At 60.5% G+C, this 56736-nt stretch carries 52 protein-coding genes and 1 tRNA gene (2 of these 53 cut by a window edge); 22 read left to right on the top strand and 31 right to left on the bottom strand.

The window, feature by feature from the left end; genetic code table 11:
* The 6 genes from ACOH1Z_RS08905 to ACOH1Z_RS08880 form a co-directional block, all read right to left on the bottom strand.
* Window positions 1-141: the start of a glycosyltransferase family 2 protein gene (locus ACOH1Z_RS08905; protein WP_449648085.1), read on the bottom strand. The gene continues 561 nt to the left of window position 1, outside the view; only the first 141 of its 702 coding nucleotides appear in the window; the start codon lies at window positions 139-141; its stop codon lies beyond the left edge, outside the window.
* Window positions 138-1511, bottom strand: coding sequence for a PIG-L family deacetylase (locus ACOH1Z_RS08900; protein ID WP_449648084.1), 1374 nt, complete (start codon window positions 1509-1511; stop codon window positions 138-140). The genes ACOH1Z_RS08905 and ACOH1Z_RS08900 overlap by 4 nt, the downstream gene beginning before the upstream one ends.
* The gene (locus tag ACOH1Z_RS08895; RefSeq protein WP_449648083.1) at window positions 1505-2392 is read right to left on the bottom strand and encodes an acyl-CoA dehydrogenase family protein; all 888 of its coding nucleotides are present in this window, start codon (window positions 2390-2392) and stop codon (window positions 1505-1507) included. Before ACOH1Z_RS08895 ends, ACOH1Z_RS08900 begins: the two co-directional genes overlap by 7 nt.
* Before the next feature lie 287 nt (window positions 2393-2679).
* Complete coding sequence (locus ACOH1Z_RS08890; RefSeq protein WP_449648082.1) at window positions 2680-3966, bottom strand: LCP family protein; 1287 nt, start codon at window positions 3964-3966, stop codon at window positions 2680-2682.
* 45 nt (window positions 3967-4011) lie between these two features.
* A tRNA-Ser gene (locus ACOH1Z_RS08885) sits at window positions 4012-4096 on the bottom strand.
* 89 nt (window positions 4097-4185) lie between these two features.
* Window positions 4186-5703: a PucR family transcriptional regulator gene (locus tag ACOH1Z_RS08880; RefSeq protein ID WP_449648081.1), complete on the bottom strand. Its 1518-nt coding sequence runs from the start codon at window positions 5701-5703 to the stop codon at window positions 4186-4188.
* A 133-nt stretch (window positions 5704-5836) separates the two neighbouring features.
* Here ACOH1Z_RS08880 and ACOH1Z_RS08875 point away from each other — a divergent pair, with 133 nt between their 5' ends.
* The gene (locus ACOH1Z_RS08875) at window positions 5837-7156 is read left to right on the top strand and encodes an aspartate aminotransferase family protein (protein WP_449648080.1); all 1320 of its coding nucleotides are present in this window, start codon (window positions 5837-5839) and stop codon (window positions 7154-7156) included.
* A 68-nt stretch (window positions 7157-7224) separates the two neighbouring features.
* Here ACOH1Z_RS08875 and ACOH1Z_RS08870 read toward each other — a convergent pair whose 3' ends face one another.
* Both ACOH1Z_RS08870 and serS read right to left on the bottom strand, forming a co-directional pair.
* Window positions 7225-8040 carry an HAD family hydrolase gene (locus ACOH1Z_RS08870; protein WP_449648079.1) on the bottom strand — a complete coding sequence of 272 codons (816 nt, stop codon included), beginning with the start codon at window positions 8038-8040 and terminating at the stop codon, window positions 7225-7227.
* Entirely contained in the window at window positions 8037-9302 is a 1266-nt protein-coding gene (serS, locus tag ACOH1Z_RS08865; protein ID WP_449648078.1) for a serine--tRNA ligase, read from the bottom strand. The genes ACOH1Z_RS08870 and serS overlap by 4 nt, the downstream gene beginning before the upstream one ends.
* Window positions 9303-9339: 37 nt before the next feature.
* On the opposite strand from serS, the gene ACOH1Z_RS08860 reads away from it, so the two are divergent.
* Complete coding sequence (locus ACOH1Z_RS08860; protein ID WP_449648077.1) at window positions 9340-10350, top strand: diacylglycerol/lipid kinase family protein; 1011 nt, start codon at window positions 9340-9342, stop codon at window positions 10348-10350.
* Here ACOH1Z_RS08860 and pheA read toward each other — a convergent pair.
* Entirely contained in the window at window positions 10331-11299 is a 969-nt protein-coding gene (gene pheA / locus ACOH1Z_RS08855) for a prephenate dehydratase (protein WP_449648076.1), read from the bottom strand. The genes ACOH1Z_RS08860 and pheA overlap by 20 nt on opposite strands.
* 63 nt (window positions 11300-11362) lie before the next feature.
* Between pheA and ACOH1Z_RS08850 the strand changes: the two genes are divergently transcribed.
* Window positions 11363-11647, top strand: coding sequence for a GNAT family N-acetyltransferase (locus ACOH1Z_RS08850; RefSeq protein WP_449648075.1), 285 nt, complete (start codon window positions 11363-11365; stop codon window positions 11645-11647).
* Window positions 11648-11659: 12 nt separating this feature from the next.
* Here the strand turns inward: ACOH1Z_RS08850 and ACOH1Z_RS08845 are convergent, their stop codons facing one another.
* Genes ACOH1Z_RS08845 through ACOH1Z_RS08825 form a run of 5 tightly spaced genes read right to left on the bottom strand, consistent with a single transcriptional unit; the run spans window position 11660 to window position 15901 of the window.
* On the bottom strand, window positions 11660-12415 hold the full coding sequence (locus tag ACOH1Z_RS08845) for a heme ABC transporter ATP-binding protein (RefSeq protein WP_449648074.1): 756 nt from the start codon (window positions 12413-12415) through the stop codon (window positions 11660-11662).
* Window positions 12412-13470 (bottom strand): FecCD family ABC transporter permease, encoded by a 1059-nt coding sequence (locus tag ACOH1Z_RS08840; RefSeq protein ID WP_449648073.1) that lies wholly within the window; start codon window positions 13468-13470, stop codon window positions 12412-12414. Before ACOH1Z_RS08840 ends, ACOH1Z_RS08845 begins: the two co-directional genes overlap by 4 nt.
* Window positions 13449-14498: a lipoate-protein ligase LplAB gene (lplAB, locus tag ACOH1Z_RS08835; RefSeq protein ID WP_449648217.1), complete on the bottom strand. Its 1050-nt coding sequence runs from the start codon at window positions 14496-14498 to the stop codon at window positions 13449-13451. Before lplAB ends, ACOH1Z_RS08840 begins: the two co-directional genes overlap by 22 nt.
* A gap of 33 nt (window positions 14499-14531) precedes the next feature.
* Window positions 14532-14993: an HIT family protein gene (locus ACOH1Z_RS08830; RefSeq protein ID WP_449648072.1), complete on the bottom strand. Its 462-nt coding sequence runs from the start codon at window positions 14991-14993 to the stop codon at window positions 14532-14534.
* Window positions 14993-15901 (bottom strand): alpha/beta hydrolase, encoded by a 909-nt coding sequence (locus ACOH1Z_RS08825; protein WP_449648071.1) that lies wholly within the window; start codon window positions 15899-15901, stop codon window positions 14993-14995. The genes ACOH1Z_RS08830 and ACOH1Z_RS08825 overlap by 1 nt, the downstream gene beginning before the upstream one ends.
* 110 nt (window positions 15902-16011) lie before the next feature.
* Here ACOH1Z_RS08825 and ACOH1Z_RS08820 point away from each other — a divergent pair, with 110 nt between their 5' ends.
* Together ACOH1Z_RS08820 and ACOH1Z_RS08815 are read left to right on the top strand one after the other, a co-directional pair.
* The gene (locus ACOH1Z_RS08820; protein ID WP_449648070.1) at window positions 16012-16428 is read left to right on the top strand and encodes a MarR family winged helix-turn-helix transcriptional regulator; all 417 of its coding nucleotides are present in this window, start codon (window positions 16012-16014) and stop codon (window positions 16426-16428) included.
* Window positions 16425-17762: an MFS transporter gene (locus ACOH1Z_RS08815; RefSeq protein ID WP_449648069.1), complete on the top strand. Its 1338-nt coding sequence runs from the start codon at window positions 16425-16427 to the stop codon at window positions 17760-17762. Before ACOH1Z_RS08820 ends, ACOH1Z_RS08815 begins: the two co-directional genes overlap by 4 nt.
* A gap of 63 nt (window positions 17763-17825) precedes the next feature.
* Here the strand turns inward: ACOH1Z_RS08815 and ACOH1Z_RS08810 are convergent, their stop codons facing one another.
* Genes ACOH1Z_RS08810 through ACOH1Z_RS08800 form a run of 3 tightly spaced genes read right to left on the bottom strand, consistent with a single transcriptional unit; the run spans window position 17826 to window position 21264 of the window.
* A complete protein-coding gene (locus tag ACOH1Z_RS08810) occupies window positions 17826-18674 on the bottom strand; it encodes a transglutaminase family protein (protein WP_449648068.1) in 849 nt (282 codons plus the stop codon).
* A complete protein-coding gene (locus ACOH1Z_RS08805) occupies window positions 18671-19603 on the bottom strand; it encodes an alpha-E domain-containing protein (RefSeq protein WP_449648067.1) in 933 nt (310 codons plus the stop codon). The genes ACOH1Z_RS08810 and ACOH1Z_RS08805 overlap by 4 nt, the downstream gene beginning before the upstream one ends.
* Window positions 19597-21264, bottom strand: a complete 1668-nt coding sequence (locus ACOH1Z_RS08800; protein WP_449648066.1) for a circularly permuted type 2 ATP-grasp protein — start codon at window positions 21262-21264, stop codon at window positions 19597-19599. Before ACOH1Z_RS08800 ends, ACOH1Z_RS08805 begins: the two co-directional genes overlap by 7 nt.
* An 85-nt stretch (window positions 21265-21349) precedes the next feature.
* On the opposite strand from ACOH1Z_RS08800, the gene ACOH1Z_RS08795 reads away from it, so the two are divergent.
* Window positions 21350-21994 (top strand): alpha/beta hydrolase, encoded by a 645-nt coding sequence (locus tag ACOH1Z_RS08795; protein ID WP_449648065.1) that lies wholly within the window; start codon window positions 21350-21352, stop codon window positions 21992-21994.
* A gap of 46 nt (window positions 21995-22040) precedes the next feature.
* Here ACOH1Z_RS08795 and ACOH1Z_RS08790 read toward each other — a convergent pair whose 3' ends face one another.
* From ACOH1Z_RS08790 to ACOH1Z_RS08780, 3 genes are all read right to left on the bottom strand, one after another.
* Window positions 22041-22739: a potassium channel family protein gene (locus tag ACOH1Z_RS08790; protein ID WP_449648064.1), complete on the bottom strand. Its 699-nt coding sequence runs from the start codon at window positions 22737-22739 to the stop codon at window positions 22041-22043.
* The gene (locus ACOH1Z_RS08785; protein WP_449648063.1) at window positions 22732-24090 is read right to left on the bottom strand and encodes a TrkH family potassium uptake protein; all 1359 of its coding nucleotides are present in this window, start codon (window positions 24088-24090) and stop codon (window positions 22732-22734) included. Before ACOH1Z_RS08785 ends, ACOH1Z_RS08790 begins: the two co-directional genes overlap by 8 nt.
* 89 nt (window positions 24091-24179) lie before the next feature.
* A complete protein-coding gene (locus ACOH1Z_RS08780; RefSeq protein WP_449648062.1) occupies window positions 24180-24620 on the bottom strand; it encodes a nitroreductase family deazaflavin-dependent oxidoreductase in 441 nt (146 codons plus the stop codon).
* 113 nt (window positions 24621-24733) lie between these two features.
* Here ACOH1Z_RS08780 and ACOH1Z_RS08775 point away from each other — a divergent pair, with 113 nt between their 5' ends.
* The gene (locus ACOH1Z_RS08775) at window positions 24734-25225 is read left to right on the top strand and encodes a hypothetical protein (protein WP_449648061.1); all 492 of its coding nucleotides are present in this window, start codon (window positions 24734-24736) and stop codon (window positions 25223-25225) included.
* A 40-nt stretch (window positions 25226-25265) separates the two neighbouring features.
* Here ACOH1Z_RS08775 and ACOH1Z_RS08770 read toward each other — a convergent pair whose 3' ends face one another.
* Entirely contained in the window at window positions 25266-27836 is a 2571-nt protein-coding gene (locus ACOH1Z_RS08770; protein WP_449648060.1) for a LuxR C-terminal-related transcriptional regulator, read from the bottom strand.
* Between the two features lie 88 nt (window positions 27837-27924).
* Here ACOH1Z_RS08770 and ACOH1Z_RS08765 point away from each other — a divergent pair, with 88 nt between their 5' ends.
* On the top strand, window positions 27925-28854 hold the full coding sequence (locus tag ACOH1Z_RS08765; protein ID WP_449648059.1) for an NAD(P)-dependent oxidoreductase: 930 nt from the start codon (window positions 27925-27927) through the stop codon (window positions 28852-28854).
* Here ACOH1Z_RS08765 and ACOH1Z_RS08760 read toward each other — a convergent pair.
* Window positions 28826-29848: a LacI family DNA-binding transcriptional regulator gene (locus ACOH1Z_RS08760; RefSeq protein ID WP_449648216.1), complete on the bottom strand. Its 1023-nt coding sequence runs from the start codon at window positions 29846-29848 to the stop codon at window positions 28826-28828. The two genes, ACOH1Z_RS08765 and ACOH1Z_RS08760, sit on opposite strands and share 29 nt — an antisense overlap.
* Before the next feature lie 281 nt (window positions 29849-30129).
* Between ACOH1Z_RS08760 and ACOH1Z_RS08755 the strand changes: the two genes are divergently transcribed.
* The 8 genes from ACOH1Z_RS08755 (at window position 30130) to ACOH1Z_RS08720 (ending at window position 39259) form a co-directional block, all read left to right on the top strand.
* Window positions 30130-31719, top strand: a complete 1590-nt coding sequence (locus ACOH1Z_RS08755; RefSeq protein ID WP_449648058.1) for a sugar ABC transporter ATP-binding protein — start codon at window positions 30130-30132, stop codon at window positions 31717-31719.
* A complete protein-coding gene (locus ACOH1Z_RS08750) occupies window positions 31716-32741 on the top strand; it encodes an ABC transporter permease (protein ID WP_449648057.1) in 1026 nt (341 codons plus the stop codon). Before ACOH1Z_RS08755 ends, ACOH1Z_RS08750 begins: the two co-directional genes overlap by 4 nt.
* Before the next feature lie 4 nt (window positions 32742-32745).
* Window positions 32746-33780, top strand: a complete 1035-nt coding sequence (locus ACOH1Z_RS08745) for an ABC transporter permease (RefSeq protein ID WP_449648056.1) — start codon at window positions 32746-32748, stop codon at window positions 33778-33780.
* A gap of 30 nt (window positions 33781-33810) precedes the next feature.
* Complete coding sequence (rhaS, locus tag ACOH1Z_RS08740; RefSeq protein ID WP_009773745.1) at window positions 33811-34863, top strand: rhamnose ABC transporter substrate-binding protein; 1053 nt, start codon at window positions 33811-33813, stop codon at window positions 34861-34863.
* Between the two features lie 93 nt (window positions 34864-34956).
* Window positions 34957-36420: an arabinose isomerase gene (locus ACOH1Z_RS08735; RefSeq protein WP_449648055.1), complete on the top strand. Its 1464-nt coding sequence runs from the start codon at window positions 34957-34959 to the stop codon at window positions 36418-36420.
* A 10-nt stretch (window positions 36421-36430) separates the two neighbouring features.
* Window positions 36431-36784: an L-rhamnose mutarotase gene (locus ACOH1Z_RS08730; RefSeq protein WP_449648054.1), complete on the top strand. Its 354-nt coding sequence runs from the start codon at window positions 36431-36433 to the stop codon at window positions 36782-36784.
* 144 nt (window positions 36785-36928) lie between these two features.
* Window positions 36929-38095: an L-rhamnose isomerase gene (rhaI, locus tag ACOH1Z_RS08725; protein WP_449648053.1), complete on the top strand. Its 1167-nt coding sequence runs from the start codon at window positions 36929-36931 to the stop codon at window positions 38093-38095.
* 114 nt (window positions 38096-38209) lie between these two features.
* The gene (locus ACOH1Z_RS08720; RefSeq protein WP_449648052.1) at window positions 38210-39259 is read left to right on the top strand and encodes a LacI family DNA-binding transcriptional regulator; all 1050 of its coding nucleotides are present in this window, start codon (window positions 38210-38212) and stop codon (window positions 39257-39259) included.
* Here the strand turns inward: ACOH1Z_RS08720 and ACOH1Z_RS08715 are convergent.
* The 7 genes from ACOH1Z_RS08715 to ACOH1Z_RS08685 form a co-directional block, all read right to left on the bottom strand.
* Window positions 39224-40360 (bottom strand): Gfo/Idh/MocA family protein, encoded by a 1137-nt coding sequence (locus ACOH1Z_RS08715; protein ID WP_449648051.1) that lies wholly within the window; start codon window positions 40358-40360, stop codon window positions 39224-39226. The two genes, ACOH1Z_RS08720 and ACOH1Z_RS08715, sit on opposite strands and share 36 nt — an antisense overlap.
* 93 nt (window positions 40361-40453) lie before the next feature.
* Entirely contained in the window at window positions 40454-41434 is a 981-nt protein-coding gene (locus tag ACOH1Z_RS08710) for a sugar ABC transporter substrate-binding protein (RefSeq protein WP_449648050.1), read from the bottom strand.
* Window positions 41431-42453: an ABC transporter permease gene (locus ACOH1Z_RS08705; RefSeq protein WP_449648049.1), complete on the bottom strand. Its 1023-nt coding sequence runs from the start codon at window positions 42451-42453 to the stop codon at window positions 41431-41433. The genes ACOH1Z_RS08710 and ACOH1Z_RS08705 overlap by 4 nt, the downstream gene beginning before the upstream one ends.
* Entirely contained in the window at window positions 42450-43433 is a 984-nt protein-coding gene (locus ACOH1Z_RS08700; protein ID WP_449648048.1) for an ABC transporter permease, read from the bottom strand. Before ACOH1Z_RS08700 ends, ACOH1Z_RS08705 begins: the two co-directional genes overlap by 4 nt.
* Window positions 43430-44941: a sugar ABC transporter ATP-binding protein gene (locus ACOH1Z_RS08695; protein ID WP_449648047.1), complete on the bottom strand. Its 1512-nt coding sequence runs from the start codon at window positions 44939-44941 to the stop codon at window positions 43430-43432. Before ACOH1Z_RS08695 ends, ACOH1Z_RS08700 begins: the two co-directional genes overlap by 4 nt.
* Window positions 44938-45984 (bottom strand): aldose 1-epimerase family protein, encoded by a 1047-nt coding sequence (locus tag ACOH1Z_RS08690; RefSeq protein ID WP_449648046.1) that lies wholly within the window; start codon window positions 45982-45984, stop codon window positions 44938-44940. The genes ACOH1Z_RS08695 and ACOH1Z_RS08690 overlap by 4 nt, the downstream gene beginning before the upstream one ends.
* Window positions 45977-47221 (bottom strand): hypothetical protein, encoded by a 1245-nt coding sequence (locus ACOH1Z_RS08685; RefSeq protein ID WP_449648045.1) that lies wholly within the window; start codon window positions 47219-47221, stop codon window positions 45977-45979. Before ACOH1Z_RS08685 ends, ACOH1Z_RS08690 begins: the two co-directional genes overlap by 8 nt.
* Window positions 47222-47455: 234 nt before the next feature.
* Here ACOH1Z_RS08685 and ACOH1Z_RS08680 point away from each other — a divergent pair, with 234 nt between their 5' ends.
* From ACOH1Z_RS08680 to ACOH1Z_RS08670, 3 genes are all read left to right on the top strand, one after another.
* Window positions 47456-48217 carry a DeoR/GlpR family DNA-binding transcription regulator gene (locus ACOH1Z_RS08680; RefSeq protein ID WP_449648044.1) on the top strand — a complete coding sequence of 254 codons (762 nt, stop codon included), beginning with the start codon at window positions 47456-47458 and terminating at the stop codon, window positions 48215-48217.
* 75 nt (window positions 48218-48292) lie between these two features.
* Complete coding sequence (locus tag ACOH1Z_RS08675) at window positions 48293-50344, top strand: bifunctional aldolase/short-chain dehydrogenase (RefSeq protein WP_449648043.1); 2052 nt, start codon at window positions 48293-48295, stop codon at window positions 50342-50344.
* Entirely contained in the window at window positions 50341-51738 is a 1398-nt protein-coding gene (locus tag ACOH1Z_RS08670) for a rhamnulokinase (RefSeq protein WP_449648042.1), read from the top strand. The genes ACOH1Z_RS08675 and ACOH1Z_RS08670 overlap by 4 nt, the downstream gene beginning before the upstream one ends.
* On the opposite strand, the gene ACOH1Z_RS08665 is transcribed toward ACOH1Z_RS08670, so the two are convergent.
* Window positions 51735-52727 (bottom strand): Gfo/Idh/MocA family protein, encoded by a 993-nt coding sequence (locus ACOH1Z_RS08665; protein WP_449648041.1) that lies wholly within the window; start codon window positions 52725-52727, stop codon window positions 51735-51737. The genes ACOH1Z_RS08670 and ACOH1Z_RS08665 overlap by 4 nt on opposite strands.
* A 119-nt stretch (window positions 52728-52846) precedes the next feature.
* On the opposite strand from ACOH1Z_RS08665, the gene ACOH1Z_RS08660 reads away from it, so the two are divergent.
* The 3 genes from ACOH1Z_RS08660 (at window position 52847) to ACOH1Z_RS08650 (ending at window position 56114) form a co-directional block, all read left to right on the top strand.
* The gene (locus tag ACOH1Z_RS08660; protein WP_449648040.1) at window positions 52847-53497 is read left to right on the top strand and encodes a GntR family transcriptional regulator; all 651 of its coding nucleotides are present in this window, start codon (window positions 52847-52849) and stop codon (window positions 53495-53497) included.
* Between the two features lie 8 nt (window positions 53498-53505).
* A complete protein-coding gene (locus ACOH1Z_RS08655; RefSeq protein ID WP_449648039.1) occupies window positions 53506-54774 on the top strand; it encodes an alpha-hydroxy acid oxidase in 1269 nt (422 codons plus the stop codon).
* A 113-nt stretch (window positions 54775-54887) separates the two neighbouring features.
* The gene (locus tag ACOH1Z_RS08650) at window positions 54888-56114 is read left to right on the top strand and encodes an MFS transporter (RefSeq protein ID WP_449648038.1); all 1227 of its coding nucleotides are present in this window, start codon (window positions 54888-54890) and stop codon (window positions 56112-56114) included.
* A gap of 78 nt (window positions 56115-56192) precedes the next feature.
* Here the strand turns inward: ACOH1Z_RS08650 and ACOH1Z_RS08645 are convergent, their stop codons facing one another.
* On the bottom strand, window positions 56193-56736 hold the 3' portion of the coding sequence (locus tag ACOH1Z_RS08645; protein WP_449648037.1) for an endo alpha-1,4 polygalactosaminidase. Its footprint extends 356 nt past the window's final position; only the last 544 of its 900 coding nucleotides appear in the window; its start codon lies beyond the right edge, outside the window — the gene reads right to left on this strand; the stop codon is at window positions 56193-56195.

The following is a 56736-nucleotide window of genomic DNA, read 5'->3' as shown; positions in this document are numbered from 1 at the left end:
GCGGACCCACGGCCGCTCGCGAGCGTCGATGGCCCTCATGCTGGCACGTGCCGCAGCAAGAGCTGCCAGCGCAGCGCCCAAGAGCTCGTCCTCATCTTTGGCCGGAACGACAACGCCAATCCCGGAGATCCGCGCGCTCACAGGAGGCCTGTTTCGCGAGCGACCGAGCGCGCGGGGCGCAGGCTGAAAACGTCAAGCAGAAAGTCCTCTTCGACGTGACTGACAAATCGCTCCAGCGACTTGAGGGCGCCGAGCCTGGCGTGCACCTCGTCTCCGCCGAGCGGGTAGTCCGCGACTTCATGCCTCCAGTGGCAGACGACCAATACTCCAGCGGGCGCGAGACTCTTGGTGACCCGCGAGAGAACTCGATCGAGAGCATCCGAATCGAAATAGTATCCAACCTCAGACATCACGATCAGATCGTACGTTCCGTCCGGCCACTCTTCAGCGCTCTCAACGTGCCGAAACGTGACGTGCGGATGCTCCGCTAATCGTTGACGCGCAATCTCTAATGGCGCGAGTGCAATCTCAGTTGCCAAGAGGGCGTCGCATCTCTGTGCGAGCTGCGCGCTCAATACCCCTATGGAGCATCCCAACTCCAGCGCATTCGCGAAGCGCTCTCTCGGCAAGCTCGCCAGCGTTAGATCACGCTTCCGTTGCTCGTACCACCGAGATTCAAATCCCCACGGATCGGTTTTGCCGGCGTAGAACTCGTCAAAAAATTCTCGCGTGAGCGTTCCGTCATTACTCGGCTCGCGCTCAGTGATCACATATGCCTCCATTGGCCGTTCGAAATGTTCTACAAATTCAGGACGAAGAATCGCCTCGTCACCTTCACGTTCTGAGAGCGGAGAGATCTGGCTCTCGTGGGCCGCTATCGCGCGGCGCTTAGCGTCTCGCTCATCAGCAGTAAGGGTCATCGTGCGCAAGTCAGACCACGGTGTACGAGGGTCCTCTGGCGATGACCAGTGCCACAGCCAGATTGGGTATTCGACAAGGGACACACCATGCGCGCGGGCGACATCGGCGCAGATCTCGCCGACCACCCTGTGGTCGCCGTGCCCATCTCCGCGCCACGTTGCCGCGATGAGGGTTCTCCCCTGACCTGAGGCGAGCGCGCCCACGATGCCGTCGCGGAGCGCGCCAGTCTCATCTCTGAGTGCGCCATCCCGAAGCCCCAGGCGCACGATCGAGGTTTCTGGGGCAACCAGCTCAATCGCCCGCTCAATTTCCGCGGCTCTCCACGAACGCAGTTCGGCATCGCTCCGAGTCGGCGATGCCGGATGCGAGCCTTCGCCGTCCGTCGCGAGAATGAGCTGAACCCGTCCGCCCGCGGTGGCAACTCGCCGCATGAGTCCGGCGACCCCCAACGTTTCGTCATCCGGGTGAGCGGAGACGACGATTAGCCGGTCGATCCCCTCCACGTGGAATTCACCGACGTCGCTCCAGAGGGAGCTCGAGATCCACTGCACTTCGGGCGTACCCGGATCACGGTGGTCAAACGTCACCACTCGAAGGACCGATCAGCGAGCACCTTGCTACCGAGTCGCGCATAATCCCGCTCGGCATGATGTTGGCGCACATACAACTGGAGGTCCGCTACTCGACGGGCGTGTTCCTCGTCGAGCGCGAGCGGCGCCGGCCCCAAGGCGTGCCCGACGCGTTCCATCACCTCATCAACATCCCGAGCGACACGCGCACGGACGCGAGTGCTCATGATGGTTGCGGCGCTGCGGCTGAGCTCTACGTTATCGACAGCGTTAGCAGACTCTGCCAGTGCGATCCGCGACGAATAGAGCGCCAGATCCAGAGCGCCGAGGTGCATCTGAGCAATTTGGTCAGGCTCACGAACGCCACTCAACGCAAAAGCGTGCCGAGCGACTCCGACAGCTCCGCCCCACCAACAGGCGGCGACACCCATTGCTCCCCACGCGAATCCCGGGCGCTCCAAGTACCACGCGTCTTCCCCAACGGGGACGGCGGAGGCGGCAGAAAAGGCGACGTTGCCGCTCTGGATGGCCACGAGGCCGCGAGCATGCCAAGCGCCTTCCTCGACAACAACCCCTGTTTGTCGCAAGGAAACAGCAAAAAGTCGCCGAGTGGAGGGTCCGGTGAATGCCGTCACGAGCGCATGACTAACGGAGCCCGCCAAAGAGCACCACGCTTTGGTGCCAGACAGCATCCAACTGCCGTCGACACATTCAGCCCTGAGGCTAAAGTCGGGTGATTCAGCGGCGAACACACCCCACGTGCTGCCCTCATCCACGCCGATGCTGCCCGTGTCACCGATAACCGCCTGATCAAGGATGGCAAGCGCATCAAGATGGGGCTCCACAGCTCGCGCCACCGTGAGATCCACCGCCCCGATCGTAGCGAGCGCGCTCCACAGCACGCTTGTAGAACCTTCGCCAGGAAACGGCAGTCGACGTCCTAAGGATCGCGCAAAGTTGAGAGCGGCATCGACTCTGCTCTCACAGTTCTCAGCCTCTTCGCCCACCCAATTCAATAATTCCCGGTGGGATTCATCGGCCGTCGGCGAAATAGATAGCGTTTTCTTCACCCGCAGGTCTCATCCTCGTGATCGGTGCCGCAACGGCAGCGCTATAGCGAACTCCTAGCGAGATTCGCTCATCACTGAAGTTGTATCAAATTGATCTGAGAACTGCGAAGGAACTGCTTTTAGTAGTAGTTGGTGACCGAGCAGCTGTACGTTGCGGCACTCTGTCCACGAACGTCGATAACTTCAGGATCCACTGTGGGAGCCGCAGTCGAATCGCCGGTTGCTTCAGGTGCAGGCTCGGCGACGGGGGCGTTCGGGTCGAGAACCGCACCCTGACCGTCAGTTGAGTCTGCGAGCGTGAATGGGCTATCTGATGAGATCAGCGCCATCATCTTGTCGCCGACGTACTGATTGGGCTGAACTTTGCCGTCGTACACCCCGGTGCCACCGGTTGTGCCTGGGTACTGCACAAACTGAATGGATTCCAGCGGGATGTCTTTGAGCGCCAAAGCGATCGAGACCATCGTTGGTACGTCGGCTAGTCCCTTGGACAACTGCATGTTGGTGATTGCGGCATCCGCAAGGTTGTAAACCTTTTTGTAGTCGCCGAGGGTCTCAGCGCTCTTGAGTGTGCGCACCATTGACGAAAGGTAGACCTGCTGCGAGCTGATGCGTGTCAGGTCGCTGCCATCACCAACACCGTGACGTGAGCGAAGGAACGCGAGAGCCTTCCAGCCCTTCAAGTTGTAGGTGCCAGCTTCGGGAAGGTCGATTCCCGTGTACGGGTCAACGAGCGGGCCATCAATACACACATCGACACCGCCGATTGCGTTGGTCATCTCGATAACGCCGTTGAAGGTGATGATTCCGGCGAACTGAATATCGAGGCCGGTGAATTCTGAGAGCGTGAGAGCAACACAGGGAAGACCACCATACGAAAGCGCAGTGTTGAGAGGCTCCGTTGAGTAGTACTTGTTGTAGTCGCCATCAAGGCTGGGGCATTCGGGGATGCCCATCACCATGTCGCGCGGGAAGCTGATTGCCACCGCAGACTGGCGGTCTGCCGCAACATGCAAAATCATGTTGACGTCGTTGAGTTCACCCGACGCGTCTCGCGTTGAGCCGCCGATGCCGCCCTGACCTTCACGCGTATCGCTACCGGCGATAAGAATATTGAATCCACCCTCATAGCTGCCGATCTGCGGCGGAGGACCCTCAGTTTCACCGACGAGAGTAATGGTGTCGCGCTGACCGTAAATGCTGTCAAAAGCGACAGCACCAACCGCCGCACCACTCACCAGTAATACGGCGAGTGAAGCGGAGACAATCTTGGCGATTGTTCCCCACGGGCCCGGCTTCTTCAACCGACCGTGTCGTGCCAAACCCTGCACCGTGGGCGCTTCTTTTGAGCCAGTGCGAGCAACAGAGCGCGAACGCAACTCTGAGCGTGGACGAAGTTCACTCATCGCACTCCCCTTTCAACCACCGGATACACAACATGACACGCAGTGCGGAGGGCGTGGGATTCGAACCCACGAGACATTTCTGCCCACCAGTTTTCAAGACTGGCTCCATCGGCCGCTCGGACAGCCCTCCTTGCATAGCGCAAGATCAGAGTGTATCTGATGCCCGCACGGTCTACCTGAACGGCAGGCTAGAAGGCTCGAAATGGGGGTTAATCGGCGTTAGGCCCGCAACCTCAACGCTGCCCACACTTCAAGGCGACCCTCAAACGATTCAAGGTCGAGGTTCAGGATGCCCGCCGCCTGGTCGATGCGCGCCCGAACCGTGTGGCGGTGAACACCCAGTTTCGCGGCGGTGGCACCCCACGAACAATCATTCGCGAGCCACGAGCCCAACGTATCCACGAGAGCCGTCGAATGTTCGGCATCGAAAGTGATGAGTTTCGTGAGCACTCGCTGCGCCACATGCTCAGCACCTGCCGCCTGCAGCACCCCGAGCATCCCCGTTTCAGCAATGTTCGCGAAATCGGTGAGGCCAGCGCGCCCACCTCCGGCGGCGAGCGCATCGGATGCTTGCCTGAGGCCAGTCGCAAGCTCGGCGTAGTCAGCGGCGACGCTCCCGGCAGCGAGCGCATGGTCGTCGATGAGTTGCGTGACCTGCTGGTGCTCGCTGCCGTCTCCGACGATGACGACGATGGTGTCATCACGCTCTGCAAAGAACACGTGTCCGTCGCTGTCGAGCGCCAATGACTCGAGCGCATCGAGAACATAATGGCTGCGCACCTGCCGCGCGATCACGATTACGGAGAGAGGTTCCGCTGGCACAGAGCCCCAGACATCCTGCGCTGTGGAGTGGGCGACCGTGACGTTGCCGGCGAGCATCAACTCGAGCAGCGCCGAACGCAGTTGGCCGCGCGTAGTGTCGAGCTCGCGGTTTTGTTCCAGCGCCAAAGTCGCCAACGCGATCACACTGGTCACGAGCTCATTCTCCGCACGGTCAAGCGGAACCCCCCGACCCAAAGCCAATGCGCCACGCAACTGCCCGCTCTGGCCGAACGTCTGAATAGTCACCTGCCCAGCATCGAGCGTGAGACTTGTGGATGACCGGCGCCCCTTTCGCAGAGCCCGAGCCACCTCATCCCGCACCGGTGCCGCAAAACGATCAGCGGATGGTTGCTGCGAGGGCACAAGAAGAGGAGCGCCGGCCGCATCGAATAACCCGACCCAACACGAGAGTTGACGTTCCAGTTCGACGAGCGTCGAACGCAACCCAGTGGGCTTGAGAGCCGCCCGAGAGATCGCCTTATGCGCAGAGATCGACCACTCCATGCGCACGCTGCGTTCGGCAGCGATCTGGTCGGCAACCTCACGGATGACCGCAATGAAAGGAACGCGGTCGGGAACAGCAATAAGAGGAAGCCCGGCACGCTCGCAGGCCACGGCAAGGCCTGACGGCATTCCCTGATGCAGAAAGTGGGTCGCGAAGCCCAAACCAACAATCTCTGCAGCGACGAGGCGCTCGACATACGCGTCGTAGTTGTAGCGCTCGGCATCAGCGCCGAAACCGAATTGGGCGCCGTCGGTGAGCAGAACGTTACCGCTGCTAAGAAATGGGGTCGGGTCATCAAGGTCTGAACTGTGCACCCAAGTGACGGGGGCCGTCAACAGATCCGGACGAGCGCTCACGACGCTGAGCCGCAGTTGTTCTCTGCCCAATAGCCACGCAATTGTTGGAAGCACTAGCAATTGCCCTGTTCCGCTCGACGTCTCACCATATGTCGAGTATGCAGCATGTTGCTATACAAAATGTCACGATGTTGTGCGCGATGGAACGCGATAGTTGAGTACTAGCCTCAGCCACGAAAGGTGCCCCATGAACTCTGCGCCCGCATCTAGCCATCCCAGCAACGAAGAGACAGTCGCGCTCGACCGCGCTCACGTGTTTCATTCCTGGTCGGCGCAAGGCGCACTCAAGCCCATGGTGATCGAGGGAGGCCTCGGCAGCACCGTATGGGACAACGAAGGAAACGAATACCTCGACTTCTCGAGCCAACTCGTCAACGTCAACATCGGTCACCAACACCCAGCCGTCATCGCGGGCATCAAAGCACAAGCCGACATCATGGCGACCATCGCCCCCGCCCACGCCACCAACATTCGCGCTGAAGCAGCCCACAAGATCACCAACCATGCACCAGAGGGCATGAACAAGGTGTTCTTCACCAACGGCGGAGCGGATGCCAACGAAAACGCAATCCGGATGGCTCGCCTTCACACTGGGCGAGACAAGATCATCTCGCGCTACCGCTCGTACCACGGCAACACCGGATCGGCCATTGTGGCCACCGGAGACTGGCGCCGCATCCCCAACGAATATGCTCGCGCCCACGTGCACGTCTTCGGCCCCTACGAATACCGGTCCGAATTCTGGGCCGACTCCCCCGAACAAGAATCCGAGCGCGCCCTGCACCACCTTGAGCGCACCATCCAAGCAGAAGGTGCAGAGTCAATCGCCGCAATCCTGCTCGAAACAATCCCCGGCACCGCGGGCGTACTGATGCCCCCACCCGGCTACCTAGCTGGAGTGCGCGCCCTCGCCGACAAGTACGGCATCCTCATCATCCTCGACGAAGTCATGTGCGGTTTCGGTCGCACCGGCAACTGGTTCGCATTCGATGCCTTCGACATCAAGCCCGACCTCATCAGCTTCGCCAAAGGCGTGAACTCAGGCTACGTACCCGTCGGCGGCGTCATCATCTCCGACGAGATCGCTACAACCTTCGACGAACGCGTCTTCCCCGGCGGGCTCACCTACTCCGGCCACCCCCTCGCCGCAGCATCCATCGTCGCCTCCATCACCGCCATGGAAGACGAAGGCATCATCGAAAACGCCGCCATGATCGGCCGCGACCACATCGCCCCCGGGCTCGCCGCCCTCGCCGCCAAACATGACTCCATCGGCGAAGTACGCGGCAGCGGCGTCTTCTGGGCAATGGAACTCGTCGCCGACCGCGACACCCGCGAACCCCTCAGCGCCGCAAACATGGGAAAAATCAAAGGCGCCCTCGTCAAGCGCGGACTACTGCCATTCATCGCCGACAACCGCATCCACGTCGTACCGCCAGCCGTCGTCACCCCAGAAGAAGTCGCACGCGCCATGGAAATCTACGACGAAGCGCTCAGCGAACTCTAAAAAGCGTCGAGAGGTACCCAAATCGTGCGCGACTAAAAAGCGTCGAGAGGTACCCAAATCGTGCGCGACTAAAAAGCGTCGAGCACCAACGCTGCACCATCGTTGAGGTCACTCTCGGTGACCTCATTGGCGGCGGCAAGTACGTCTTCCGGTGCCTGTCCCATAGCAACGCCGCGACCGTGAAGGGCTGCCCATTCGAGCATGTCGATGTCGTTGCGACCGTCCCCCATGGCGAGCACGCGGGTGCGGGGGATGCCGAGGCGCGAACGCACATTTTCGAGCGCCGTTGACTTGTTGACGCCATCGGGCGCGATGTCGAGCCACGCCGTCCAGCCGACGTTATAGCTGACCTTGTGAAGGCCCATACGTTCCACGACGGCGAGAAAATCGTCAACCTGGTGTTGCGGCGAGATGACAACTACACGGGTTGCTTGAACCTTGACGAGCTCCTCAAAAGCGACGTTCTCGCTGACCGCGCCGAGTGCTCCATCAGGAAACTCGCCGTAGACAAAGAACTTGCCTGTCGCATCTTCGACCGCATAGTTCGCAGAACCCAAGTGATCTTTGATGCTCTTCAAGACCTCGCTCGGGTTGAACATCTCGACAAACTCGCGAGCGTAACCGCCCTCACCCAGTGGATCCCGCTTGAGCGTAATCGCACCGTTAGAGCACACGACGTACTCGGGCTTGAGCCCCAGCTTGCGCAAGATCGGCAGAGTCATGGCAACCGAACGACCGGTGGCCAACATGACTTCGTGGCCGGCATCCCGAACCTTCGCGACCGCCGCAATGACGGCATCATTCATTTCGCCTGACTCGAGCAGCACAGTGCCATCGATGTCGAGGGCGATCATCCAGCGGTCATTCTGTGCTGCGTTGGTCACGCGATTGGCTCCAAAATTTCAAGGCCACCAAGGTAGGGACGCAGTGCTTGTGGCACCACTACCGACCCGTCGGGCTGTTGGTGGGTTTCGAGAATGGCAACCAACCAGCGGGTGGTTGCCAGAGTTCCGTTGAGGGTCGCGACCGGCGAAGTCTTGCCCGATTCAGTGCGGTAGCGGATGTCGAGCCTGCGGGCCTGATAAGTCGTGCAGTTCGACGTCGAGGTCAGTTCACGGTAGGCGCCCTGGGTCGGAACCCAAGCCTCAATGTCGAACTTGCGGGCCGCACTCGAACCAAGGTCACCACCGGCAACATCAATCACGCGGTAGCTAAGCTCACACGCCTGCAGCATCGACTCCTGGAAGGCAAGAAGTCGTTCGTGCTCCTCTTGCGCATTCTCGGGCAGCACGTAGCTGAACATTTCGAGTTTGTTGAACTGGTGAACGCGCAGGATGCCACGGTTGTCTTTGCCTGCAGATCCGGCTTCACGGCGGTAACAGGTTGACCAACCCGCGTAACGCAGTGGGCCATTCGAGAGGTCGAGGATCTCATCGGAGTGGTACCCGGCGAGCGCCACTTCACTCGTACCGGTCAGGTAGAGGTCGTCGGCGGGGAGGTAATAGATCTCGTCGGCGTGCTCACCGAGGAAACCTGTGCCGGCCATCATTTCTGGACGAACAAGGGTGGGGGTGATGAGCGGGATGAAGTCGCCAGCGATCGCACGGTCGAGGGCCATGTTCATGAGCCCAAGTTCGAGTCGTGCGCCGACGCCCTTAAGGAAGTAGAAACGGCTGCCCGATACCTTCACTCCGCGCGGGATGTCGATAGCACCGAGCATCTCGCCGAGGTCCGCGTGGTCACGGGGCTCAAAGTCGAACGATGCGGGCGTGCCCACTTCGCGCACAAGCTCCCAGTCATCTTCGCCACCGACGGGAACGCCATCCACAGCAATATTGCCGAGGGCACCAACGATGCGCGCGAATTCTGCTTCAGCCTCGGTGGCCACCAGCTGGGCTGCCTTCACCCGGGCGGACAAGTGCTGCGCCTGAGCGACGAGTGCCTTCTTCTCTTCGGATGGCGCCTGAGCAACCTTCTTGCCGAAGCTGTTCTGCTCAGCCCGAAGTGACTCGAACTCGCCGATACTGGCGCGACGCTTCTGGTCTGCTTCGATGGCGTCGTCAACCAACTGAACGGATGCGCTGCGGGCACGTTGCGACTGCCGCACAGCGTCGGGGTTATCTCGGAGAATTTGGGGGTCAATCACCCCTACAGCCTACCGATTCATGGCGTAGCGTTTATCTGTGCCCACGCTCCGAACTGCGAAGCCCAAAGTGGCGGTTGTTTACAACCCCATGAAAGTCGACTTCGCCAAGCTGAAGAAGACAGTGAGTGCTGCCGCAAAGGCTGCCGATTGGGCAACGCCGCTCTGGTTTTCCACCACGATAGAGGATGCCGGACAGTCCGCAACGGGCAGCGGGATTCGTCGTGGCGCACGTGTAGTAATCGCGGCTGGTGGCGATGGCACAGTGCGGGCAGTGGCAGAAGCCCTGCGCGGCACTGGAGTTGCGTTGGCCGTCGTACCGGCAGGCACCGGCAACCTTCTCGCCCGCAACCTTGACCTGCCAACGAGCAACTACCGGGACAGCGTAGACATTGCGTTCAACGGCAAAGATCGCCAACTCGATCTGGGCATGGTCGAAATTGTTCGGGACAACGACGACCATGAAGAGCACGCCTTCTTGGTGATGGCGGGGCTCGGGCTTGACGCGAAGATGATCAAGAACACGAGTACGAAACTCAAAAAGGCTGTGGGTTGGCTGGCCTACGTTGACGGTATTGCGCGCTCCATCCCCGAGCTCAAACCGGTGCGGCTGCGGTACAGCGTCGACGGCGCTCCCAACCGTTCGCTCACCGCCCACACCGTGATTATCGGCAATTGCGGCACCCTGCCGGGTGGCCTGCTGCTGATGCCTGAAGCGCAACCTGATGACGGCATCCTCGATATGGCTGCGCTTGTTCCCCGGGGCCGATTCGGGTGGCTCAACATTTGGAACAAAATCGCGTGGGAAAACGGCGTGCTGCGCAAGAGTGTGATTGGTCGACGAATCATCGACCTGTCGAAAGATGTGCGTGATGTGCGCTACCTGAAGGGCAGCGATCTCAATATGATCGTCGATAACCCTGAAGAGTTTCAGCTCGATGGCGACGAATTCGGTCTCGCCAAATCAGTGCACGCGTGGGTCGATCCGGGGGCCCTGATCGTTCGGGTGCCGAAGCCCTACTCGCGGGTGCCTAGGACTCGATTGTCGTAGCGGAAGGTTCGCCCGTGGTAATTGCGCGCAGCCAATCGCGGGCCTCAACAAAAACGTCATTGCCGTAGCGAGGCGTCACCGTTGTTGCGAGTTTGTCTGCGCGCGGGTAGCTGCCCAAGAAGATCACGTTGGGGCTGAAACGCTTAAGGCCGAGCAGGGCATCCGCAACTCGTTCGTCGAGGATGTGACCCTCAAGGTCAATGACGAAACGGTAGCGACCCAACTCATCGCCAATGGGGCGCGACTCAATGAGACTCATGTTGACGCCGCGAGTGGCAAACTGTTCAAGCATTTCGAGCAGTCGACCTGGTGCGTTGTCTGGCAGTTCCACAATCACGCTCGTCTTGTCTGCGCCGGTGGGCTCTGGCAGCGAAGTGTTCGCCGAGACGAGAACGAAGCGCGTCACCGAGTTCTGGTTGTTGGCCAGATTCTCTGCCAAAACCTCAAGGGGGTAGTGCTCGGTGATGCCGGGGGGTGCGATTGCGGCATCCGCCAGTTCGTTATCAAGCAGCGTTGCGGCAGCCGCTACATTCGAACTCGCCGGAATGTAGCTGTGGGTTGGCACGTGAGTGTCAAGCCAACGCCGCGTCTGGCCATAGGCAACCGGGTGCGCGTTCACAACGGCAACGCTGGCCAAAGTTGTGCCGGGCCGAGCAACGAGCACGAAATTCACGGGCACCAAATACTCGCCAAGGATGCGCAGATTCGGGATGTTCGTCAGCGCGTCTTGAGTGGCGCTGACGCCCCCATCAATGGAGTTCTCGATCGCGATCATCGCGGCTATGCTGCGACCACTCGTCACATCGTCGAGGGCTTCGCCCACATTGTTGACACTTTTCCAGTGGGCCCCAACCGCCTCAGGAACCTGCTTGAGAGCCGCCTCGGTAAACGTTCCGGCAGGCCCCAAGTAGCTGTAGCTCGCTGTGTTGGGGCTGGGCGTCGAAGTCATGACACGAGTTTAGGGTGCCAGCGACTAACGCTAGCGCCTTGACGTCGCGAGTAGGCTTGAACTATGGCCAGCGAAGTAATCCACGACCCAGCAATGCACCGCTATGAGCTGCTCGTTGATGGCGTTCAGGCTGGTATCTCTGACTACCAGTTGCGCGATGACACGATCGTCTTTGTACACACCGAGATCGACCCCAAGTTCCGCGGTCAGGGTCTCGCAAATGAGCTCGGTCGCGGAGCCCTCAACCTCGTGCGCGCCGAAACCGAAGCCCGCGTCGTTGCCAAATGCGAGTTCATCAGCCACTTCATCGCCGAACATCCCGAATATCGTGACCTGCTCAACCGCTAACTGAGCAGTGCTTTAACGCCGAGGGACGACGACCGGATGCCCGCCGACGTCGTGCAGGTCGACCGCGAGTCCGTAGACGCGTTCGACACGCTCGGCTGTCAGGACCTCACTCGGGGTGCCGATCGCATCGAGCTTTCCGTGGGCAATGAGGGCAAGCCGGTCAGAGTATGCCCCGGCCAAACTGAGATCGTGCAGCACCACAACAACGGCGCGGTCCTCTGCGGCCATCGCTTTCGCCGCCCGCATGACATCTTCTTGGTGACGCAGGTCAAGGGCCGCTGTTGGCTCATCGAGAAACACGACTGGGGTGTGCTGGGCCAGCACCCGCGCAAGGGAGACTCGCGCCTTTTCGCCACCAGACAGCGTTGTGTAGCGGCGCGCGCCCAGGTGGGCAACATCCGTCGCTTCGAGCGCTGCGTTCACGACGGCAACGTCGTCACGGCTTTCCACCGAACGAGCCCACGGGCTGCGGCCCATGGCCACAACTTCGGAAACTCTAAAGGGAAAGCTCACGCTGTTCTCTTGCGTGAGTACTGCCCGCAATTGGGCGAGCTCGGCGTGACGGATGCCGCCAACATCCCGACCATCAATGGTCACGGTTCCGCTGTCTGGCTTGCGCTCGCCGCTCAAGACTGAGAGCAGTGTCGACTTTCCGGCACCGTTTGGCCCGACGAGCGCGAGCACTTCGCCGCGCTGAACGTCGAGGCTCACTCCGTTGAGGATGTCGCGAGAGTCGAGGCGGACTCCGACGTTGCGTGCACTAATCATGCCCAACCTCCGCTGCGTTTGCGCTGACGGAACAGGAGGTAGAAGAAGAATGGGCCACCAACGAGTGAGGTCAGCAGCCCAATGGGCAGATCTCCGCCTGGCACTACCGAACGGGCGAGGAGGTCTGAGAGCACGAGCAGCACGCCGCCACCGACGGCACTCGCGACGATGAGTTGGCGGTGGGCTGGGCCGATGGCCATCCGCATGGCGTGGGGCACGACGAGCCCCACGAAGGCGATGATGCCGCAAAAGGCGACCGCGACTCCGGTGAGCAGCGCAACGATCACGATCGACACAATGCGCAGGCGCTCAACATTGACGCCGAGGTGGCGGGCATTCCGCTCCCCCAGAGAGAGCAGGTCGAACGGCCTCGCAAGAACAACGGCAGCGGCAAGTCCGATCGCCGTGACGAGGGCGACGATGAGCACTTCGCTCCAGCGTGAACCGTTGAGAGACCCCAGTTGCCAGAACACAATTTGTTCGCGGCTGCCGGAGTCGGCGACAAACAGCAAGAAGGCGAGCCCCGCGCCGGCAAAGGCGTTGACTGCGATACCGGTCAGCAGCAGAGTAACCACTTCGGTGCGGCCGTTGGCTCGCGACACGAAATACACCAGCAAGGTAGCAAGCAGACCGCCGACAAACGCGAAGAGCGCAATCGCACTATCTCCGAGTGCTGCTACACCAACCACGATGGCGATCGCTGCACCGAGTGCTGCACCGGATGACACCCCAACCACCCCAGGTTCCGCCAGCGGGTTTCCAAAAATGGCTTGCATCACAGCTCCGGCGACCGCGAGTGCTGCGCCAACCACCATGGCCATTGCTATGCGGGGAAATCGCACTACCCAGAGCGTGGATTCCACGATTCCGTCGGTTGGTGCCCAGTCATTCTGAATACCCAGGGCCCGCAGGAGTGAGCCGCCGACTTCCGCCGGGCTGACGGGCAATTGCCCGAGCACCGCTGACGCCACGATGCCACCAAGGAGGAGTGCGGCGAGGGTGAGCGACAGGGTCAGGCCGCGAAGGGTGGGGTTCACGGAACGCGCTGCAACCACTCTTCGGTGCCGAACTTCTCGACGACGAGCTCTTCGGCACGGGCAAGCTCGTCACTCGTGATTTCGCTCTCGGTGAGTCCGTATAGCCCGCGGAAGGTGGCGACCATTCGGTCCAAAATTTCGGAGCGTTCCATTCCGGTCTGACTGCGCAGAGGATCAACGCGCTTTGCTGCCGATTTGGTGCCCTTGTCGCTCATCTTCTCGCGACCGATACGCAGAACCTGAACCATTTTTTCGCCATCGATGTCGTAGCTCATGGTGACGTGGTGAAGCACTGCGCCGGCGCCGAGGCGTTTTTGGGCGGCCCCTCCGATCTTGCCGGTCGGGCTCGCGATGTCATTGAGCGGTTGATAGCTGGCGTCGATGCCCAGTGATTTGAGAGCAATAATGACCCACTCGTCGAGGAAGGCATACGAGTCGGCAAAGGTCATGCCGTGAACGAGTTCAACGGGCGCATAGATCGAATAGGTGATGACCGTGCCGGCTTCCATGAACATGGCACCGCCACCAGAAATGCGTCTCACGACCTCGAAACCAAATTTCTTGGCATTGTCGAGGTCGACCTCATTGCGCACAGACTGAAAGCTGCCGATGACGACGGCGGGCTTGTCCCATTCCCAAATGCGCAAAGTGGGCTTGCGGCGACCGGAAGCTACCTCGTCGGCGAGCACCTGATCCATTGCCATCTGTACGCGAGGTTCGAGCGGCGGGCCGGTCACAATTTGCCACTCGTAGTCTTTCCACGTTGTGGCACGTTGAAGAGCGCGACGGATGGCCGTGGCCACCGATTCGGCCGAGAAGCCGAGCATCACGGTGCCCTCGGGAAGGCACTGCTGAATCGCCGCCGTAATCGACTTCGCGTCGGAGTTGGCGGGGAGACCGTTGACAGCACTGTCGATCGCCGCGAGTGCTTCATCGGGTTCAAGAAAGAAGTCGCCAGCGAGCCGGAAGTCGGTGATGGTGTCGTCAACAACGTCGAGATCGACCACTACAAGTTTTCCGCCGGGTACCTTGAATTCGCCGTGCATCATTCACCCCTGTCTAGTTGTGCTGAATCCAGCCTAATGTGCGGCATCCGCCGATGGAGTCGGCCAGTCGAGCGGAGGAACGAACTCTTCGTGACCGTGAGCGATCATTCGGCTTCGCAACCGCGCGAACGCATCGTCAAGAGCTGCTACGCCCGGAAAACGTTCGATGCCCGTGTGACTGTATTCATACACATTCCACGACGGCCATATGTGCAAGTGCGCGTGCGGAACCCGATAGCCCTCGAACATGAGGCCAACGCGATCGGCATCCCACTCTTCACGCTGAGCAAGCCCAATCAGGCGCCCAACACGAAAAATGTGCATCGCCAACTCTTCATCGAGGTCGCTCCACCGATCGACCTCGAGACGCGGAATGACGAGCACATGACCTGGCCTGCGAGGCTCGATAGTGAGAATGGCAAAGACACGGTCATCCGCCCACACAAAGCGACCTGGCGAGCGACCGTTCAGAATCTCGGTGAAAATTGACGCCATTATTCGTGCGAAGCGGCCTTGGACGCAGCCTTGTGCGGTGCTGGCTTGAGCCGCACATCTAACCACGCGACCAGATCGGCGATTACTTCGTCTTTATTGCTCTCGTTGAAGATTTCGTGGCGGGCACCCGGATACACGATTGCTTCCATGTCAGTCAGTTTGGAGCGCGTGGCATAGTCGGCCGCAAGCCACTCAATGCTCGTAACACCGCCAAGCGAATCCTCGTCGCCGATCATGATCAGCAGCGGAATATCGCGCTTGATGTGCTTAGTGGGGCGGCCAAGCAGGCGCAGCCCATCGATGGGACCGAAGAGCTTGAGGGCATCCGCATAGAAGGTCAACGGATCGTTGATGAAATCTTCGGCGACCTGCGGGTCACGGCTCAACCATTCGTAGCCGGTGGTTCCGAGGTCTTTGTGCTGCGCGTTCAGGTTGCCACTGTTCATGTGGGCAAAGGTGCGATGCGCCGTGCCGGTGAGGATCGCGACCTCGTATTCGTCTGCATGGGTGTTGAGCACGTCTTGCACCATCAGCGAGCCCCACGAGTGGCCGAGTAGAGCAACCGGCAGGTCAGGGTTTTCTGCGCGAATGATCGTCGTGAGCTCTCGGATGTTTTCGGTTGCTGCCCGCAGTCCGCCCTTGCCGAGCTTTCCCAGTTTGCTGGCGTCGCCCTCGTACTGGTCGAGCCCGGTTGCACCGTGGCCGCGGTGATCGTCGGCATAGACGGTGTAGCCAGCGGTCGCGAGCGCTTGGGCCACGTATTCGTAGCGTCTCGCGTGGTCGCCGAGGCCGTGCGTGAGCTGGAGGACAGCGTGGGCATGGGGCGACTTCCACACGTAATAGTGGATTGTCACTCCCTGGGCGTCCGTGTAGGAGTGGTCAGTTCTTGGCACCGTGAACTTGGGCATTGGGCCTCCTTGCTTCTTCCATAGTACGGCGGGGGTGCATCGATGTGAGGAAACGCAGTCAACCGCCTTCGGCATTTAGTTAGCAAGACTAATTTGCTAGACTAACTAAAGTGCCAGACAAACTAGACGACGAACTCAGAATCGCTCTCATGCGCATCGCTCGCCGTATTCGGCAGCAACGCCACGACGACACCCTGAGCGACAGCCAACTCTCCGTGCTCTACGTACTGAGCCATCACGGAGGCAGCACCCTTGCCGCGCTCGCCGAGCACGAACGTGTGACCCCGCCGTCAATGAATCGCACCGTCAATTGCCTCAGTGACGAAGGCCTCATCACTCGCTCTAGCTCTCCAGACGACGGCCGAAAAGTTCTCATCGAAGCGACGGATGCCGGCAAGGAGCTCGTCGATAAGACTCGCCAGCGTCGCGCCGAGTGGTTCGCTGCCGAACTCTCGACCCTCACCGCCGAAGAGCACAACGCCCTCCATGCAGCCATTCCAGTGCTGCTGAAGTTAGCCAATTCGTGAGCGCAATGTTTCGCTCGCTCCGCTTCTTCAACTACCGACTCTGGACGATTGGCGCAATCGTCTCCAATACGGGCGCATGGATGCAACGCACCGCCCAAGACTGGATCGTTCTCACCGAACTGACCGACCACGATGCCGCCGCTCTCGGCTTCACGATGGCCCTGCAGTTCGGCCCGCTACTGCTACTGATGCCCATCGCTGGAATCATTGCCGACCGTTTTGACCGCCGCGTCGTGTTGCTGTGGACGCAGTTCAGCCAGTTTATTCTTGCGCTCGGCCTCGGCATCCTCGTGATCTCTGACCATGTTGAGTTGTGGCACGTCTACGTTTTTGCTCTGCTTCTCGGTGTCGCAACCGCGATTGATGCGCCCGTTCGTCAGGCCTTCGTGTCAGAGCTCGTGAGCGACAAAGACCTCCCCAACGCTGTCGCCCTCAACTCGATGTCGTTCCAGAGCGCACGCCTCATTGGCCCAGCCATCGCTGGCGTGCTTGTCGCCGCGATCGGCTCAGGCCCGGTGTTCCTCGTGAATGCCGCCTCCTTCGCGGGCGTGCTCGCCTCGCTGTGGTTCATCCGCCGCAACCAGCTCTACCCGGTGGCCAAGCTCGGGCGAGCGAAGGGCCAGATTCGGGATGGGCTCCGCTACGTTCGCAATCGACCAGACATCCTGATTGTGCTCGTCATGGTGTTTCTCGTAGGAACGTTTGGCTTCAACTTCCCTGTCTTCATTTCCACCATGGCCACCGCCGAGTTCGGCAAAGGAGCAGCAGAGTTTGGGCTGCTCTCTTCGATGATGGCGGTCGGTGCGATCGTCGGGTCCCTGCTGGCCGCTCGACGAGAACGCGCACGCCTCGGCGTCGTCGTCATCGGCTCTGTCTTCTTTGGCGTGGCGTGCCTGCTCGCCGCTCTCTCCCCCAGCTACTGGACTTTCGGCGCTGCTCTCACGATCGTCGGCGTCTCGTCACTGACGATGATGACCACCGCAAACGCCTACGTGCAGACCTCCACCACCCCCATCATGCGCGGCCGGGTCATGGCACTCTACCTAGCTATCTTCGCCGGCGGCACCCCAATCGGCGCACCGATCGTTGGCTGGGCCGCCAACGAACTCGGAGCGCGCTGGGCGCTCGGAATCGGCTCACTCTCCGGCCTGCTCGCCGCTGCGTTCGCCACCACCTGGCTCGTCTACAGCCGCGGGATGCGCGTCGGCCGCGTGCCCGAAAGTCGCTTCCGCCTTCGATTGCGCTTCCCTCCCGAGCCAACGCCAGACGAAGAGCGCGAACTCGCTACTCAAGAGATCGCGATCGTCGAAAGCACAATGCGTCGCACAAGCTAGCTAGCGTGAGGGGCGGATGCTCGCAGCATCGCACCCCTCACGCCGCGGTGTGTACGGCTCAGGCTAGGCCTCGCGCGTAATCTCCACACTCACGAATAGCTTCGACCCGAATGGGCCAGCGTAGACACCGCGCAGCGGCGGAACGTCGTTGTAGTCGCGACCGCGACCCACCAGAACGTGCCGGTCACCGATGTCGATCAGGTTCGTGGGGTCGTAGCCACGCCACTGCCCATTACAGAACCATTCGATCCACGCGTGGGACTCGCCCGTGACCGTCTCGCCGATAGCGGCATCCGGTTTCGGGTGAAGGTAGCCAGAAACATACCGGGCCGGGATGCCGACCGAACGCAAAGCACCCAACGCGAGATGCGCAATGTCTTGGCAGACACCTTTGCCACCAGCCCAGGCTTCTGCTGCAGTCGTCGCCACACCGGTGACGCCGCTCATGTATTGGATCGCGTTACCGATCGCCATCGAGATCTGCAGCGCGCTCTCGCACGCGTCATCCGACTTCGAAGCAATGTCTTTTGCGAGCGCGATCACTTCTGCCGGCGGCTCGGTGCGCCGCGTCTGGCTGAGGTTTTCAACGGCATCCATCGACAGTTCGGCCGTCGCAGCAAGCTCATCCCACCCCATGCACTCAGACACGTGCTCACGCTCGTGGACCTCGACAAGGCTTGTCGCCGTGAGCGACAGCTCCTTGTGGCCAGTGAGCACCTCAAAGGAGGCGACGCGTGAACCCCAATAGTCGACATAGTTGCTCTGGCTCGACAGCGGCAAGATGTCCAGATTGGAGAACAACACGAGCTGTCCCTCAACGCTGGCCGGAAGCATCCGAGCCTCGTTATAGGACGCTGTGACTTCTCCGCCGTAGCTGAACCCTGTGGAGTGAACGATCCTTAAGCGTTTCATGAGATCTCTCCAACCCACTCGGGAGCGGCATTCGTCGGGAAGTAGCGGTGACGCACCGCCTCCGAAGCCGCACTCGTTGCTGCCTGCACACGGTCCATGTGGTGGGGCAGATCATCCAAAATTTCGTTGATCGGTCGATACTCGAGCTCGCTGCGAATTTTGCCGAGCAGGCGCTGCGCATCATCGGCAACCCCAACACGGTTTATGCGGCGAGGCTCAAGCTCGCGAATCGAGTCCTCTGCGCGAGATACCGAGAAGAGGATGCTGCGCGGGAACAGTCGATCAAGCAACAGGAACTCTGCTGCGTTGCTCGCACTCGGCACACCACGGTACGTGCGCAGGTAAGGCTCGTAGGCGCCACAGGAGCGAAGGATCGTGGTCCACGAAGGACCACTGGCCTCGGTAAGGCTGCGGGTTGCCAGCAGGCGTGCGGTCATGTCCGCGCGCTCCAAGCTGCGACCGAGGGTGAAGAACTGCCACGCCTCATCGCGGCTTGTCGCCGACTCGATGATGCCAACAGCCAAAGCGCTGCGTTCGCGAACCCAGGAGAAAAAGTCACTGACTTTGTCTTCTGAAATGCGACGCGGCATCCGGGCCCTCGTGGTGTTGAGGCATTCCCACAACTCTGTCGAGACGATTTCTCGTGCTCGCCGTGCGTTCTCGCGAGCGGCACCGAGTGAGTAGGCAATCGATGCCGGCTCAGAACGGTCGACGGCGAGGATCGACAGCACGTCACCGCGCGTGAGCACGGCGTCGGCAGGAGCCTCGCTTCCCATCACGCTCAAGAGGGCGCGGCAAGCATCGTCTTCTTCGATCCACGGATCTTCAAGCAACAGCTGGAGGTGGACGTCGAGGATGCGGGCGGTTCCGTCGGCACGCTCAATGTAACGCCCGATCCAGAACAGCGATTCTGCGATGCGGCTCAGCATGATTGACCTCCCTCGATGTCGTCACTCTGCTGTTGCTGTTCCTCTTGACGCTTTCTGTGCGTAAGAGTGTGGCTGCTGTCGTGGTCTTCAGCGTGATCTTCGTGAGCGCTCGCTTCAAGCAACATCTCAGGAGTGATCACGGTGATTGCCTCCGTGTCAGCCTGTCGCTCCACAAGGCCCTGAACGGTGTCTGATGGTTCTTCGATGCGCTCGCGACCAACAACCCAGGTGTCTTTCGAACCACCACCCTGTGAGCTGTTGACGACGAGTTGACCCTCGGGCAAAGCCACGCGGGTGAGCCCGCCAGGCAGAACCCAAACGTCGTTGCCGTCATTGACAGCGAACGGTCGAAGGTCGGCGTGACGTGGGCGCATACCGTCATCGACAACGGTCGGAATGGTGGAGAGTTGCACGACGGGTTGCGCGATCCAGCCTCGGGGGTCTTTGCGCAACTGCGTCTTCAGCGTTGCCAATTCCTCCTTGGATGCCGCTGGGCCAATAACGAGACCCTTGCCGCCTGATCCATCAACCGGCTTCACCACCAGCTCATCGAGGCGGTCGAGCACCTCTTCGAGGGCTCCCGGATCTTCGAGGCGCCACGTTTTCACGTTGGGAATGATGGCTTTCTCGCCGAGGTAGTACTCGGTGAGATCGGGCAGGTAGGTGTAGACGAGCTTGTCGTCGGCTACGCCGTTTCCGACCGCGTTGGCGATCGTCACGTTGCCGAGGCGAGCCGCGAGCATCATGCCAGGACTGCCGAGCATCGAGTCGGCACGGAACTGCAGCGGGTCAAGGAATTCGTCGTCAACGCGACGGTAGATCACATCGACCCGGGTTGGCCCGGCGGTGGTTCGCATCCAGACGCGACCGCCAGAACAGAAGAGGTCACGACCTTCAACAAGCTCGACACCCATGAGGCGGGCGAGCAGTGTGTGCTCGAAGTAGGCGGAGTTATAGACACCGGGGGTGAGCACAACAACTGTCGGCTCTTCGATGCCACTCGGTGCGCTCGCGCGGAGGGCCTGCAGCAATTTGTGCGGGTAGTCGCCAACGGGGCGAACACGCATGGAGACAAAAAGTTCTGGCAGGGTCTGGGCCATCACTCGACGATTCGAGATGACGTAGCTCACACCGCTGGGAACGCGCACATTGTCTTCAAGGACTCGCCACGCGCCAACCTCGTCACGAATCAGATCGATGCCGCTGACTTGAATGCGCACACCATTTGCTGGATCGATACCAGCAGCTTGACGATGAAAGTGACTGGATGAGGTGATCATCCGAGCGGGAATCACACCGTCTTTGATCGCATTCTGCGGCCCGTAAATGTCAGCAAGAAAAGCTTCGAGTGCACGCACCCGCTGCTTAACACCACTCTCGACCTGTTTCCACTCAGAGAGGTCGATAACTCTGGGAACCGGGTCGAGCGGGAAAGGTCTCTCTTCGCCCGCAAAGTCGAAGGTGACGCCCTGGGCGAGGTAGCTATCTGCCAGCGCTTCAGTGCGCCCACGCAACTCTTCTTGAGTCATCTGAGCGAGTGCGTCGTGGATCTCCCGATAAGGGCGACGAATCTCGCTATCAGCAGAGAACATCTCATCCCACGCCGCTGGTCCGGTGCGTTTGGAGGCGCTTGATGTGTATCCGTCAAACAAATCTGCCATATACAGACACTATTCGCCTGAGACGATTTCCGCTCGCTAGCGGGTCGATTACGGCAGAACGTCGCGCACAATTTACAGTTAAGTAATGCCTCACACCCTCCCCACCATTCTTGTTCTCCCCGGCGGAGGGTACGCGCGACTCGCACCCCACGAACGCGAGCCTATTGCTGGCTGGTTGCGATCAATCGGGTGGAATGCTCGAGTCGTTGATTACCCCGTCGCCACGAAGCATCCGGCCCCGTTGCTGGCAATTCAGTCTGAAATTGCCAAAGAACGTGCCGCTGGGGCCACGATCGTGGGCGTTTTGGGTTTCTCGGCCGGTGGGCACCTCGCCGGTCACGCTGCTGTTGCCCCCATCGCGAAGTCAGAAGAGCGGCCAGATTTCGCCGTCCTCGGCTACCCGGTAGTCAGCATGGTCACGCCAACTCATGCCCAGTCGCGCGAGAATCTGATTGGTCTGGATGCCAACGATTATCTTCGTGAAGACACGTCGCTTGAGTTGTTGGTAACCCCAGAAACTCCGCCAATGTTCATCTGGCACACTGCCGCCGATGGTCCGGTTCCGGTCGCGGAGCATTCGTATCCGCTCGCTGCCGCGCTCGCTGCTGCTGGCGTGCGACACGAATTGCACGTGTTCGCCGACGGAAAGCACGGCTTGGGGCTCGCTGAGGGAACGCCCGCTGAGGCGTGGCAGTCGCTGTGCGAAATCTGGTTGAGCTCGCTGCGCTAACCCTCGCTAAATAAGACCTCGGTGGGAATGCTTCGACGTTGCCGCTCTAGCGACGCAGGCTGAAGGCTTCCGCTTTGGCGGTTGATCCGGACACCAGGATTGTGTCGTCCACCGCGATGACCGTGTTCTCGTCCGTGTAGGTCCACGCTCCCCCGTGCGGTCGCACTGCTGTGATCGTGACCCCGGCGGAAGAACGCACTCGGGATTCTCCGAGCGTTTTACCGACGATTCCGGCTGGTGGGGCCATCTTGACAAGCGAGAACCCATCACCGATCTCGAGGTAGTCCTGCATCGAGCCACGCACAAGGTGGGCTACCCGGCGCCCCATCTCTTTCTCCGGATAAATCACGTGGCTCACCCCGAGCTGCTCGAGAATAGTGCCGTGCGCATCACTCACAGCCTTCGCCCACACATGCGCAACATTGAACCTCAACAGCAACGAAGTGGTGAGGATGCTCGCCTGAATGTCACTGCCAATCGCCACAACGACGCGGTCAAACTCGGGCACCGCCAACTGCTGCAGCACTTCCTCGCGAGTGGAGTCTGCGCACACCACATGCGTGAGTTGACCATTGAGTTCTTGCACGATGGATTCATCGGCGTCTATACCCAACACCTCGGTCCCGTTCGCCATGAGTTCCAGCGCCAGCGCGCGACCGAAACGGCCCAAACCAATCACCGCAACCGAATCTGCTGCGGCCACACTTGAGGCATCCGAACCAGAGAACATGCGCAATTTAACCAATGATCGGCCTTTCTTTAGGAAGTTCATACATGACGGCGCGTTCGCGCAAAGCAAGCGCGGTAGCGAAACCAATAGGCCCAAGTCGGCCAACAAACATGAGCACAGCCAAAATTAGTTGGGCTGCAATCGGCAGTTCTGGCGTGATGCCTTCCGAGAGGCCGACGGTGCCGAATGCAGAAACCGTCTCGAAGAGCACCGGGCTAAGCGGCAAGCCCGAGATGAGCATGATCGTGACAGTGGATGCCGCAACAACACCAACAGAAAGCAAGACGACCGCAATTGCTTGGCGGTGCACCGCGCGCGACAGTCGCTTGCCGAAGACGTTGACGACCCCATCGCCGCGCACCTCGGCAACAAGAATAAAGAACAGCACCGCGAACGTCGTGATCTTGATGCCACCGGCAGTACCTGCTGGACCACCGCCGATGAACATGAGCGCGGTCATCCCGAACTGAGTGGCTTCACTCATGGCTCCGATGTCGATGCTGTTGAAGCCGGCCGTGCGGGTTTGAACCGATTGAAAGAAGCCAGCAAGAATCTTGGTTTGCCAGTCGAGGGGGCCGAGCGTTGCTGGATTGTTCCACTCGATAAGGGAGATGTAGAACGTGCCGACGATCAGAAGCAGAGGTGTTGCCGCTACGACAATCCGGGTGTTCATGCTCCATTTGAGACTCTGGCCGCGGTAGCGCAACAATTGCACGATCACGGGGAAGCCGAGGCCGCCAAGAATAATTTCGGCACAGAGCGTGAGCGAAACCACCGGGTCGTCGACGAACGACATCATGTTGTCACTAAACAGAGCAAAACCGGCGTTGTTAAATGATGAGACAGCGTGGAAGAGTGCCAGCCAAGCCGATTCCCCCAATCCTTTGCCGTAGTGCAACCAGAACCAGAAAAAGAGGATAACCGCGCCAGCACCCTCGATGATGAGAGAAATCTTGAGCACGCCCAAAATGAGCGAGCGCACATCGCCAAAGCCGACGCTCTTCGTTTCGGCGGCAGCAGTGATCCTTGAACGCAGCGACATACGTCGCACCACCGCAATACCGATGATCGACGCGAACGTCATCACACCGAACCCACCCACTTGAATGAGCACCATGATGACGACCTGGCCGAAACCCGTCCAATAGGTGGGGGTATCGACGATCACATGACCGGTCACACACATGGCAGAAACGGCAGTGAAGAATGCCTCAACGAGACTGGCGCCACCGGGACCGGTACGCGAAATCGGTAAGGCCAGCAGGATCGTTCCCGCAGCGATACCAATCAAAAACCCGAGAAGAGTGAGCTGAGCTGGATGAACCAGTTTTCGCTTACTACCCGTCCCACGGAGGATATTGTGCACCGGGATACGATACGCCTGTTTTAGACCGGGCGTGACGCTGTTTTGCCGCGCACCGTCAGCCGACGATTACGCGTTGCTCACAACGCGAATTAGACCTCTAATGGCTCGAGAATGAAGACCGGAATTTCGCGCTCGGTCTTTGCCTGGTAGTCGGCATAGTCGGGGTAGGCGGCCACGGCGCGCTCCCACCAGAGAGCCTTCTCATCACCGGTGACTTCGCGCGCGATAAAGTCGCCCTTGAAGCCAACATCATGCAGTTCAACGTGCGGCTGAGCCACGATGTTGTAGTACCAGACCGGATGCTTCGGTGCTCCGCCGAGCGAAGCAACAACGGCATACTTGCCATCGTGTTCCACTCGCATGAGCGCGGTCTTGCGCAACTTACCGGATTTGGCGCCAACCGTGGTCAGAACGATCACGGGCATCCCCCGCATCAGGTTGCCCTCGTGGCCGTTGCTGGCTTCAAACGTGTCGGCCTGATTGCGGGCCCACTCTGAGGTGCTTGGTTGGTACTCTCCTGTTAATGGCATGCCTTAACGGTACTCCTGACTGGCTGAGCGGTTCAGCAGCGTTCCTCGCGCCAAGCACAGTTAGGTAGTTTCTACTCACGCGCCGCCGTTGGTGCTCACGCTTTACTGTGTGCATGATCACATCACAGCGCGCCCTGAGAAGCGCAATTACCCTAGTTATTGCCACAGGCATCACCGTGTCGCTCTCAGGTTGTTTCAGCAACCCTCTCGAAGATCTTGCCAACGGGCTCGTCGAGGGCACCGTAGAGAATGTGATTGAAGGCGCGACCGGAGTTGATGTTGACGTCGACGGCAACGGCACTGGCGCTTCACTTCCCGACTCATGGCCAAACGAGGTGCCGGTTCCCGATGGCAACATTGTGCTTTCGCTCGCCGTTGGCGGCAGTTACAACGTGACCGTCACCGTCGGCAGCCCGGAGGCAGCACAGGCAGGCTTCGAGAAGTTCACTGCGAACGGCTACGAGGTGATCTCCGAGATTTCCCTCGGCGAGGGCGCTTACGCCTATGGACTGCAGAGCGATTCGTGGTCGGTTCAATACAGCTGGGGTCAAGACGACGAAGGAACTGCAACCGTCAACCTCACTGCGACCCCCACCGAAGAATAGGAACGATCGCAGGTGAGCAGGAGTGCAGGAGTGCAGCCCGCTACAACTCTGCGAGAACCTGCTCAAGCTCAACTCGGCCGGTGACACCCAACTTGCGATAAATACGAGCGAGATGGTTGTCCACGGTTCGAACTGACAGCCCCAGCTGCTGGCCGATCTCCCGACTACGTTTACGGCCAGCAGCTGCACGGGCGATCATCCACTCACGTTCAGTGAGGTCGTCGCCACCATTCTCGGTAGCCACATAATCCATGTCGGCGGCAAGGCGGCTGGCCAACAGAGTGGCCTTGCGCTGCAACTCTTGTTTGCCATTCTTCGCGGTGTTGCGAGCTGCCGTGAGCAAACCATCCACGGCGAGCGCTGCCACACCAGCCTCAGCGAGCGCGGGTGCGAGATCACACAGTGTGGCAATATTCCCCGCAATCACCGCTTCACCCCACTCGTGGATGCGGGCCACCAGTGGTGCTGGAGACAACTGGGTGAGCAATTGCAGTTGATCGCTCGCGGCAGCTGCCTGACCGAGACGCAGTGCGACGGTGAGAGTAAGTGCGCTCAGCAGGAAGTGGCCAAGGGTGATGCCTTCGGCGACTGCAGCGATGATGACCGCTGCACCTTCCTCGTGGCGCCCTTCGCCAGCAAGGATCCACGCTTCACACTCCGCACGCTGGAGAATTACTTTGGCGTCGCCAGCATGTTCGGTCGCGATCTGAGCAAGCAACTGTCGTGCGGCCTCTGGGTCGCCACGCTGCGCCTCGATGGTGGCGTGAAGCGCAGTGGCGGTGCCTAGGAGACCAGTGAAGTCACGCCACCGCAATTGTTCAACGGCGAGGGCCGCGAGCGCGTTTGCGTCATTCAATTTGCCCGCGTGCAAGTGAACGATCGCGAGAGCGTAGGACCACACGCCTGCCGAATCCGCAAAGCGATCGAGCCTACGCTGAGCCGCAAATTCGCTAGCCCGCCCGATCTCGGCGGAAGCAACGAGAGCAAGAAACTCTGAGAGGTCGAGCAGTGCGTCAGCGAATGGCGCTTCAAACCGGAACGCATCGGCTAAGGGCCGCGTGTGACTAATGGCCTGAAATGCTTCGGCTGGGTGACCAGACATGGTCGCGATCATTGCGGCAGTCAATCCTGCATTTACCGCCCCAACCCCCGTCTCGGCCATTTCCGCATCCGCTACGTCAATGAGGGCAGTGGCGTCACCGGTCATCAGTTGCCATTTGGCCAGCTCAGGGCGAAGTATCGCCTGGCCCCGCGCATCCAGACGGCTCAGTTCAGCGTGAACTCTCTCCACAGCTTCGGCCGGGCGAGCCAAACGGTACGCCACATGTTGCCCCCATCTGGCGAGGGCAATCGCACGCTCCTCATCGGCAGCGGCTAAATCAATCGCTGATTCAAACACCTGCGAGGATCGTTCGGATTCCGCGAGCGCAGACAGCGCACTGCCCAATACCAACTCGGGGGCGAAGCGCCGCCCTGCTGCCTGGGCTCGCTCCGCCAGCATCGCTGCCATGGTGTGGTCACCGGCCGCATGCGCATAGTTGGCAGCCCAATCCAACTCATCATCACTGATGTGAGCTTCGGTCGAGGTCAGCAGCACTGTTGCCGTGAAGCGCAGTTGCTGATCCCCCATCGGTGTCAACCGTGCCGCAACTTCGAGGATTATTTCTGCGCGCTCTGCCCGCGAAAGTTCTCCGACGAGAGTTTCAGCGAACAATGGATGTGCGAGTCGCACAGACGGGATCGCATCGTCGCGAGTCTCTTCAACGACACCCTCCACTCTGAGTCGCGCGAGCACATCAGATTCGTCTGCACGGATAGCGGCGAGCGGGATGGGCTGCGCAATGGCAATCAGTCGAGCCAATCGTCTCTCGTCAACGCTCAACTGCAAGAGACGCTCAGCGATCGTCGCCCGCACATGTTTGGGTAGGGCGGCGACCGAAACCTCAACACCAAAGTCTCCGCTATGGATGCCGCCGGCTCGCGTCGCCGCAAAGATCAGTTCGCGCAGCATCAGTGGGTTGCCGCGGCTCGCCTCGAAGAGGGCTCGCAGACTCTCAGGGCGCAGTGTGCCGCCCAAATACTGTTGGAGGATCGATTGGCTGTGTTCGAGGCTCAAGCCTTCGAGGTCAACGATATCGATGAGGTTCTCGTGCAGTAGGCGCGCCAGGGGGCCGGAAACGTCGTGAGAGTCGCGGGCGGTGAGCAGGGTGGTGACGCCGAAGACGCGCACGAGTTGGTAAAGCACACCGGCCGAGACGGCGTCCAGTAATGGCGCATCGTCGATCACGAGGACGAACTGTGATGGGTTCTCTCCCACTACCGCTACGAGGGCTTGAACGCGGTCGCTCACACTTTCCAGATCGACTCTGCCAGAACTGGCAAGAACCGGCGCGAGGGCCCCTAAAGGTATTTCGGTGAGTTCGGCGAGACCGACAACGGGCACGATCGTGCGCCCGTCAGAGCGCAACGCTTGCGCGATGTGGGCGCCCAATGTGGTCTTGCCAACGCCGCTTGGTCCACGCAACATTACCGATCGCGATCGGGCACCACGAAGGGCACTCAGCACAGCATCCCGCTCAACTTCCCGGGGAACTACAGGCCATCGCACCATGCACGTCCCTTCACGGCCGAATGAATACTCGTGGCGCACAGCATAGTGGGAGGGCGTAGCCGGAGGGATAGCTAGTCTGGAACGCATCATGTTCACCATTGCTCTCCCCGACCAGCAGATGTGCGACCGGCTTGCCCCGCAACTGCCCGACGTTAACCTGATCGTGTGGGGTGCCAACGACGGCCCGCCACCGCAGCACGTTGACTTGGCTGTTCTCGGCTACCTCCGCTCGGCGGATGACCTGCAGAAATTCGCGGGACTCGATGTTGCCGCGCTGCAGTCGCAATCACTCGGCTACGACGGCGTTGCTGCCAAACTGCCCGCCGGAATCACGTACTGCAACGCCGTCGGCGTGCATGAAGCATCTACCGCTGAGCTCGCGGTTGGCCTGATTATTTCTGAACAACGCGGGTTTCCTGAACACTTCGCCAACCAGCAGACCGGCACGTGGAACCAGCACGAGTTCATCGGCGTTGCTGGCACGACAGTGGTCATTGTCGGCGCCGGTGGTGTTGGTAACCAGATCGCAGACAAGCTCGCCCCTTTCGAGGCCAACGTCGTGAGGGTCGCCCGCACCAACCGCAGCGACGCCCGTGGTGCCGTCCAGTCGATGGATGCCCTGCCATCGCTCCTCGCGAAAGCCGATGTTGTCGCAATCGCCGTGCCTCTCAGCGACGAGACCACCTCCCTCATCGATGCGGAATTCCTTGCCACGATGAAGCCAGGGGCACTGCTCCTGAATGTATCTCGAGGCAAAATTGTTGACACGGATGCACTCGTGGCTGCGGCATCCGCTGGACGCATTCGTGCTGCTCTCGACGTCACCGACCCCGAACCGCTACCCAGCGATCACCCGCTGTGGTCGACCCCCGGCATCACCATTACGCCCCACATTGGCGGCTACACCTCTGCGATGTATGGCCGAGTGGATGCCGTGGTTCGAGAGCAAGCCCGCCGGCTGCTCGCTGGCGAGCCCCTAGCGCATGTGGTTATCGCGGCGCAGTCGATTCACGGATGACCAACTTGGGCGCGAAGACCACCTGACGCCGGTCAGCATCGGGGTTTGCTGCTTCGTTGAGAAGGATCTCGACGGCCGTTTGACCCATTTGAGCACTCGGTTGACTGATGGATGAGAGCGGAACGACGGCCGCGCTGGCGAAGTCGATGTCGTCATAGCCCATGAGGGCGATGTCTTCTGGCACCCGGATCGACGGGGTCGAATTGCCGTTCATGAGGAGTGCTTGCAGCACTCCCATGGCGACGAGGTCGTTGGCGGCAAAAATGGCATCGGGGCGCTCTGCCGGCGAGCGAGCAACGATTTTTGCTCCTGCCGCCCGGCCGGCGATGACGCTGAGCGCATCGATTTCGATAACTTCAATGCTCGCTCCGTGCACCTTCTCAATTGCCTCTCTGGCGCCCGTGAGTCGGTCGGAAACTTGGCGGATCGCCATGGGCCCTCCGACAAAAGCGATGCGACGGCGGCCCGTTTCAAGGAGGTGGGTTGCTGCCAGTTTGCCACCGACGATGTCGTCGACGGAGACCGAGCTAAATGTCGAGTTGGGGCTCTCACGGTCAACGAGCACTGCCGGGATTCCGCGTTTTCGCATGGATTCGAGCCGGTCGGTGATGTCACCGTACGGCGAAATAAGCATCCCGTAGACACGCTGCTGTTCGAACAGATCAAGGTACTTCGCTTCGCGCTCGATGCTTTCGTCACTGTTTCCGAGAGTGACAGTCAGTCCGCCCTCGGCGGCTTTATCTTCCGCACCGCGAGCAATATCTGTGAAGAACGGGTTGCGCACGTCGAGCACGACGAGACCGATGGTTTGACTGTGACCGACCCGCAGTTGGCGGGCGGCATCGTTGCGGATGAACCCGAGTACTTCAATCGCGTTCTGCACGCGTTCAACGGTCGATGGCGAGACTTTGTGGGGGTGGTTGAGCACGTTTGAGACGGTGCCGACGGATACGCCAGCGCTCTTTGCGACATCATGCACGCTCGGCGTTGACATAGACACAACCAGAGTTTCTCGGCCCGACGTTGGGCAGCGGATGAGGACAAGACGAATTCTCGACTCAATACGAGTCTAAGGACAAAAGTGTAACGATTCATTCATCGAGGGCAAGTTTAGCGGGCAGAGTGCCGCTGTGGGACTTGACGGACCCCAATACATCGTCGTATCGTTCACGCACGGTCGATTTTATCGATTCAATTGGCGGTTGTAGTTTCCAGCCAGGTGATTCGACCACCGTCACCCACAGCAATGACTCAACGCGGAGGCACCACAGTTCAATGGCGACTGCAGCAGAAACGGCACCGGCATCACACGCCGCCCGCACCCCCGCGCTCAGCCTCAGGGGCGCATCCAAGACTTTCGGCCCCGTGATCGCGCTTGCGGATGGCACCATCGAGATCCTTCCGGGCGAGATCCATGCTCTCGTCGGAGAGAACGGCGCAGGCAAGTCCACCCTCGTAAAGATCCTCGCCGGAGTTCACTCCCCCGATGGCGGCGAGTTTCTGGTCGAAGGAAAGCCGGCGCACTTTCGCAACGTCAGTGAAAGTAAAGCGGCCGGCATATCGGTCATCTACCAAGAACCGACGCTATTCCCCGACCTCACCGTCGCCGAGAATATCTTCATCGGCCGCCAGCCCAAGGGTCGCGCTGGACTCATCAGCCGCGGCGAGATGCGTCGACGTGCGGCCGAACTCTTCACCACTCTCGGAGTTCCTATTGATCCCGATCGCATCGCTGATGGACTTTCTATCGCCGATCAGCAGATCATCGAGATTGCCAAAGCAATCTCGCTCGACGCCAACGTTCTCGTCATGGACGAGCCAACAGCGGCACTCTCCGGTGTTGAAGTAGAACGCCTTTTCACTGTCGCTCGCGCGCTACGGGAAAAAGGCGCGGGCATCCTGTTCATCTCGCACCGCTTCGAAGAGGTCTTCGGACTCAGCGACCGCATCACAGTCATGCGTGACGGCCGCTATATTCAGGTTCACAACACCGCTGAAGTCACGGTTCCGGCAATCGTCAAAGAGATGGTCGGCCGGGAGCTTGGTGATCTATTCCCCAAGCAAGACGCCGAGATCGGTGACGTCGTGCTCAAAGTTGACGGCCTCAACAGCGCCGGCACGTTCACCGGAATCGACTTTGAGATTCGCGCTGGTGAGATCGTCGCCCTCTCGGGCCTCGTCGGTGCCGGACGCACTGAAGTTGCCCGCGCCGTATTCGGGATTGACCCGTATGAAACGGGAAGCGTGAGCATCAGCGGCACGGCGCTGAAAGCACACAGCCCAAGGGACGCGATCGCCGCAGGAATCGGATTCGTACCCGAGGATCGCCGTAAACAGGGATTGGTGCTCGATCTCTCCGTTGCACGAAATGTCACCCTGACCCTCCGCCACTCACTTGCACGTTTTGGAATCATCTCCGGCCGACGCGAACGCGCCGCCGCCGAAGACTGGTCGCAGCGCCTTCAGGTGAAAACTGGTTCGCAAGATCTGCCCGTTTCTACCCTCTCGGGAGGAAACCAACAGAAGGTCGTGCTCGCTAAGTGGCTTGCCACCGACCCGAAACTCCTCATCGTCGATGAACCCACTCGAGGGATCGACGTCGGAACCAAGGCAGAAGTGCACCGTCTCATCTCTGATCTTGCGGGCCGCGGTATTGCGATCCTCATGATCTCCTCCGAACTGCCAGAAGTGCTCGGGATGGCTGACCGCGTTCTCGTCATGCACGAAGGCCGCATCACGGCAGAACTCAGTCGCGCTGACGCGACAGCAGAACGGGTCATGCAGGCTGCCACGGGCAGTCGCGAAGCACTGCACCTGGAACAGACCGACGAAGAACTGAGCACTGAATTGGAGGCGGGCGAGTGAGCACCGTGACCCACGCACCGGCCATGCCGCGAAGCAACGCCCTCAAGCGTTTCTTCACCGCCCGCGAGATCCCCGTCGCCGGCGCCCTTATTGCGCTCATTGTGGTGACCTACATCATCAACCCGCGCTTTCTCTCGCCGCAGAGCACCAAGGACTTGATGCTCAACGCGACGATCATGGTGATCCTGGCTGTCGCTCAGGCACTCGTCATCATCACCCGCAACGTTGACCTTTCCGTCGGTGCCATCCTGGGGCTCGTTGCCTTCGGCACAGGAACCGTCTTCGATATGTTCCCGACCATTCCCCTTGTGCTGGTGTTCATGATCGGCATGATCTTCGGTGGACTCCTCGGGTCAATCAACGGCATGTTGGTTACCTCAGCCAAAGTGCCTGCACTGGTGATCACCCTCGGCACCCTCTACATTTTCCGAGGAGTGCTGTCGAGCTGGGCCGGGTCGAAACAGTTCTTCTCCGGTGACAATCCCCAAGCGTTCGGCAACCTCTCGGTCGACACTCTTGTCGGCATCCCGATCATCACGATCATCGCGGTCGTCATTACGGTGGCCGTTGCGATGTTCATGAGCTCGGTCCGAAGCGGTCGTGACCTGTACGCAATCGGCTCAGACCCGGATGCGGCCCGCCTGTTCGGCATCCCCGTTGGCGGTCGAGTGCTGAGTGCATTTATCGCGTGTGGTGCACTCACTGGCCTCGCCGGTGTTCTGTATGCCTCTCGCTACAACTCGGTCGGAGCGCTCACCGGTTCCGGAATCGAATTGGATGTCGTAGCCGCGGTCGTCGTCGGCGGCGTCGCGATCTTCGGTGGTTCGGGAACTGTCGCCGGTGCTGCGATCGGCGCCGTGCTGCTCTCCACCATTACTGGTGCGCTCACGGCCACCCGCGTCGACAAGTTTTGGCAGCAGGCGATTGTGGGTGTGCTCATCCTCGCCGCCATCATCATCGATCGAGTCGTGTCGCTGCGAAGAGCCCGCAAGCTGCGAGTGAATGAGGCAAAAGATGTCTAAGACAATGACCGCTACTTCACGGGGCCAGTTGAGCCGCCGCCTCATCGGCCATGACGCCGTAATCTTCTACACCCTGATCACGGTCGTCATCATTTCGATGGTCACGGTGAACTACTTTGCCTCGACCCTCACCGTGGGCTTCTTGCTCATTCAAGTGCTTCCCATCTTGCTCATCGCGATGCCGATGGCGTTGGTTATCGTCTCCGGGGAGATCGACCTTTCTGTGGCTTCAACGGCCGGCCTTACGAGCGCCACGATGGGCGTGCTGTGGCGCGATAGCGGATTAGATATCGGAACGGTCATGGCGCTCTCACTGCTGGTTGGTGTGTTGTGCGGAGCTTTCAATGGCTTCCTGATCACCACCCTCGGCTTGCCATCCCTAGCCGTGACGATCGGAACCCTCGCCCTCTACCGTGGGCTCGCGCTCGTCGTGATTGGCGACCAGAAGGTCGCGAGTTTCCCCAAGGAACTGAACGCATTCGTGCTTTCGAAGATTGGCAACACCGGCATCCCGGTCATGATGATTTTCGCGTTGATCGTGATCGCGTTCTTCGCGGTACTACTGCACTTCACTCCTTTCGGACGTGGCCTCTACGCCCTCGGGTACAGCCCGCAGGCTGCGACTTTTGTGGGAGTGAGAGTTGGTCATGCCAAGTTCTGGATGTTCGTTGCCACTGGCATTGTCTCGTCGATGGTTGGCGTCTTCCTCACCCTGCGGCTGGCAAGCGCCGGTCCAGACAACGGAACCGGCCTTGAGCTCAGCGTCATCGCGGCTGTCCTGCTCGGTGGTGTCTCGATATTCGGCGGCAAGGGAAACATTCCGGGCGTCGTTGGCGGTGTGCTTCTCATCGGAACACTCACCTACGCGCTTCGGCTCGCCAAGGTGCCGGAGACGGCACTCATCATTGTCACCGGCGGATTGCTCGTGCTCTCCGTCGTGGCCCCCAGCGTTATCGCGTGGGGCAAAGAACGCATCCGGTTGAACCGGCTGCACCGAGAAGTCCAGGAGCAGAACGCCCCCGGAATAACCCGCGCCTAAGCACCAGGCGTCTTTACGAAAGGAAGAACAATGAAGTTGTTTTCCACGAGCAGCCGAGGCGGCCGTATCGGCTCCATCGCTGCGATTGCAACGGTAGTGGCCCTCGCCGCAACCGGTTGCGCTGCAACTAACGGCGGCGACAGTGGCGACGGCGGCGGAGACAGCGCCGGTACCATTGCGTTCTTGCCCAAGCAGCTCAACAACCCGTACACCGACGTCGTTCTCGGCGGAGGCGAAGAGGGTGCTGCCGCAATCGGCTACGACTCAGAGGTCCTCGGACCACTTGAGGCCAGCGCCAGTGCACAGATCCCCTTTATCGAGCAGGCAACCCAGCAGGGCACGAAGGTCATCGTGATCGCGGCTAACGACCCCGACGCCGTTGGCCCGGCACTTCAGACAGCTCGCGAAGCTGGCGCAAAGATTGTTGCCTTCGACTCCGACACCAACCCCGACTACCGCGACATCTTCATTAGCCAGGTTGTTGCCAAGGACGTCGCACTGATTCAGCTCGAGATCATCTCCGAGCAGATCGGTGGATCCGGTGAGATCGCCATCCTGTCCGCAACGGCAACGGCGACGAACCAGAACGAGTGGATCAAGTTCATGGAGGAGGAGCTCGAGTCGAACCCTGACTACGCAGACATCAAGCTCGTCGCCAAGGTCTACGGCGACGACGACGCAGACAAGTCCTTCCAAGAAACTCAGGGCCTGCTCTCGTCATACCCCGACCTCGCGGGCATCATTTCGCCCACGACCGTTGGTATCGCTGCAGCAGCAAAGTACCTCTCGACCTCGGACTACAAGGGCAAGGTCGCACTGACCGGTCTTGGACTCCCGAACGAGATGCGCGAGTTCGTCAAGGACGGAACCGTTCAGGAATTCGCCCTCTGGGACCCGGCACAGCTCGGCTATGTTGCAGCATTCGCTGGCAAGGCTCTCGTTGACGGAACCATCACGGGCGCCGAGGGTGACACCTTCGACGCTGGCGACATGGGCGAGATCACCGTTGGCGCGAACGGCGTTGCCATTGTTGGACCGCCCACGCGCTTCAACGCAGACAACATCGACGAATACGACTTCTAACTAGTCGCTCAGATACCCGGGCCTGCTCACGAGCCGGCCCGGGTATCCCCCCCCTCACTACCAACCACCAGCCTCAGATTTTCGGAGCCAATGATGTCCCTTACTCCAGCTTCAGAGCTGCTTCCCTCAAAGACTCGGCGCGCCACCCGCATCGGCCTCGTCGCCGGCGGACTCGCAGCCTACTGGCCACAATTTCCCGCGCTCCTCCCCCAGCTTCAGGAGTCGAGCAAGTACGTCACCGACCGCTTCACCGCTCTCGATGCTGAAGTCATTGATGTTGGATTCATTTCGGATGCCCAAGAAGCCACCGTCGCGGCAGAGAAGCTGCGTCGTGCTGACTGCGACCTCATCGTCATCTTCCTGACCACCTACCTCACGGCATCCATGGTTCTTCCGATTGCGCAGCGCGCGAAGACTCCGGTGCTCGTCATTGATCTCCAGCCCACTGAAGCGATGGACCACGCCAACTTCGACACCGGAAAATGGCTCGCGTATTGCGGCCAGTGCCCCGTGCCCGAGGTCGCGAACGTTTTCAAGCGCGCTGGCATCGAGTTCCGCAGCGTTTCAGGCCACCTGAAGGATGAACGGGCTTGGGCACGCATCAACCGTTGGGTAAATGCGGCCAAGGTGCGCGCTACTCTTCGCCACGCACGCCACGGCCTCATGGGCCACGTCTACCCGGGAATGCTCGACGTCTCGACCGACCTCACCCTCGTCTCCAGCCAATTTGGCTCACACGTGGAAGTGCTCGAATTCGATGACCTTCGGGTTCGCGTTGACGAAGTAACCGATGCCCAAGTCACCGAGCGCATGAACCTGGCCCGCAAGCTGTTCACTCTCGATGAGTCGGTACGCGAGGAAGATTTCGCCTGGGGCGCCAAAGTGAGCGTCGGACTCGATCGACTGGTAGACGACTTTGACCTCGACTCTGCCGCGTACTACCACCGCGGCCTCAATGGTGAACTACACGAGCGCCTCGGCGCTGGCATGATTCTTGGCTCATCGCTGCTGACCGCACGCGGCATCCCGTTCGTTGGTGAATACGAGCTACGCACTAGCTTGGCGATGCTTGCAGCCCACACCATCGGTGCTGGAGGTTCGTTCACAGAGATTCAGGCGCTCAACTTCTTTGACGACGTTGTGGAGATGGGCCACGATGGCCCAGCGCACCTCGCCGTTTCGGAGCGCGATCCGCTGCTACGCGGCCTTGGCGTTTACCACGGCAAACGAGGCTACGGTGTGTCCGTTGAGTTTGACGTGCAGCAGGGGCCGGTTACCACATTCGGAATCGGACAGGATCGTGATGGCAGCTACACGTTCATCACTAGCGAGGGAACCGTAACTCCTGGGCCGCTCTTGGAGATCGGCAATACTACGTCGCGCGTGAGTTTCGGCGGCGACCCTGGTGAGTGGGTCGATGAGTGGTCGCAGACCGGCATCGGTCACCACTGGGCTCTCTGCGTCGGCCATGTTGCTGGCGACATTCACGCCGCCGCGAGCTTGCTCGGCATCGAGCACCGTCACGTCGATATGGCCGACCTTCCGAAGTGGCGTTAGGGGTGCATCCGTGAACCGCTATTGCTTTCAACTGCAAGTGAAGCCCGACCACATCGAGGAATACAAGGTCGCACATGCCGCTGTCTGGCCGGAAATGCTTGAGGCGCTAGCAACATCGGGGTGGCACAACTATTCGCTCTTTCTTCGCGCCGACGGGATGCTTATCGGCTACGTCGAATCTGACGACCTCGCCGCCGCACAGCGTGCAATGGCCGCGACCGAAGTGAATGCTCGATGGCAGGCAATCATGGGCGACCACTTTATCGACCTCGATGTTCCGCCAGATGAGGGGTTCGTTCCTCTGGAAGAAGTGTTCAACCTTGAGGACCAACTTGCTGCGAGCAGGAGGCGGTCAGATGGATAGATTGCCTCCTCTAGAATCTCGGTCTACACTCGAATTGAATCGATTCACTTTGTCGCTTCCCCGAAACCTTCGCGAGCACATCCTCGCCCCAACATCCCTCGGCTTTACAACCAGCCGTACCACCAGCAGAAAGTAAGAATTCCCATGGCGCAATTCAGCTCAATCGCAGCCCGCCTCGAAGAACAGGCCATCGAACTTCCCTCCTGGGCTTTCGGCAACTCCGGAACGCGATTCAAAGTCTTCGGAACCCCCGGCACTCCGCGCACTCCGCAAGAGAAGATTGCGGATGCCGCCCAGGTTCACAAGTACACGGCACTCGCCCCGTCAGTTGCCCTTCACATCCCATGGGACAAGGTCGACGACTACAGCGCACTGAGCACGTTCGCGAACGAACACGGCGTTGAACTCGGAACCGTGAACTCAAACACGTTCCAGGACGACGACTACAAATTTGGTTCGCTCACCCACGTTGACCCCGCGATTCGCCAGAAGGCGATCGATCACCACTTCGAGTGCATCGACATCATGCACAAGACAGGATCCCGCGACCTCAAGATTTGGCTCGCCGACGGATCGAACTACCCCGGCCAAGCCGACATCCGCGGGCGTCAGGATCGCCTCGCCGAATCACTGCAAAAGATCTATGACCGCCTCGGCGAAGAGCAGCGCATGGTGCTCGAGTACAAGTTCTTTGAGCCCGCTTTTTACCACATGGATGTGCCGGACTGGGGTACCAGCTATGCACAAGTAGCGGCCCTCGGCGAGCGCGCTCTCGTGTGCCTCGACACCGGCCACCATGCGCCAGGAACCAACATCGAGTTCATCGTGATGCAGCTGCTGCGCCTCGGCAAGCTCGGCTCGTTCGACTTCAACTCGCGCTTCTATGCCGACGACGACCTGATCGTCGGCGCGGCCGATCCCTTCCAGTTGTTCCGCATCCTGTACGAGGTTGTTCGCGGCGGCGGCTACGGCGCCGACAGCGGCGTGGCGTTCATGCTCGACCAGTGCCACAACGTTGAAGACAAGATTCCCGGCCAGATGCGGTCGGTGCTCAACGTTCAAGAAATGACTGCCCGTGCACTTCTTGTCGACTCGGATGCTCTCACCGCAGCGCAGAACGCTGGCGATGTACTCGGAGCCAACGCGATCATGATGGATGCGTTCTACACCGATGTGCGCGGGGACCTCGCCACGTGGCGCGAGTCGCGGGGACTTCCCGCTGACCCCATGGCGGCCTATGCGGCATCCGGTTATCAGCAGAAGATCGCCGAAGACCGGGTCGGTGGCGTTCAGGCCGGCTGGGGAGCCTAAGCGCTCTACATCACGCTGTCTACCCCAGCGGGACAACTAGCCCGCGGCCAGCATTAATGGGGTGTACGCTTGCATTTGGTTTGGTTCAATGAATCAAAAGCAGTGGAAGGCGCGATGGCGAACATTCGGGACGTAGCACGGCACGCGGGAGTGTCGGCGGGTACGGTCAGTAACGTACTCAATCGCCCGAGCTACGTCAATGCTGCTACCCGCGAGAAGGTGCTCAGCTCAATCAAAGAGCTTGAATTCGTTCCGGTGGCTAACGCGCGCCAATACCGGCCAGGACGCGAGCGCACGCTCGGTTTCGCCCTCGCCGATATGGGAAACCCCTTCTTCGTTGACGTCGCCCTTGGCGCTGAGGCTGCCGCCAAAGAGTTCGGTGTCGGCGTGATGATCGTGCACAACGGCGAAGATCCGTCGCGCGAACAACAGAACCTCGATCTGCTCGTTCAGCAGCGCGTCCATGGCATCATGATCACTCCCGTGGATGAGCGCAATCCGCGACTCGAAGAACTCATCGAGCGCGGTGTCCCTGTCGTATACGTCGACCGCATTTCGGGGGACCGACCGTGCTGCTCGCTGGCCACCGACGACTTTGCCGGCGGAAAACTCGCAGGCGAGCATCTTCTGAATCTCGGCCACACACGAATCGCTTTTGTTGGCGGTTCCGAAATCTCACGCCAAGTCGACCAACGTTTCGACGGTCTTCGGGATGCTGTGAGCACTGCCGGCCTCACCAGCCCAGAGATTGAACGCATTGACGTCCCCTCGTGGAAGTTCGCCGAAGGTCGTCTCGCCGGCCGCCTCATTGCCGAGCGCCCACGTGACGAGCGACCGACCGCCGTCTTCTGCGCCAATGACATGCTCGCTCTCGGCGTGCTTCAAGAGTTTGTGCTTGACGGCATCTCGGTGCCCAACGAGATTTCCCTCATCGGCTTTGACGACCTCGACTGGGCCAGCGCCGCCACCGTTCCTCTCACGACCGTTCGCCAGCCGAGAGAAGAACTGGGCCGCACCGCTGTGCGGATGATTCTTGACGAGATCGAGCAGGGTGCCGCCCACGAGCACGAGCACGTCATCTTCGAGCCGGAGCTCATCGTGCGAGCATCCACCGGACCTGCACCGAAGCTACGTAACGTCGCACCACACGCGTTGTTGGTCTGATTTCTCGATCGCGTCGATCACTTTCTGAATCTGCCATGCCTCGCGAAAGTCAGGAGATGACGGGGTGCCGGCCAGGATGGCATCGATAAACTTCTTGACCTCGAAAATCTTGAGTTCGTGAAGCCCAATATTGATGCCAGACATCGGCCAGAGCGCAGCGTAATCGCCGTGCCCGGGGCCGAGTTCTATTGTGCGGAACCCATGAGTATTGAGTTCATCGGAGTTCAAAGACACTTCAAGCGTATGGCTGTCTTGTTGACTGAAACGGATGACGCCCGTGGTGCCGGTCAGCGTGAACGACACCTCAAAGGCTCGCCCGACAGCTACGCGGCTCGCCTGCAGCGAACCAATGGCTCCATTCGCGAACTCGAGCAGTGACAGCGCGTAGTCATCGTTGTCGACGGTGCGCCGGATGCCGGCCGCGTCTGTGCGCTCCGGGACCACGATCTTGGTCATGCCACTCACTCGCGCTACATCGCCCACGAGGTGGCGGGCGATGGAGATCATGTGTGAACCGAGATCGCCGAGTGCTCCCCCGCCAGCGCGTGAACGGTCGGTGCGCCAAGTGAAGGGCACCTCGGGATCGATCATCGTGTCGGCGCTGAAGGAGCCGGTGAACGAGACGAGTTCTCCGAGCTCACCAGCATCGATGAGCTGGCGCGCGAGGACGATGCCGGGGTTCTGCAGGTACGTGAAGCCGACCTGTGTTGTGATCCCTGCCGCCTCGGCGGCTTCCGTCATCGCCTTGGCGCCATCGACCGTCAGGGCTAAAGGCTTCTCGCACCAGACATGCTTGCCTGCGCGGGCCGCGGCAATCGCCACTTCTTCATGAAACGCGTTGGGCGTCACGATATTGATGACATCGACTTCAGGATCGTTCACGACGTCCTGCCACGAGTCGGATGCTCGCTCGAAGCCATACTGTTCGGCCGCAGCCTGAGCTCGTGCGAGAGTGGGATGAACAAGCACCACGAGCCGCGGCTCCAGCCCCACATCCCCGAAGACAGCGCGGACATTTCGCCACGCCATCGAATGCTCTTTTGCCATGAGCCCATCACCGATGAGCCCGATTCCTATGGTCTTAGTCTTTGTGTTGTGCATGCGAGTGTTCTCTCCTCTTCATCAGGATGGGGCGTTAAGAACGTGGGGCCACGCTTCTCAGCGTGGCCCCACCAATTCTTGCTCGCTCTCGACTTAGAGGGCGGGCTCCAGGTCGTCGACGTTGGAGCTGTCGACGATGGTGTTTTCCAGCGGAACCATCTCGGGAACTGTCTCGCCCCTCATGACGGCGATGAGGGTTTCGACGGCGAGTTCACCATTGCGGAATGGCGGCTGCAGGATGGTGCTGAACTGCTTGCCTTCACGAATGTTGTCGAAGGCTCCGGCCTCACCGTTGATGCCAACGACGACGGGAACGAAGTCGAGTCCACTCTCTTCAAGGGCCTGAAGGAATCCCTTGGCCATCGTGTCGTCCTGTGCGTAAACACCCTTGATCTGGTCGCCGAACTTAGTGATGAGGTCTCGCGAAGCTACGAGGGCCTTCTGCTGGTCGAAGTCAGCGTTGACCGTGGCAAGAATTTCGAGCCCGGAACCCATGCTTTCAAGTTCGTCGAGGAACCCGCCACTGCGAGCGATCTCGGTACCGTTTCCGGCTTGACCTGCGATAACAACGATGCCGCCGGTGCTGTCGAGGGCGCCGTCAAGCTGCTGGGCGCTGATCTTGCCCTGATCGTACTTGTCGGCTCCAGCGAACGACTGGATGAGCTTCATCGACTCTTCGCCAGCACGAGTGTCGATAGCGACAACGGGGATGCCTGCTTGCTCTGCCTTGAGTAGTCCAGGCAGGTAGCTGTTCTCGTCTGCTGGCCACAGCAGGATGCCGTCAACGCCGCGCGAGACACACGAGTTGAGCTGTTCTGCACCGGTCTGAGCCGAGAACTCTTCGCTGACGATGGTGAGCTCAACGCCTGCTGCATCGGCAGCGGCCTGAGCGCCCTCGTTAGCGGGGGTCACGTACGGGTGCGAGTTAGCGAGTGTGACATAGCAAATACTCTTGCCTTCGACACTGCCTGCGTCTCCGGATGCTGTGTCCGTGTCTGCGGCGGTGCAGCCTGCTACTGCGAACAGAAGCGTGGCAGCAGCCGAGGCGACGAGGATATTACGACGTGCAATCATGCGTTCCTCCTAGGAAGTGGTGTGTTTCTTGGTGCGACCCTCACGCTTCTCTGCGCGCGGGAAGATGTGCCGCCGTGCCCGGAGACAATGCGGTCGAGGCTGATCAGAAGAATCAGCAAGAGACCGGTGTAGATGGCTTGGGTGTACGACGGAACGCCGTTGTATTCGAGCGCTGTCGTGAGGGCGCCGAGGGCGAGCACTCCGCCGAGTGTGGCAAGCGATGAACCGCGGCCACCTTCGAGTCGAGTCCCACCAATAACTACTGCGGTAATCGCAGGAATTAGCATGACGGCACCAGCGACGGGAGACCCGGCAGCAGTACTCAGCGACTGCATCATCCCGGCAAGTCCAGCAAAGAAGCCCGACAGGATGAAGGACGCCGCGATGTAACCGTTGGCGTTGATCCCGCTCGAGGTTGCTGCCGGGGCATCGCTGCCCACAGCGTAGAGGTTGCGACCCGTGGGCGTGAGCTTAAGCCACACGAACATCAGCACGGCAGCGATCAAGAAGATCGCCGATCGTGGCGTGAGTATCCAGAGGAAGTCAGCGGTCAGCGGAAGCCCGAAGATGGGGTCTTCGGAACTCAACGGGTACGAGTTGGTGACCAAAAGCGCCAGTGACGCGAAGATCAAGAGTGTGGCCAAGGTCGCCACGAGCGAGTTGATCTTGAACACCACCACCATCAATGCGTTGATCGCACCAATGAGAACTCCGACCGCGACTCCGGCAGCGGCGGCTGGCACATTGCCGATGAACGGCTGCAGGAAGATCGTTGTAATGCCGGCCATCGACATTATGGATCCGATAGAGAGGTCGATTTGGCCTGCGATCAGCACCGGCGTGAGTCCTAGAGCTAAGAAGCCAACGACCGTGGCACGGTCGAGCACTGACTGGAGCGTGTTGACCGTGAGGAAGTCGTCGACACTCAAGCCACCAAAGACGGCGACCGCAAACAGCATGATGACGAGACGGTACTGAACCGCACGAGTACCGAGTAAAGCGAAGTCGAAGTTTTTCACAGTCTTCCTGCCTTCCGACGAAAGTATGCGTCGATGCCGACGGCACCCAGCACGATGGCGCCCGTGATGAGTCCCGTTGCCTGGCTCGGGAAGCCGAGCAAGATAATCAGGTTGCCGATGAGGGCGGTGATGAGCACGCCGCCAACGGTGCGCAGCACGCTGCCGTTCCCACCGAACACGCTCGTTCCGCCGATCACGACCGCGGTGATTGCGACGAACTCATATCCGGTGCCGATGATCGGGCGTGCCTGGCCGTTGCTCAACGCAAGCAACACACCGCAGAGGCCTGCAAGGAAGCCCGTCATAGCGAACGCAGCAGCCTTGGTAAATCGCACGGGAACCGCGCTTGCCTGAGCTGCTTGGTAGTTGCCTCCGACAGAAAGGCTCCAGCGGCCGAAAGCGGTGCGTGCAAGCAGTGGATGCAGGATCAGCGCCACGAAAATGAAAAGCCAGATAAACACGGGGATACCGAGGATGCTGCTCTTCACGAAGGCGGAGAGAGCGCTCGGCTCGGCGTACACGATGCCACCACCCACGAGCAGTTGGCTAAGGCCAAGCAACACTGATCCAGTGCCGAGGGTCGCGATAATGGGATTAATTCGTAGGTAGCCGACAAGGATGCCGTTGACGACACCACCCATGCTCGCGACTAGCAGCCCCATGAGTGCCGCCGGAACTGTGCCGATGGCTTCTTGGGCGCCGAGCGTGACCAGTGCGCCCATGGCCACGTTGGCAGGAACCGAGAGGTCAGCGAGACCGCCCGAAACCATCACGAACGTCATACCGAGGGCGATGAGGCCGACCGCCGAATTGGCGTTCAATACGTTGGTGAGGTTATTTACTGTCAAGAATGACGGAGAGGCAACTGACCCGATCACAACGAGCGCCAGGATCGCGATAGGAATGCTCAGCGTGCTGAACAGCGCCCCAGGTGTTTTGCTCTTATCGAGACTCTGTGCGGGTGCGACAAGCTGATTCATGCGGCCACCTCCTGACCCGTTGCGGCGCGCATGACCGACTCTTCAGTGGCATCCGCGCGAGAAATTTCGGCTGCAATGACGCCCTCGTGCAAGACGAAGATGCGGTCGCAGACAGCGAGCAGTTCTGGCAGTTCAGAGCTGATCATGAGCACTCCGCCGCCGCCTTGAGCAAACTCTCCAATGATGTGATGGATGTCGGCCTTCGCACCGACGTCGACGCCACGCGTTGGCTCGTCGAGAATGAGCAGCTTCGGCTCCGAGAGCAACCACTTGCCGAGAACGACCTTCTGTTGATTGCCCCCACTGAAAACATTGAGCGGGCGTTCGACTTGAGGCGGGTTGACCTTGAGACGGTCAGCAAGCTCTGTGACGATCTTGCGCTCTTGGCCCAAGAAGATGAGGAGTGCGTTCGTGATCCGGGTGATGACTGGCAGCGTGAAGTTCTCACGAACCGACAGCCCCGGGATGATGCCTTGGCCTTTACGGTCTTCGGGAACGAGTGCAATACCCGCAGCAACACCCTGGCGGGGTGAGCGGATCTTCACAGTTTCCCCGGCGAGGGTGATGGTGCCTTCCTCCAGCGGATCGAGCCCGAACAGGGCGCGAGCAACTTCGGTGCGACCTGAACCGACGAGACCTGCGAGTCCGACAATCTCGTGTTTGCGAACATCCAACGACACATTGTCGAACTGACCGGCACGCGACGCACCCGCAACCGACAGAACCTGCTCCCCGAGCTCGAGGTCGAACTTGGGAAACATTTCGTTGAGGTCGCGGCCGACCATGAGACTCACCATCTCATCCGGGGTAATCCCCTTAACATCGCGTGTCTCAATGTGGCGTCCGTCGCGAAGAACGGTTACCCGATCACCAATCTCCATAACCTCTTGAAGGCGGTGACTGATGTAGATGATTGCGATGCCACGGTTACGCATCTTGCTGATCACGTCGAACAGCACACGGGTCTCTTTGTCGCCCAGCGACGACGTCGGCTCGTCGAACACGACCACGTTCGGCTGGCGTGCGACTACCTTGGCAATCTCGACAAGCTGCTGCTGACTTATCGAGAGGTCGCCTAGTCGAGTGCCGGGATCGATGTCGGTGTCGAGTTCATGCAGCACAGCTTCGGCTTTGGCGTTCATCGCACGGTAGTCAACGAAGGGGCCGCGCTGAGGCATGGCGCCGAGGCTGATGTTTTCAGACACCGACAGGTCGGGCACCAGGTTGAGCTCTTGGTAGATCATGCCAATGCCGCGAGTGCGGGCTTCGCGCGGGGTCCAGTGAGTTGCCTTTCGGCCGCCCACCTCGATCTCGCCTCTGTCGGGCTGGTAGAAGCCCGCAAGAATCTTCATAAGCGTGGATTTGCCTGCCCCATTCTCTCCGACGATGGCATGCACTTCGCCCTCCTTGATTTCCAGATCAACGTCCTGAAGCGCCATGACGCCGGGAAAGGACTTGGTGATTCCGGTCATCCGCAGAGCAGTTGCGGGTGGTGGATCGGTGGTCATACTGAACTCCCCTCATCGCGAACGATGTCGGATTCATTAGTTCGCTGAAGTGTGAATCGCACACTGTAGCGGATGCTCTCCCCTGCGGGGATCGTGGCAAGCTCGCCCGCGGCGCGAGCGGCTCTGCGTCCAAAAACATTAGGAGTGTTAGTGGGTTCGATTCCCAGCGCGTAATGACCCTGACCAACCATCTTCCACTGGTAGAGCCACGGAAGCTCGAGGCCAGAGAACTCAACAACGAGTTTCACACCGAGATCGGGGTTCGATACCCGCACCTGCGCCAACGGCTCGTCGCCAATGGTGTGGCGGAACACTTGCTCGGCGAATCCTGCAGTGGGTGCGGCGCCTGTCTGCCACGCGTCGATTCCCTTCTCTGCTTCAGCATCGCGTGCGACGGTTTCGCGGGAAGGAATATCGATCACGGTATTCTCGGACAGCAATGGCCATCCGAGGTTGATGTGGTACAAAATCATGTGCGGCTGCTCAGAGAATGACTCGTTTGCCACAGTGTCTTCGAGCAGGAACGAATTCGCGCCGACCTCAGCGGAGATAACTCGGTGGAGTGTGAGATTCTCGCCGAAAACTGCGGTTTGGCGGGTAACGGCTTCGACTACAACTTCACGGTCGTTAGCCTCGGCCCGGATGACGCGAGACTTTTGAGCGCCAATACGGCCATGCAATCCGAAGGTTTGCCCCGCATCCTCACCCGCAGGGCCGAAGGTGTCGAGACCACAGGTTGCGAGCAATCCGCCACCGAATGTGCGCAACCATCCCGTGCCCTCGGGCTCAAAGGCCTCCGGCGCGGTGATCTCTGTCGGCGAGATCCATGCGATCGGGATGCCCTCGAACGTGACCTGCCCAATGTCGAGCGCGCGGTCGGGGTGAAGTTCGATCTCCATCCCGCTGCCGTTCACCATCCGCAGACGCCGCGCACCCCGCGCAGGTCCTTCGGCCTCCACGAAGCTGTCGAGTCGAACGACCTGAGAGAGCGAACCTACGCGCTCTCTCATGGCCGTTCCCTCGCGACCAAAAACCTTAGACATGGAGTCCCAATTCGGCGTTTTCTGGCCCGAAGTGCTTAAGAATGACGAGGTCCTGGGTAGCGGAACGGTTGGTGATAGTGACGCCGGCTCGAGCAGCAGACTCGGTGACGAAGAACTCGTCTTGGCTGAGCTGTCCGAAGCGGATGAGCGTGGCTGCGGCGATGTCGTGGCTACCGAGGGTTCCGGTTCCCTGCACAGCGATGAGGCCGTACGCGTCAGCATCCGTAATCGTCACCGTCTGGCCTGGGTGAACCGTGAGTTCCTTCGCACTAAAGTGCGGCGAACGGAAGACGATCCACTTTTCGACGTAGGCCGTCTCTCCATCAGCCGTTGACTGTGCGGTTGAGTACGGCACCATGAAGCGGTTCGTGACGAAATTGGGGTCGGTGTTCTTCTCCCAGTCGAGAAGCGAAATGATGAAGTCGAAGTCGCCGTGGTGCTCCGGCGGCACGTCCTTCCAGAGGAGTTCTTCTGGAACTTCGCGGTTATTGCTCCACGACTCACACATGCAGAAAACATCGCAGGCGGCCTGGGGCTCGTACGTGCAAATGCTGGCGGGCGCGTGGAGAACGCCAGAGGGAATATCCCAACCGGTGCCAAGCTGAGTGCGGTAGCCGCGCGAGAGGTCGGTGATGCGGTTGTCGCCGCCATCGGCAAAACGCATCAGGCGTGCTTTTACTTGATCGGTAGTGACTTCGGGCTGAAAGCCAAGGAAGGAGATCGGTTGGTCGCCTAGGTGGTTGTTCATGTGAGGCGAGTAGTAATAGGCCTCAGGCTTACCCGGCTTGTCGACGAGAGCTGCTTTCTCATCGGTGTGGTGAACATGGAAGGGCAGAGCCTGCTGGTTGTCGAAGAATTTGGAGTACATCGGCCACTTCTCGTGCTGTGTCCACAACCGGTCACCGATCGCTTCGCCCTTGTGGTGGCCGACGAACTCATCGAACGGGAGCAGTGCTCCACCGTCAGGGTCGACGACGAGACTGAGCCCTTCGTTAGCTCCGGTGAGGGGTCCGTTGTCAGCACGAACGGCGGAGGCAAGCCAGCGCTCGTCAACACCGCCACGGCCTTGGGCGAACGGGAAGTAGTCGTCCGGGTGAAGGCGGATACGACGGCCGGGAGTGCAGAATGCGCGGGGAACCCAGGTTGGCGCGAGCTGAACAATGCCCTGCCCTGCTTCGAGAGCGCGATCCATTCCGGATGCGCTGCTTGCGACGCTTTCGTACGCTCCGTCGACCATGTGCGATTCTCCTTCTTCCGAGCTGGTGTAGCAGCTTGGCGAATCGCACAGGCTGCTCTGCCTTGTCTAGTTCAGTTCTGGTTCAATGAACCGGTGTTCAGTGAACCTATCATTCGTTACGGGAGAGTGTCAACGCTCAGTCACATTGGCGCGAATTCAGGAGGGCGTCTCGCCCTGCTCTGTGCGAACCCGAGGGATGTAACATGAAATCTCACACAAACATCGGGGAGCACCATGGCCACTGTCGGCACTCTTGGCGCACAACAACGCAGGGCGATGCTGCAAGAGCACCTTAACCAACACGGCGCTCTCCGTCTCGACGACATCGCGGAAGAACTCTCGGTCTCCGCAATGACCGTCCGACGCGACCTCGACGACATGGAAGCCGAGGGACTGCTGCGACGAGTACGCGGTGGCGCAATCTCCATCGCCGGCCCACGCCCCTTTGACGAACGCCGGGCGGTCCGCTCCCGGGCCAAGCAGGTCATCGCCGGCAAGGCAGCCGCCCTCATCCCGCGTTCCGGATCGATTGCGCTAGATGCATCCACCACCACGGGCACTATTGCAAGCACGCTTGGCCAGCGAGATGGACTCTCGGTTGCCACCAACTCGCTCGAGAACTTCGTAGTTCTGCGTGCCATCCCGGGCGTCACCGGAATGGTGACTGGCGGCGAATCAGAGCCCCACACAGAAAGTTTGGTTGGACTCCTCGCCTGCCAGGGTGCAGCATCCGTTCTGTATTCGCGGTTCTTCTCCTCGGCGAGCGCCGTTGATCCGGTACTCGGCAGCTCGGAGGTGTCGCTGGCGGAGAGCCAAGTGAAGCAGGCTTTCGCGAGTGTTGCTCGCGAAACGATCCTCTGCGTTGATTCCTCGAAGCTCGATGACCGCTCAATCTCAGTGAGCTTCAATTTGCGAGACGTCGACATGCTCATCACCGAACTTGACCCCCGTGACTCTCGCCTCGATGCGTACCGCGAGCATGTTGAGTTACTGTGATGCCCCTTGCGCTTCAGCGTAAGTTATTGTTAGATTTCACAAATACTTACAAACGCGACGACACAGGACACTCGGATGACAAACCCCACTGCAGCTGAACTCATCGCACGCTCGAACCGTCTCGGTTCCGACCCGCGCGTCACCAACTACGCTGGCGGCAACACGTCAGCCAAGGGCACAGAAACGGACCCCGTCACGGGCGAGCCCATCGAGCTCATGTGGGTGAAGGGCTCCGGTGGCGACCTCGGCACCCTGAAGGAAGCCGGCCTCGCCGTGTTGCGCCTCGACCGCCTGCGCTCGATGACGAACGTCTATCCCGGTGTTGAGCGCGAAGACGAAATGGTCGCCGCGTTTGACTACACCCTGCACGGCAAGGGTGGCGCCGCGCCATCCATCGACACCGCCATGCACGGCCTCGTGGACGCCGCCCATGTTGACCACTTGCACCCCGACTCCGGCATCGCCATTGCGACCGCGAAGGATGGCAAGAAACTCACCAAGAAGGCTTTCGGCGACAAAGTTGTGTGGGTCGACTGGCGTCGCCCCGGCTTCCAGCTCGGACTCGACATTGCCGCGATCAAGGAAAAGAACCCTAAGGCCATCGGCTGCATCCTCGGTGGTCACGGCATCACTGCCTGGGGCGACACGAGCGACGAAGCAGAAGCAAACAGCCTCTGGATCATCACCACCGCGGAAGAGTTCATCGCCACCAAGGGCAAGAAGGCCCCCTTCGGCCGCACGGTAGCCAAGAATGCTGCTCTGCCTGAAGAGGAGCGTCGCGAGAAAGCAGCCGCGCTTGCTGCCACGATTCGCGGCATTGCGAGCCATGACCGTCCCATGGTTGGACACTTCACTGACTCGGATGTCGTGCTCGACTTCCTCGCCTCCGCCAACGCGCCCAAGCTTGCAGCCCTCGGTACGAGCTGCCCCGACCACTTCTTGCGCACCAAGGTGAAGCCACTACTGCTTGACCTTCCCGCCAACGCGACTGTCGAAAAGACCATCGCCCGCCTGAAGGAACTCCACGAGGAGTACCGCAAGGACTACACGGCCTACTACGACAAGCACGCGACCAATGACTCCCCCGCGATCCGTGGCGCTGACCCGCTCATCGTTCTCGTTCCCGGTGTCGGAATGTTCAGCTACGGCGCCAACAAGCAGACTGCCCGCGTCGCTGGCGAGTTCTACGTCAACGCGATCAACGTCATGCGCGGTGCTGAAGCGATCTCGAGCTACGCCCCGATCAGCGATGCCGAGAAGTTCACCATCGAATACTGGGCACTCGAAGAGGCCAAGCTGCAGCGGATGCCCAAGCCCAAGTCGCACGCCACGCGCGTTGCTCTCGTCACTGGCGCAGCATCCGGTATTGGCAAGGCCATCGCTACTCGACTCGCTGCGGATGGGGCGTGCGTGATCATTGCTGACCTCGACCTTGAGAAAGCTCAGGCCGCCGCCGCCGAAATCGGCGCTGCGTATTCCAACCCGGCTGATGTGGCGATCGGCCTCAAGGTCAACGTGACCGACGCAGCCGCGATCGAACGCATGGTTCAGGATTCCGTACTCGCCTTCGGCGGCATCGACATCGTCGTAAACAATGCGGGCGTTTCACTCTCGAAGCCGCTGCTGGAGACCACCGAAAAGGATTGGGACTTCCAGCACGACATCATGGCCAAGGGCTCATTCCTCGTCTCGAAGGCAACCGCGCCGGTGCTCATCGAGCAGGGCATGGGTGGGGACGTCATCTACATTTCCTCGAAGAACGCAGTCTTCGCTGGTCCCAACAACATTGCGTACTCGGCGACGAAGGCTGACCAGGCTCATCAGGTGCGACTGCTCGCGGTCGAGCTGGGCGAGCACGGTGTGAAGGTCAACGGCATCAACCCCGACGGTGTTGTGCGCGGTTCCGGAATCTTCGCGGCAGGCTGGGGCGCCAACCGCGCCAAGACCTACGGCGTTGAAGAAGAGGACCTCGGCAAGTTCTATGCCCAGCGAACGATCCTCAAGCGTGAGGTTCTGCCAGAGAACGTCGCGAACGCGGTCTCCGTGCTCACGGGCCCCGACCTCAGCCACACCACTGGTCTCCACATCCCCGTTGATGCTGGTGTTGCGGCGGCGTTCCTGCGATGAGCGCTGGAGTAGTTGCCGCAGTAGACCTCGGTGCCACCAGTGGCCGGGTCATGCTCGGCCTTGTCGGCCACAACGAGTTGAGTGTGCGCCCCGTGGCGCGCTTTCCCAATGGCCCGGTGCGCCGCGCAGATGGTTTGCACTGGGACATTGATGCCCTCTACTCGAGTGTTCTCTCCGGCTTGGCGGCTGCTGTTCGTGAAGAACCGCAGCTGTCGAGCATCGGCGTGGACTCGTGGGCGGTTGACTACGCGCTGATGGCGGGAGGGCAGATGGTTGCGCCCCCGTTCCACTACCGCGACGAGCGCACGGCGGCGGGGGTCGAGCGAGTGCATGCGATTGCTGATCACGCGGAATTGTACGCGTCCAACGGATTGCAGTTTCTCTCCTTTAATACGCTGTACCAGTTCGCAGCGGAACAGAACCTTGCTGACGCTGATGGTTTCTTGCTCGTGCCCGACCTCATCAACTACTGGTTGACAGGCCGACAGGTTGCTGAGCAGACCAACGCCTCGACCACGGGATTGCTCAACATTGCAACCGGTCAGTGGGATGACGCGCTCATCGAGAAGCTCGGATACTCCCGCAGCCTCTTCCCTGAGCTGGTTACTCCCGGCACAACGCTGGGGCCGGTGCGCGACGAGCTCGGCATTCATGCCGACGTGGTCGCTGTTGGATCGCATGACACGGCATCCGCTGTCGTCGCGGTTCCAGCAACGAACGATGACTTCGCCTATATCTCTTGTGGCACGTGGGGGCTCGTGGGCGTTGAGCTGAACTCTCCGGTGCTCACCGAGGCCAGCCGTGCCGCAAACTTCACCAACGAGGGCGGCGTCGACGGACGCGTGCGCTACCTGCACAACGTCATGGGCTTGTGGTTGCTGAGCGAATGCGTGCGCGAATGGCAGAACGATGACGCGAGCGCTGACCTTCTTGAGTTGTTGGCTGCGGCATCCGCTCTCACGACACCGGTGCCGATTTTCGACGCGAACGACCCACGCTTCCTTGCTCCCGATGGCATGCCCGCGCGCATTGCCGCCTGGTGCACTGAACACGACCTACCCGCTCCCCAGTCGCACGTGGAGTTTGTGCGCAGCATCATCGAAAGCCTCAGCGTTGCCTTCGTGGATGCCGTACACACGGCCTCAGACCTTTCCGAAAATTCGGTGTCGGTCATCCATATCGTCGGTGGTGGCTCGCAGAACGAGTTGCTCTGCCAACTGATCGCGGACCGCAGTGGAATGCCGGTGCTGGCCGGCCCCGTAGAGGCCACGGCCATTGGCAACGTGCTGGTTCAGGCGCGAGCCCAGGGCTTTGTGGAGGGCTCACTTGAGTCGCTGCGGTCGCTCGTTACTACCGCGTTCTCACCTAAGCGCTACCTTCCGCGTTCTCGCTAGCTCTCGTCGAGCATCGGGTAGGTGAGCCCGATCTGACGACGGATCTCGTCGAGGGTGTGCATGATCTGCACGCTCTCAGTTGGCGAGAGGATGTCGTTGACGAGTTCGCCCGCGGCGACGAGGCGCTCGAGTTCGGCCGCTTGGAACTGCATTCCGCGACCCGTGACGGTGCCGTCGAATTCTTCGACAACGTTGCCGTCTCCATCGAAGCGGGTATAGGTGGTTGGCGCGTACCAGGTCTCGGCGATTTCGATGCGGCCTTCACTGCCGACGATGACAGCGCGCGTGGGTCCGCGAAGGTCGAGCGTGGTCTGCAGCACGGCTTGCGCTTCGGTGCCGTAGCTCAGGATCATCGAGGTCTGGCGATCGACATCCGTTGCCGTCTTGGTGGCGACGGCGACAACGTCAGTCGGTGCGCCGAGAATGTCGTAGGCGAACGACAGCGGGTAGATACCGAGGTCGAGCAGAGCACCTCCGCCGAGCAGGGGGTTGTTGATTCGGTGCAGAGGGTCGCTTGGCAGGTTTTGGTTGTGGTCAGCAATCACGCTGCGAATCGTTCCCAGCGCACCACCCTTCACGAGTTCGCGAATGCGCACCATGTGCGGAAGGTAGCGAGTCCACATGGCTTCAAGAACGACAAGGTTCAGTTCGGATGCCCGAGCTACAACTGTTTCAGCTTGGGCCGCGTTCATCGTGAAGACCTTCTCCACGAGAACGTGTTTGCCCGCATTCAGGGCGAGCAGCGCGTGCTCTTCGTGGAAGGGGTGAGGAGAAGCAACATAGATGGCGTCAACCTCGGGGTCGGCGACGAGTGCTTCGTAGCTGCCGTGCGCCGTCGGGATGCTGTACTCGGCAGCAAACTTCGTAGCCGATTCTGCGGTGCGAGATCCGACCGCAACGACGTTGTGGCCGTGCTCAATGAGGTCACCGGTTTGTAGGCCAGCGATCCACCCCGTGCCCAAAATTCCCCATGCCAACTGCTTCGTCATACCATCTCCTTTGTTGCGCACAAACACATATCCCGCCAACATAACAGGTCGCTATTTTGCTTTGTCTTACATTCTGCTAGATTGTTTGACAATCCAAGTCGAGGAAGTGGGAGTCAGTTGTGATCGAGAATGCCGCAGTGCTCCCCGAGACCGTCGCCCAGAAGCTTCGCGCCGACATCATCTCTCAGAAAGATGCCCCCGGCGCTTCCGTCACCGAAGCAGCCGTCGCTCTCCGTTTCGGCGTCGCTCGCCCCACCGCCCGCATCGCGATTGATCGCCTCGTCGCCGACGGACTCCTGCGCCGAGAAGCCCACCGCGCCGCCCGCGTGCCCGAGCTCAGCTACGACGACGTGCTCGACCTCTTCGACACCCGCTCCATCGTCGAAGCAGCCGCCATGGCAGCACTCGCTGAAGCCGGCGCAATTCCAGCGGCGGCGCTCGCCGCACACCGCGCGTTCACCGCCACCGATGATTTCGCCCACCACGACATCCAGTTCCACCGCGCGCTCGTCGCCGGTCAGCCCAGTTCGCGCCTCACCCGCCTGCACGAACTGCTCATGGGTGAAGTCGAGCTGTGCATTGGGCAGGTTCAATCCGCCCAACTCATTACCGCCCACGAGGTGGCCGAACAACACCAGGGCATCCTCGATGCCATCACCGCCGGGGATGCCGCCGCCGCGGAGCGCCTCACCCGCGACCACATTCTGGGGGCGCGCGATCGCCTCCTCACCCACCTCGACACCGACACCGATCTCGACACCGACAGCTAAGGCACCTCATGGTTAAGCGTCAATTTCCGAACCCCGTAGAGCTCGCGAAGCTCATGAAGTTCAAGGCCCCCGAGCTCAACGGCAAGAAGCGTCGCCTCGACAGCGCCCTCACGATTTACGACCTCAAAGACATCGCCAAGCGTCGCACCCCCAAGGCCGCCTACGACTACACGGATGGCTCGGCCGAAGGCGAGATCTCGCTGAGCCGAGCGCGCCAGGCCTTCGAAGACATCGAGTTCCACCCCTCGATCCTGCGTGGCGCCTCCTGCGTCGACACCACCACGCAGATTCTCGGCGGAACGTCCGCGATGCCGTTCGGAATTGCGCCGACGGGATTCACCCGCCTCATGCAGACCGAAGGCGAAATCGCCGGCGCGGGCGCAGCAGCGGCAGCAGGAATTCCGTTCACTCTTTCGACGCTGGGCACGACATCCATTGAAGATGTGAAGGCCACCAACCCGAACGGCCGTAACTGGTTCCAGCTGTATGTCATGCGCGAACGCGAGATCTCTTACGGCCTCGTCGAGCGCGCGGCAGCCGCAGGCTACGACACGCTGATGTTCACGGTCGACACCCCGGTTGCCGGTGCGCGACTGCGCGACAAGCGCAATGGGTTCTCGATTCCTCCGCAGCTGACGGCAGGCACGATCCTCAACGCCATCCCTCGCCCCTGGTGGTGGTTCGACTTCCTCACGACTCCCCCGCTCGAATTCGCCTCGCTCGCGACCACCGGAGGCACCGTGGGCGAACTGCTCGACTCCGCCATGGACCCGTCAATCAACTACGACGACCTCAAGATCATCCGTGACATGTGGCCAGGCAAAATTGTGATCAAGGGAGTGCAGAACCTTGAAGACTCGAAGCGCCTCGCAGAGCTCGGCGTTGACAGCATCCTGCTCTCCAACCATGGTGGTCGCCAGCTCGACCGCGCCCCCATCCCCTTCCACCTACTGCCGAACGTCGTGCGCGAAGTGGGCACGGACGTCGAGGTGATGGTCGACACCGGCATCATGAACGGTGCAGACATCGTGGCCTCGATGGCCCTCGGCGCCAAGTTCACGCTCATCGGTCGCGCCTACCTCTACGGGCTTATGGCGGGAGGGCGCGAGGGCGTTGACCGCACGATCCAGATTCTGTCGGAGCAGATCGTGCGCACGATGAAACTGCTCGAGGTCACGAGCATCGAAGAGCTCGAGCCGAAGCACCTGACTCAGTTGCAGCGGTTGGCTCCCCGTGCCGTCACCCCGAGTGCGGCCGCGGCGGTGCCCGCGAAATAAAGCCACTCGTGCCGCAGGCTGTGGTGGGTCGCCGTGCGAGTTCTCTGGCCCTGCCGGGTTCTGGATTCTGAACTCAGTCGGTCAAGACCCGGCGGGGCATAGAGTTGAGCATCGTGACTCAGAACTCTCGCGATGCTCCGACCCCCGTCTGGCGCGCGCCAGGAATGCCCGCGCTATTGGTCTTGACGGCCGCAGGTTTCGGAGGTTTCATTGCGCTGATTCCTGTCGTACCGCTGTGGGCGATTCAGGGCGGAGCCACGGAAGCTGGCTCCGGTTTCGTCAACGGTGTGTTGCTGCTCGTCACCGTAATGTCGCAGCCCTTTGTTCCGCGACTCCTGGAGCGCTTAGGTACTGGCCGCGTGCTCGCGGCGGGCCTCGCCCTTCTCGGAGTTCCGCCACTGCTGCTTCTCATTTCGGATCAGCTGGGCTGGATTCTCGCTATTTCCGCGGTCCGCGGTGTCGGCTTCGGTATCCTGACTGTCACCGGCTCGACCGTCGTGGCGAACCTTGTTGATCGCGCGCAACACGGCGCTGCCGTCGGAATCTACGGCGCTGCAATCGCGATCCCGCAGATCTTCCTCGCCCCCACCGCAACCCTGCTCGCGGAGACCGTCGGATTTTGGGCCGTCTTTGCGCTCGGTGCGTTGCCCCTCTTGGGCATCAGCTCTGCCCCTCGCCTCGCACGTATTCTTCGCGCCCAAGCTGCCGAGCGTGAGTTGCTCCCCGCCACCGGTTCAACGTCGGTCGCGGCACCATCGGGCACCCGATCGCAGCGACGTATGCTCGCCGTCACCCTTCTGCGCCCCATGATGCTCCTCAGCGGCGTGACTCTCGCCGGCGGTGCACTGCTCACTTTCGCGCCACAAATGAGCTCATCGCCCGCGGCGACTGCCGGAGCGCTCGCCCTGCTCACCCTCAGCGCCGCGATCACCCGCTGGGGTGTCGGCGGCCTCTCTGATCGCTACGGTGCCGGTCGCTTCCTGTGGCCGCTCGTCGTCATCTCGGTCGCCGGCCTCCTCGCGATCGCCCAAGCGGTGCAGAACCCGGATTCCACGGGTGTTCTGCTCTTCCTTCTCGGCACGACGCTCGTCGGCGTTGCCTACGGTGGGCTGCAGAACCTCACTCTCGTGCTTTCCCTCGCCGCCGTACAACGCAAGCAATACGGCACAGCGAGCGCTGTCTGGAACATCGGCTTCGACCTCGGAACAGCCCTAGGTTCAGTGCTCATCGGCACACTCGCCACCGCGTTCGCGTTCCCGCCCGCGATCTTGGTAGCGGCAGCGATCTCGCTCTTGACGCTGCCGCTCGCGTTTATTCGCGGACCGAAGGTCACCGGCTAGCACGGTTACGGTACTCGCAGCTGATGGGCCTCGCGGCTGCGTGGCATCTCGTGTCGAGCGAAATTCCGGCGGCTGCCGTCAGCAGTGCTCGTAGACGTAATCGGGTGAGCCGGGCGGCGTGAGGTCGCGATCTCGCAGCATCGTGATGCGTGGTGTTGCGGCATCCGCGCACACTTCGGCGAAGGGTCGCCGCAGCTCGTCGGTGTACTCGATATCGATTACGGCGTCACCGTAAGAATCGGTAAAGTCACCGCACTCCTCGAACTGATCGCACTCTTCGACGATCACAAAGTCGAAGCCAATCGTGGATGCCGCCTGCCCCAGCAGCTCAGCAGAATTCTTCTGCGCCACCGCGAGCCCGTTCTCGTGACCGGCCTGCACGAGCAGCGTTGCCATCGCGATCGCGTCTGCGCGCTCGAGTAGCCCTTCGGAGCGCGAGTAGCTGTCGAGGTTATCGAACTCGACAGCCTCAAAACCTTTGCTAGCGCAGCCCACAATCGCGGGGCTCAGTTGCTCGGCGATAGCCTCCCGATTGCTTTCGGAACGAATGTCGAGAAGGGTCTCATCCGGCCAGTTCGGGTCGATAACCGCGTCGCCTGCGCTGTCTTGCAAGAGCAAATCG

This window comes from Rhodoglobus sp. (genome assembly GCF_053580035.1).
Note: the sequence above shows the minus strand (reverse complement) of the source record. Positions and strands in the feature narration are given on the sequence as shown.

What these genes read in the sequence shown, in the direction of transcription:
- ACOH1Z_RS08810 (WP_449648068.1), bottom strand. Translation starts at nt 18,674, where the DNA reads ATGAAACGCTTAAGGATCGTTCACTCCACAGGGTTCAGCTACGGCGGA.
- ACOH1Z_RS08760 (WP_449648216.1), bottom strand. Translation starts at nt 29,848, where the DNA reads ATGTCAACGCCGAGCGTGCATGATGTCGCAAAGAGCGCTGGCGTATCC.
- ACOH1Z_RS08795 (WP_449648065.1), top strand. Translation starts at nt 21,350, where the DNA reads ATGCCTCACACCCTCCCCACCATTCTTGTTCTCCCCGGCGGAGGGTAC.
- ACOH1Z_RS08735 (WP_449648055.1), top strand. Translation starts at nt 34,957, where the DNA reads ATGTCCCTTACTCCAGCTTCAGAGCTGCTTCCCTCAAAGACTCGGCGC.
- ACOH1Z_RS08690 (WP_449648046.1), bottom strand. Translation starts at nt 45,984, where the DNA reads ATGTCTAAGGTTTTTGGTCGCGAGGGAACGGCCATGAGAGAGCGCGTA.
- ACOH1Z_RS08800 (WP_449648066.1), bottom strand. Translation starts at nt 21,264, where the DNA reads ATGGCAGATTTGTTTGACGGATACACATCAAGCGCCTCCAAACGCACC.
- ACOH1Z_RS08780 (WP_449648062.1), bottom strand. Translation starts at nt 24,620, where the DNA reads ATGCCATTAACAGGAGAGTACCAACCAAGCACCTCAGAGTGGGCCCGC.
- ACOH1Z_RS08695 (WP_449648047.1), bottom strand. Translation starts at nt 44,941, where the DNA reads ATGACCACCGATCCACCACCCGCAACTGCTCTGCGGATGACCGGAATC.
- ACOH1Z_RS08670 (WP_449648042.1), top strand. Translation starts at nt 50,341, where the DNA reads ATGAGCGCTGGAGTAGTTGCCGCAGTAGACCTCGGTGCCACCAGTGGC.
- ACOH1Z_RS08755 (WP_449648058.1), top strand. Translation starts at nt 30,130, where the DNA reads ATGGCGACTGCAGCAGAAACGGCACCGGCATCACACGCCGCCCGCACC.
- rhaI (WP_449648053.1), top strand. Translation starts at nt 36,929, where the DNA reads ATGGCGCAATTCAGCTCAATCGCAGCCCGCCTCGAAGAACAGGCCATC.
- ACOH1Z_RS08845 (WP_449648074.1), bottom strand. Translation starts at nt 12,415, where the DNA reads ATGATTAGTGCACGCAACGTCGGAGTCCGCCTCGACTCTCGCGACATC.
- ACOH1Z_RS08685 (WP_449648045.1), bottom strand. Translation starts at nt 47,221, where the DNA reads ATGGTCGACGGAGCGTACGAAAGCGTCGCAAGCAGCGCATCCGGAATG.
- ACOH1Z_RS08655 (WP_449648039.1), top strand. Translation starts at nt 53,506, where the DNA reads ATGGTTAAGCGTCAATTTCCGAACCCCGTAGAGCTCGCGAAGCTCATG.
- ACOH1Z_RS08720 (WP_449648052.1), top strand. Translation starts at nt 38,210, where the DNA reads ATGGCGAACATTCGGGACGTAGCACGGCACGCGGGAGTGTCGGCGGGT.
- ACOH1Z_RS08890 (WP_449648082.1), bottom strand. Translation starts at nt 3,966, where the DNA reads ATGAGTGAACTTCGTCCACGCTCAGAGTTGCGTTCGCGCTCTGTTGCT.
- ACOH1Z_RS08850 (WP_449648075.1), top strand. Translation starts at nt 11,363, where the DNA reads ATGGCCAGCGAAGTAATCCACGACCCAGCAATGCACCGCTATGAGCTG.
- ACOH1Z_RS08665 (WP_449648041.1), bottom strand. Translation starts at nt 52,727, where the DNA reads ATGACGAAGCAGTTGGCATGGGGAATTTTGGGCACGGGGTGGATCGCT.
- ACOH1Z_RS08770 (WP_449648060.1), bottom strand. Translation starts at nt 27,836, where the DNA reads ATGGTGCGATGGCCTGTAGTTCCCCGGGAAGTTGAGCGGGATGCTGTG.
- ACOH1Z_RS08745 (WP_449648056.1), top strand. Translation starts at nt 32,746, where the DNA reads ATGACCGCTACTTCACGGGGCCAGTTGAGCCGCCGCCTCATCGGCCAT.
- ACOH1Z_RS08680 (WP_449648044.1), top strand. Translation starts at nt 47,456, where the DNA reads ATGGCCACTGTCGGCACTCTTGGCGCACAACAACGCAGGGCGATGCTG.
- pheA (WP_449648076.1), bottom strand. Translation starts at nt 11,299, where the DNA reads ATGACTTCGACGCCCAGCCCCAACACAGCGAGCTACAGCTACTTGGGG.
- ACOH1Z_RS08715 (WP_449648051.1), bottom strand. Translation starts at nt 40,360, where the DNA reads ATGCACAACACAAAGACTAAGACCATAGGAATCGGGCTCATCGGTGAT.
- ACOH1Z_RS08805 (WP_449648067.1), bottom strand. Translation starts at nt 19,603, where the DNA reads ATGCTGAGCCGCATCGCAGAATCGCTGTTCTGGATCGGGCGTTACATT.
- ACOH1Z_RS08700 (WP_449648048.1), bottom strand. Translation starts at nt 43,433, where the DNA reads ATGAATCAGCTTGTCGCACCCGCACAGAGTCTCGATAAGAGCAAAACA.
- ACOH1Z_RS08775 (WP_449648061.1), top strand. Translation starts at nt 24,734, where the DNA reads ATGATCACATCACAGCGCGCCCTGAGAAGCGCAATTACCCTAGTTATT.
- ACOH1Z_RS08675 (WP_449648043.1), top strand. Translation starts at nt 48,293, where the DNA reads ATGACAAACCCCACTGCAGCTGAACTCATCGCACGCTCGAACCGTCTC.
- rhaS (WP_009773745.1), top strand. Translation starts at nt 33,811, where the DNA reads ATGAAGTTGTTTTCCACGAGCAGCCGAGGCGGCCGTATCGGCTCCATC.
- lplAB (WP_449648217.1), bottom strand. Translation starts at nt 14,498, where the DNA reads ATGCACGGCGAATTCAAGGTACCCGGCGGAAAACTTGTAGTGGTCGAT.
- ACOH1Z_RS08830 (WP_449648072.1), bottom strand. Translation starts at nt 14,993, where the DNA reads ATGGCGTCAATTTTCACCGAGATTCTGAACGGTCGCTCGCCAGGTCGC.
- ACOH1Z_RS08765 (WP_449648059.1), top strand. Translation starts at nt 27,925, where the DNA reads ATGTTCACCATTGCTCTCCCCGACCAGCAGATGTGCGACCGGCTTGCC.
- ACOH1Z_RS08875 (WP_449648080.1), top strand. Translation starts at nt 5,837, where the DNA reads ATGAACTCTGCGCCCGCATCTAGCCATCCCAGCAACGAAGAGACAGTC.
- ACOH1Z_RS08825 (WP_449648071.1), bottom strand. Translation starts at nt 15,901, where the DNA reads ATGCCCAAGTTCACGGTGCCAAGAACTGACCACTCCTACACGGACGCC.
- ACOH1Z_RS08710 (WP_449648050.1), bottom strand. Translation starts at nt 41,434, where the DNA reads ATGATTGCACGTCGTAATATCCTCGTCGCCTCGGCTGCTGCCACGCTT.